The 43978-nt window shown below is 56.5% G+C and carries 42 protein-coding genes; 9 read left to right on the top strand and 33 right to left on the bottom strand.

Translation table 11 applies throughout. The features are described 5' to 3' along the window. Nucleotides 1-60 precede the first annotated feature (60 nt). Nucleotides 61-948, bottom strand: coding sequence for a LysR family transcriptional regulator (locus tag M8370_RS17660; RefSeq protein WP_013095076.1), 888 nt, complete (start codon nucleotides 946-948; stop codon nucleotides 61-63). 102 nt (nucleotides 949-1050) lie between these two features. On the opposite strand from M8370_RS17660, the gene M8370_RS17655 reads away from it, so the two are divergent. Both M8370_RS17655 and M8370_RS17650 read left to right on the top strand, forming a co-directional pair. Then, entirely contained in the window at nucleotides 1051-1461 is a 411-nt protein-coding gene (locus tag M8370_RS17655) for a CidA/LrgA family protein (protein WP_020686648.1), read from the top strand. Then, entirely contained in the window at nucleotides 1454-2143 is a 690-nt protein-coding gene (locus M8370_RS17650; protein ID WP_013095078.1) for an LrgB family protein, read from the top strand. The genes M8370_RS17655 and M8370_RS17650 overlap by 8 nt, the downstream gene beginning before the upstream one ends. A gap of 31 nt (nucleotides 2144-2174) precedes the next feature. Here M8370_RS17650 and actP read toward each other — a convergent pair whose 3' ends face one another. The 3 genes from actP to acs form a co-directional block, all read right to left on the bottom strand. Next, the gene (actP, locus tag M8370_RS17645) at nucleotides 2175-3824 is read right to left on the bottom strand and encodes a cation/acetate symporter ActP (protein ID WP_013095079.1); all 1650 of its coding nucleotides are present in this window, start codon (nucleotides 3822-3824) and stop codon (nucleotides 2175-2177) included. Beyond that, on the bottom strand, nucleotides 3821-4135 hold the full coding sequence (locus tag M8370_RS17640) for a DUF485 domain-containing protein (protein WP_013095080.1): 315 nt from the start codon (nucleotides 4133-4135) through the stop codon (nucleotides 3821-3823). Before M8370_RS17640 ends, actP begins: the two co-directional genes overlap by 4 nt. Before the next feature lie 134 nt (nucleotides 4136-4269). Next, a complete protein-coding gene (gene acs, locus M8370_RS17635) occupies nucleotides 4270-6228 on the bottom strand; it encodes an acetate--CoA ligase (protein WP_013095081.1) in 1959 nt (652 codons plus the stop codon). A 423-nt stretch (nucleotides 6229-6651) separates the two neighbouring features. Between acs and gltP the strand changes: the two genes are divergently transcribed. Then, on the top strand, nucleotides 6652-7965 hold the full coding sequence (gene gltP, locus M8370_RS17630; protein ID WP_013095082.1) for a glutamate/aspartate:proton symporter GltP: 1314 nt from the start codon (nucleotides 6652-6654) through the stop codon (nucleotides 7963-7965). A gap of 53 nt (nucleotides 7966-8018) precedes the next feature. On the opposite strand, the gene M8370_RS17625 is transcribed toward gltP, so the two are convergent. From M8370_RS17625 to fdhF, 4 genes are all read right to left on the bottom strand, one after another. After that, nucleotides 8019-8693, bottom strand: coding sequence for a tetratricopeptide repeat protein (locus tag M8370_RS17625; protein ID WP_038980834.1), 675 nt, complete (start codon nucleotides 8691-8693; stop codon nucleotides 8019-8021). 121 nt (nucleotides 8694-8814) lie between these two features. Beyond that, on the bottom strand, nucleotides 8815-8967 hold the full coding sequence (locus M8370_RS17620; protein WP_013095084.1) for a Hok/Gef family protein: 153 nt from the start codon (nucleotides 8965-8967) through the stop codon (nucleotides 8815-8817). Nucleotides 8968-9067: 100 nt separating this feature from the next. Further along, nucleotides 9068-10437, bottom strand: a protein-coding gene (locus M8370_RS17615; RefSeq protein ID WP_176608365.1) for an IS3-like element ISKpn8 family transposase whose coding sequence is annotated in 2 segments (ribosomal slippage) — nucleotides 9068-9957 and nucleotides 9957-10437 — 1371 coding nt in all. Because the reading frame shifts where the segments join, the coding sequence is not laid out codon by codon here. A 297-nt stretch (nucleotides 10438-10734) separates the two neighbouring features. Then, complete coding sequence (gene fdhF / locus M8370_RS17610; RefSeq protein WP_077681898.1) at nucleotides 10735-12882, bottom strand: formate dehydrogenase subunit alpha; 2148 nt, start codon at nucleotides 12880-12882, stop codon at nucleotides 10735-10737. Nucleotides 12883-13134: 252 nt separating this feature from the next. On the opposite strand from fdhF, the gene M8370_RS17605 reads away from it, so the two are divergent. Continuing rightward, nucleotides 13135-13866 (top strand): response regulator, encoded by a 732-nt coding sequence (locus M8370_RS17605; RefSeq protein WP_250021508.1) that lies wholly within the window; start codon nucleotides 13135-13137, stop codon nucleotides 13864-13866. 4 nt (nucleotides 13867-13870) lie between these two features. Here the strand turns inward: M8370_RS17605 and lpxO are convergent, their stop codons facing one another. The 7 genes from lpxO to M8370_RS17570 all read right to left on the bottom strand — a co-directional run bounded on the left by lpxO (nucleotide 13871) and on the right by M8370_RS17570 (nucleotide 21052). Next, on the bottom strand, nucleotides 13871-14779 hold the full coding sequence (lpxO, locus tag M8370_RS17600) for a lipid A hydroxylase LpxO (RefSeq protein WP_040023656.1): 909 nt from the start codon (nucleotides 14777-14779) through the stop codon (nucleotides 13871-13873). Between the two features lie 142 nt (nucleotides 14780-14921). Further along, nucleotides 14922-15929: a carbohydrate kinase family protein gene (locus M8370_RS17595; protein ID WP_047351897.1), complete on the bottom strand. Its 1008-nt coding sequence runs from the start codon at nucleotides 15927-15929 to the stop codon at nucleotides 14922-14924. Next, on the bottom strand, nucleotides 15929-16789 hold the full coding sequence (locus tag M8370_RS17590; RefSeq protein WP_058660664.1) for a ketose 1,6-bisphosphate aldolase: 861 nt from the start codon (nucleotides 16787-16789) through the stop codon (nucleotides 15929-15931). The genes M8370_RS17595 and M8370_RS17590 overlap by 1 nt, the downstream gene beginning before the upstream one ends. Nucleotides 16790-16799: 10 nt before the next feature. Further along, nucleotides 16800-17486 carry a D-lyxose/D-mannose isomerase gene (locus tag M8370_RS17585; protein WP_250021507.1) on the bottom strand — a complete coding sequence of 229 codons (687 nt, stop codon included), beginning with the start codon at nucleotides 17484-17486 and terminating at the stop codon, nucleotides 16800-16802. Nucleotides 17487-17569: 83 nt separating this feature from the next. Further along, the gene (locus M8370_RS17580) at nucleotides 17570-18511 is read right to left on the bottom strand and encodes an ABC transporter substrate-binding protein (protein ID WP_013095094.1); all 942 of its coding nucleotides are present in this window, start codon (nucleotides 18509-18511) and stop codon (nucleotides 17570-17572) included. Between the two features lie 28 nt (nucleotides 18512-18539). Next, a complete protein-coding gene (locus tag M8370_RS17575) occupies nucleotides 18540-19535 on the bottom strand; it encodes an ABC transporter permease subunit (protein ID WP_250021506.1) in 996 nt (331 codons plus the stop codon). After that, on the bottom strand, nucleotides 19532-21052 hold the full coding sequence (locus M8370_RS17570) for a sugar ABC transporter ATP-binding protein (RefSeq protein WP_038418478.1): 1521 nt from the start codon (nucleotides 21050-21052) through the stop codon (nucleotides 19532-19534). The genes M8370_RS17575 and M8370_RS17570 overlap by 4 nt, the downstream gene beginning before the upstream one ends. 181 nt (nucleotides 21053-21233) lie before the next feature. Here M8370_RS17570 and M8370_RS17565 point away from each other — a divergent pair, with 181 nt between their 5' ends. Continuing rightward, the gene (locus M8370_RS17565) at nucleotides 21234-23513 is read left to right on the top strand and encodes a hybrid sensor histidine kinase/response regulator (RefSeq protein WP_250021505.1); all 2280 of its coding nucleotides are present in this window, start codon (nucleotides 21234-21236) and stop codon (nucleotides 23511-23513) included. 69 nt (nucleotides 23514-23582) lie between these two features. After that, nucleotides 23583-23906, top strand: a complete 324-nt coding sequence (gene yjdP, locus M8370_RS17560; RefSeq protein ID WP_029882896.1) for a DDRRRQL repeat protein YjdP — start codon at nucleotides 23583-23585, stop codon at nucleotides 23904-23906. A gap of 52 nt (nucleotides 23907-23958) precedes the next feature. On the opposite strand, the gene phnP is transcribed toward yjdP, so the two are convergent. From phnP to M8370_RS17480, 16 genes are all read right to left on the bottom strand, one after another. Continuing rightward, the gene (gene phnP / locus M8370_RS17555; RefSeq protein ID WP_057072552.1) at nucleotides 23959-24717 is read right to left on the bottom strand and encodes a phosphonate metabolism protein PhnP; all 759 of its coding nucleotides are present in this window, start codon (nucleotides 24715-24717) and stop codon (nucleotides 23959-23961) included. A 9-nt stretch (nucleotides 24718-24726) separates the two neighbouring features. Continuing rightward, nucleotides 24727-25161 carry an aminoalkylphosphonate N-acetyltransferase gene (gene phnO / locus M8370_RS17550; protein WP_023621470.1) on the bottom strand — a complete coding sequence of 145 codons (435 nt, stop codon included), beginning with the start codon at nucleotides 25159-25161 and terminating at the stop codon, nucleotides 24727-24729. Beyond that, complete coding sequence (phnN, locus tag M8370_RS17545) at nucleotides 25154-25705, bottom strand: ribose 1,5-bisphosphokinase (RefSeq protein ID WP_095455743.1); 552 nt, start codon at nucleotides 25703-25705, stop codon at nucleotides 25154-25156. The genes phnO and phnN overlap by 8 nt, the downstream gene beginning before the upstream one ends. Then, entirely contained in the window at nucleotides 25702-26838 is a 1137-nt protein-coding gene (phnM, locus tag M8370_RS17540) for an alpha-D-ribose 1-methylphosphonate 5-triphosphate diphosphatase (RefSeq protein WP_045294838.1), read from the bottom strand. Before phnM ends, phnN begins: the two co-directional genes overlap by 4 nt. Continuing rightward, nucleotides 26835-27515 carry a phosphonate C-P lyase system protein PhnL gene (gene phnL, locus M8370_RS17535; RefSeq protein ID WP_129327646.1) on the bottom strand — a complete coding sequence of 227 codons (681 nt, stop codon included), beginning with the start codon at nucleotides 27513-27515 and terminating at the stop codon, nucleotides 26835-26837. The genes phnM and phnL overlap by 4 nt, the downstream gene beginning before the upstream one ends. A gap of 85 nt (nucleotides 27516-27600) precedes the next feature. Further along, a complete protein-coding gene (gene phnK, locus M8370_RS17530; RefSeq protein WP_013095105.1) occupies nucleotides 27601-28356 on the bottom strand; it encodes a phosphonate C-P lyase system protein PhnK in 756 nt (251 codons plus the stop codon). Continuing rightward, complete coding sequence (gene phnJ, locus M8370_RS17525) at nucleotides 28353-29198, bottom strand: alpha-D-ribose 1-methylphosphonate 5-phosphate C-P-lyase PhnJ (RefSeq protein WP_250021504.1); 846 nt, start codon at nucleotides 29196-29198, stop codon at nucleotides 28353-28355. The genes phnK and phnJ overlap by 4 nt, the downstream gene beginning before the upstream one ends. Beyond that, nucleotides 29191-30255, bottom strand: coding sequence for a carbon-phosphorus lyase complex subunit (locus tag M8370_RS17520; protein WP_013095107.1), 1065 nt, complete (start codon nucleotides 30253-30255; stop codon nucleotides 29191-29193). Before M8370_RS17520 ends, phnJ begins: the two co-directional genes overlap by 8 nt. Then, complete coding sequence (gene phnH, locus M8370_RS17515; protein ID WP_250021503.1) at nucleotides 30255-30839, bottom strand: phosphonate C-P lyase system protein PhnH; 585 nt, start codon at nucleotides 30837-30839, stop codon at nucleotides 30255-30257. Before phnH ends, M8370_RS17520 begins: the two co-directional genes overlap by 1 nt. After that, a complete protein-coding gene (gene phnG / locus M8370_RS17510; protein WP_250021502.1) occupies nucleotides 30836-31288 on the bottom strand; it encodes a phosphonate C-P lyase system protein PhnG in 453 nt (150 codons plus the stop codon). The genes phnH and phnG overlap by 4 nt, the downstream gene beginning before the upstream one ends. After that, entirely contained in the window at nucleotides 31289-32014 is a 726-nt protein-coding gene (gene phnF, locus M8370_RS17505; RefSeq protein WP_013095110.1) for a phosphonate metabolism transcriptional regulator PhnF, read from the bottom strand. A 20-nt stretch (nucleotides 32015-32034) separates the two neighbouring features. After that, nucleotides 32035-32814, bottom strand: coding sequence for a phosphonate ABC transporter, permease protein PhnE (gene phnE / locus M8370_RS17500; RefSeq protein ID WP_250021501.1), 780 nt, complete (start codon nucleotides 32812-32814; stop codon nucleotides 32035-32037). A gap of 52 nt (nucleotides 32815-32866) precedes the next feature. Continuing rightward, nucleotides 32867-33883 carry a phosphonate ABC transporter substrate-binding protein gene (phnD, locus tag M8370_RS17495; protein ID WP_250021500.1) on the bottom strand — a complete coding sequence of 339 codons (1017 nt, stop codon included), beginning with the start codon at nucleotides 33881-33883 and terminating at the stop codon, nucleotides 32867-32869. A gap of 23 nt (nucleotides 33884-33906) precedes the next feature. Further along, nucleotides 33907-34695, bottom strand: a complete 789-nt coding sequence (gene phnC / locus M8370_RS17490) for a phosphonate ABC transporter ATP-binding protein (protein WP_250021499.1) — start codon at nucleotides 34693-34695, stop codon at nucleotides 33907-33909. Nucleotides 34696-34868: 173 nt separating this feature from the next. Next, nucleotides 34869-35312, bottom strand: coding sequence for a VOC family metalloprotein YjdN (gene yjdN / locus M8370_RS17485; RefSeq protein WP_058660655.1), 444 nt, complete (start codon nucleotides 35310-35312; stop codon nucleotides 34869-34871). 80 nt (nucleotides 35313-35392) lie between these two features. Continuing rightward, nucleotides 35393-35728 (bottom strand): zinc ribbon domain-containing protein YjdM, encoded by a 336-nt coding sequence (locus M8370_RS17480; RefSeq protein WP_013095115.1) that lies wholly within the window; start codon nucleotides 35726-35728, stop codon nucleotides 35393-35395. Between the two features lie 599 nt (nucleotides 35729-36327). Between M8370_RS17480 and crfC the strand changes: the two genes are divergently transcribed. Further along, nucleotides 36328-38682: a clamp-binding protein CrfC gene (crfC, locus tag M8370_RS17475; RefSeq protein ID WP_013095116.1), complete on the top strand. Its 2355-nt coding sequence runs from the start codon at nucleotides 36328-36330 to the stop codon at nucleotides 38680-38682. Further along, entirely contained in the window at nucleotides 38679-39554 is an 876-nt protein-coding gene (locus M8370_RS17470) for a diguanylate cyclase regulator RdcB family protein (RefSeq protein ID WP_250021498.1), read from the top strand. Before crfC ends, M8370_RS17470 begins: the two co-directional genes overlap by 4 nt. Nucleotides 39555-39597: 43 nt before the next feature. On the opposite strand, the gene kdgT is transcribed toward M8370_RS17470, so the two are convergent. Continuing rightward, nucleotides 39598-40590 carry a 2-keto-3-deoxygluconate transporter gene (kdgT, locus tag M8370_RS17465; RefSeq protein WP_013095118.1) on the bottom strand — a complete coding sequence of 331 codons (993 nt, stop codon included), beginning with the start codon at nucleotides 40588-40590 and terminating at the stop codon, nucleotides 39598-39600. A gap of 649 nt (nucleotides 40591-41239) precedes the next feature. Here kdgT and proP point away from each other — a divergent pair. After that, complete coding sequence (gene proP, locus M8370_RS17460) at nucleotides 41240-42742, top strand: glycine betaine/L-proline transporter ProP (RefSeq protein ID WP_013095119.1); 1503 nt, start codon at nucleotides 41240-41242, stop codon at nucleotides 42740-42742. 33 nt (nucleotides 42743-42775) lie between these two features. On the opposite strand, the gene M8370_RS17455 is transcribed toward proP, so the two are convergent. Then, nucleotides 42776-43729, bottom strand: coding sequence for a nickel/cobalt transporter (locus M8370_RS17455; protein WP_038418498.1), 954 nt, complete (start codon nucleotides 43727-43729; stop codon nucleotides 42776-42778). Between the last annotated feature and the right edge of the window lie 249 nt (nucleotides 43730-43978).

Raw genomic sequence — 43978 nt, 5'->3', positions numbered from 1 at the left:
GCAACATTCATCGCTTTCGGTAAAAAATTACTGGGGATCCCTCAACCCTGTGGGAGAGGGTTAGGGTGAGGGCACCCAAAATCCCTCACAACATTGCAGCCACGCCTGGGCGCTGTGCGACAAATATATCCCTTCTCGCCAGATCATCCCCAGCTGCCAGTGCAAATCGCTTTCGAGTGGGATCCAGCGCAGCGTGTTTTTATCCAGACGCTCGCAAATCGGCTGCGGCAGAATGGCAATCCCCACGCCTGCCTGCACCATCGCTGCCAGGAAATCCCACTGGCCGCTGCGCACCGCAATGCGCGGCTTCACGCTATGTTGATTAAACAGCGTCATCAGCTGGCGGCTGAGGGCGAAATCTTCGTTGTAGATCAGCAGAGGGTATTCACCGAGCAGTTCAGGTTTCACTGAATCTCGCTTCAGCCAGTCGCCGGAGCGGGGAACCAGCACGCACAGCGGATGGCTAAAGAGCGGAAGCGTCGCCAGACCGCTCTCTTCCTCAACGGGGAGGGCTGTCATGGCGACGTCCAGCTCGCCGTTGGTTACGGCCTGCTGGACGGTTAATCCACCAAACTCCGAAATTTTGAGTTCAACGCCGGGGTAACGCTGGCGAAACAGGCTAATCGGCCCGGCCATCATCATCCCGACCATCGGCGGAATACCAAGGCGCAGCACCCCTTTGGTCAGGTGGTTAATATCGTCTAGCTCTGCTTCCAGCTGACGAAACTCGGCCAGGATCGCCAGACCACGTTCAAACACCACACGCCCGGTATCGGTAAGCAACAGCTTGCGTCCGTCGCGGATCAGCAGGGTACAGTTGAGTTCATCTTCGAGGTTTTTCAGCATTTTGCTGATGGTGGGCTGGGTAACAAATAACTTCTCCGCTGCGCGGGTAAAACTCTGCTGGCGAACCACTTCGACAAAATAGCGCAGCGTTCTTATGTCCATGATTATTCCTCGAAACTATACCTTCGATGATTTTAATTCATTTCAGTCCATACCGTGCGCTCACTATACTGGCGCCTCGTCTCATTTTTGAGGAAAACCCCCATGGCCGTGGCGTTAAGCCGTGTTACGCCTGCCGTTGTGCAACGACTCCAGGTACCGGTTCAGGTACTGCTCTACGCGGGACTGTTTGTTTTTGCGGAATATCTTGTCGGCTGGCTGCATCTGCCGCTGCCTGCCAACCTGGTGGGGATGGTGTTGATGCTGACGCTCATTCTCTGCCGCGTTATCCCCCTTAGTTGGGTGCGTGCCGGCGCGCGCTGGCTGCTGGCAGAGATGTTGCTGTTCTTTGTTCCTGCCGTGGTGGCAGTGGTGAACTATGCGCAACTGCTGATGGTGGACGGCTGGCGGATCTTCGCGGTCATCGCCCTGAGCACGCTGATGGTGCTGGGCGCCACCGCCTGGGTGGTGGACAAGGTTTATCGCTTCGAGATCCGCAGGCAAAAACATGACTAACTTCCAGATAAGCGTGCTGTGCCTGATTGCCACGCTGGTTATCTACTTTGCCAACAAGCGCCTGTATCGTCGCTTTCACGCGCTGCCGCTGATGCCGCTGGTCTTCACGCCGATCCTGCTGGTGCTGATGCTGGTTTTTGGCCATATCTCCTGGCAAAACTACATTGGTGAATCCCACTGGTTGCTGTGGCTACTGGGGCCGGCCACCATCGCCTTTGCGGTGCCGGTGTACGACAACCTGAATATCATTAAACGTCACTGGATGTCGCTCAGCGCGGGGGTGATTACCGCCACGGTGGTGGCGGTCTGTAGCTCCGTCTGGCTGGCGCGGCTGTTTACGCTGCCCGATGAAATTCAGCGTAGCCTGGCCGTGCGCTCGGTAACGACGCCATTTGCGCTGGCAGCCGCTAAACCGCTCGGCGGACAGCCGGATCTGGTGGCGCTGTTCGTGGTTGTCACCGGTGTCTTCGGTATGGCGGTAGGCGATATGCTGTTTCTGCGGCTTTCTATCCGTGAAGGGTTGGCAAAAGGGGCGGGATTTGGCGCGGCGTCACACGGCGCGGGAACGGCACGCTCTTATGAGTTGGGTCAGCAGGAGGGGGTTGTAGCAAGCCTGGTGATGATGCTCTCCGGCGTGTTGATGGTGCTGATTGCGCCGCTGGTGGCATGGGTGATGTTCTGAACTCCCCGGCCCGAAGGCCGGGGATCAAGACTCAGTGTGCGCGGCCTTGTTCCACGCCCAGGCCGGTTTGCGAGCGGATAAACTGGGCGCGGAATTTCTCACGCTCCAGGTTCCCCTCCGGCGAGTTGTCGGTTGCAGAGAAGATCCAGATACCGATAAACGCCACGGCGATTGAGAACAGCGCCGGGTACTCATACGGGAAGAGCGCCTTTTCGTGACCGAGGATCTGCACCCAAATCGTCGGGCCGAGGATCATCAGGATCACCGCGGTCAGCAGCCCCAGCCAGCCGCCTACCATTGCGCCACGGGTCGTCAGTTTAGACCAGTACATGGAGAGCAGGATGATAGGGAAGTTACAGCTCGCCGCAATTGAGAAGGCCAGCCCCACCATGAAGGCAATGTTCTGCTTCTCGAAGAGGATCCCCAGCAGGATCGCCACCACACCCAGAATCAGTACGGTGATTTTGGAGACTTTGAGCTCTTCACGCTCGGTTGCGCCTTTGCGGAACACGTTCGCGTACAGGTCATGCGACACCGCAGATGCTCCGGCAAGCGTAAGCCCGGCCACCACGGCAAGGATGGTGGCAAAGGCCACGGCTGAGATAAAGCCGAGGAACAGATTGCCGCCTACCGCATCCGCCAGATGCACTGCCGCCATGTTATTCCCGCCAATCAGCGCTCCCGCCGCGTCTTTAAATGCCGGGTTCGCTCCCACCAGCATGATGGCGCCAAAACCGATGATAAAGGTCAGTATGTAGAAGTAACCCATAAACCCGGTGGCGTAGAAGACGCTCTTGCGCGCTTCGCGGGCATCGCTCACGGTGAAGAAACGCATCAGGATATGTGGCAAGCCTGCGGTACCAAACATCAGACCCAGACCGAGTGAAAGCGCGGATATCGGGTCTTTCACCAGCCCGCCCGGGCTCATGATCGCTTCCCCTTTCGGGTGGACAGCCATTGCTTCGGTAAACAGGTTGTTGAAGCTAAAGCCGACGTGTTTCATCACCATAAAGGCCATGAAGCTCGCACCGAACAGCAACAGAACCGCTTTGATAATTTGCACCCAGGTGGTTGCCAGCATGCCGCCAAACAGGACGTACATCACCATCAGCACACCCACCAGCACCACCGCGACGTGGTAGTTCAGGCCGAACAGAAGTTCGATCAGTTTGCCTGCGCCAACCATCTGGGCGATCAGATACAGCGCCACCACCACCAGCGAACCGCAGGCGGAGAGAATACGAATCGGACCCTGCTTCAGGCGATACGAAGCCACGTCAGCAAAGGTGAAACGCCCCAGGTTGCGCAAGCGTTCGGCGATCAGGAACAGAATGATCGGCCAGCCCACCAGGAAGCCGAGAGAGTAGATCAGACCATCGTAGCCGGAGGTGTACACCAGCGCGGAGATCCCAAGGAAAGACGCGGCAGACATAAAGTCGCCCGCAATCGCCAGCCCGTTCTGGAAACCGGTAATATTACCGCCCGCAGTGTAGTAATCATTACGGGAACGGACGCGTTTCGACGCCCACCAGGTGATATACAGCGTCAGCACCACGAAAATCAGGAACATGATAATCGCCTGCCAGTTGGTTGGCTGGCGCTGAACCTCGCCGGTAATGGCATCTGCGGCGTGTGCCGCAAAGGGAAGTGTGGCGGCAAGCGCCGTCAGGACTCTCTTCATGATGCTTTTACCTCACGCAGTACCGCTTTATTAAGACGATCGAATTCGCCGTTCGCGCGCCAGACGTAGACGCCGGTCAGCACAAACGAAATCACAATCACGCCAATGCCAATCGGAATGCCCCGTGTGACGCTGGTGCCCTCATGCAGCGGCGTACCCAGCCAGTGTGGGGCAAACGCGATAAGCAGAATAAAGCCGACGTAGATAATCAGCATGATGATGGAAAGTAAGAAGGCAAACCGTTGCCGTTTATCAACGAGCTCCCTGTAGTGCGCACTATTCTCTATCTGCTGACAAATATCGTTATTCATCACAGAAATCTCCAGAAGTAAGGTTGGTTTGTTTTATCCCCTCTCCCCTATGGGGAGAGGGTTAGGGTGAGGGGAGGAAGGTGCGGTCTGATGCCCTCACCCCGGCCCTCTCCCACAGGGAGAGGGAGAAAAGATTACGAAGGCATTGCGATGGACTGCTTCTCTTCGAGCAGTTTTTCCACCACGCCCGGATCGGCGAGCGTTGAGGTATCACCAAGGTTGCTGGTGTCCCCTGCCGCGATTTTGCGCAAGATTCGGCGCATAATTTTGCCGGAACGAGTTTTCGGCAGTGAGTCAGTCCAGTGCAGTACATCCGGCGTGGCAAGCGGGCCAATCTCTTTGCGGACCCAGTTGCGCACGTCGGCATACAGTTCTGGCGATGGCTCTTCACCGTGGTTCAGCGTCACGTAGGCGTAAATCGCCTGGCCTTTAATGTTGTGCGGGATCCCCACAACGGCGGCTTCGGCAATCTTCGGATGCGATACCAGCGCGGATTCAATCTCCGCGGTGCCCAGACGGTGGCCGGAGACGTTCAGCACATCGTCCACGCGCCCGGTGATCCAGTAATAGCCATCCTCGTCGCGACGCGCGCCGTCACCGCTGAAGTACATGTTTTTAAAGGTTGAGAAGTAGGTCTGCTCGAAGCGTTCGTGGTCGCCAAAGAGCGTACGTGCCTGGCCCGGCCAGGAATCGACGATCACCAGGTTGCCTTCGGTGGCACCATCCAGCGGATTGCCTTCGTTATCCACCAGCGCAGGCTGGACGCCGAAGAACGGTTGGGTCGCTGAACCGGCTTTTAAGCGGGTCGCACCTGGCATTGGGGTGATCATGAACCCACCGGTTTCGGTCTGCCACCAGGTGTCCATTACCGGGCATTTTTCGTTGCCGATCTTCTTCCAGTACCACTCCCAGGCTTCCGGGTTGATAGGCTCGCCGACGGAGCCGAGGATGCGCAGGGAAGAGCGGTCAGTGCCTTCTATCGCTTTATCCCCTTCCGCCATCAGCGCACGGATCGCCGTTGGCGCGGTGTACAGAATGTTGACCTGGTGCTTATCGACCACCTGGCACATCCGCGCCGGGGTTGGCCAGTTTGGTACACCTTCAAACATCAGCGTTGTTGCACCGCAGGCCAGCGGGCCGTACAGCAGATAGCTGTGACCGGTGACCCAGCCCACGTCGGCAGTGCACCAGTAGATATCGCCCGGATGGTAGTCGAAAACGTATTTAAAGGTGGTGGCCGCATAGACCAGATAGCCACCGGTGGTATGCAGTACGCCTTTCGGTTTGCCGGTGGAGCCGGAGGTATAGAGGATAAACAGCGGATCTTCCGCGTTCATCTCTTGCGGTTGATGCTGGTCGCTTGCTTTTTCAATCAGGTCGCTCCACCACAGGTCACGCCCTTCATTCCAGTCGATCTTGCCACCGGTACGCTTAAGGACGATGACGTTGCTGACGGTTTTGACGTTCGGGTTTTTCAGCGCTTCGTCGACATTTTTCTTCAGAGGAATACCGCGCCCGGCGCGCACACCTTCATCGGCGGTGATCACCAGTTTCGAACTCGAGTCGACAATACGCCCGGCAACCGCTTCCGGCGAGAACCCGCCAAAGATAACGGAATGGATCGCGCCGATGCGTGCGCAGGCCAGCATCGCCACCGCCGCTTCCGGCACCATCGGCATATAGATGGCGACCACATCGCCTTTTTTAATGCCCTGGTCCAGCAGCACGTTAGCGAAGCGGCACACGTCGCGGTGCAGCTCTTTATAAGAGATATGTTTGCTCTGAGAGGCGTCGTCGCCTTCCCAGATAATGGCCGTTTCGTTACCGCGTTCGGCAAGGTGGCGATCGAGGCAGTTCGCCGCAAGGTTTAGCGTGCCGTCTTCATACCATTTAATAGAAACGTTACCCGGCGCAAAGGAGGTGTTCTTCACCTTCTGGTAAGGTTTGATCCAGTCAAGAATATGGCCCTGCTCGCCCCAGAAAGCGTCAGGATCAGAGACAGATTGCTGATACTTCTCGTGGTACTGCTCGGGGTTGATCAGGCAACGGTCCGCAATGTTAGCGGGAATGTCGTGTTTGTGTATTTGGCTCATGGCTTTTTTTCTCCTTGTAAGATGTTAATAATATGTCGCAAAAACGTTAATAGTAGGGGCTTTACAAGCTTTGTTTATTATTTGGGCGGCAGATCACGCATTGTTGGAAGCGTATGAAAAATGAGCGAATGAAACTTTGAAGAAATATAATTTACCGGGCGGATTATTCACATTTGCGCATAAAAAATCGTTTTTATAACAAATGGTTATTTATAAGAATTATCGTAAACTCGCGTCATAACGGCTTTTCGTAGTGAAATGCGTTGTTCTTTAAGGCTTGCGCAACACACCGCGCAGATGATACTCATACGCCGCGTTAAAAAATCCCATAAACCAACGCAACACAATTCATACCCTTTCAGTATGTCTCCATATTCATGCAGTCTGCATGAATAGGGCGCTTCATTGAGGAAGTCAGTTTCTATGAAAAACGTTAAAGTCAGCCTGGCCTGGCAAATCCTGCTGGCCCTTGTGCTGGGTATCCTGCTGGGTAGCTATCTCCATTATCACAGCGACAGCCGCGAGTGGCTGATTGCGAACTTGCTCTCCCCGGCGGGCGATATCTTTATTCATTTGATCAAAATGATCGTGGTGCCTATCGTCATCTCGACGCTGGTGGTCGGTATTGCCGGAGTCGGTGATGCAAAACAGCTGGGCCGCATCGGTGCAAAAACCATTCTCTATTTCGAAGTGATCACGACGATTGCCATCATCCTTGGCATTACCCTGGCGAATGTCTTCCAGCCAGGTTCCGGGATCGATATGTCGCAACTCGCGACGGTGGATATTTCGAAATACCAAAGTACGACCGCTGAAGTGCAGAGCCATGCACACGGCCTGATGGGTACCATCCTGTCGCTGGTGCCGACTAACATTGTGGCATCGATGGCGAAGGGCGAGATGCTGCCAATCATCTTCTTCTCGGTGCTTTTTGGTCTGGGTCTTTCCTCTCTGCCTGCCACGCACCGTGAACCGCTGGTCACCGTGTTCCGCTCCATCTCTGAAACCATGTTTAAAGTGACCCACATGGTGATGCGTTACGCGCCGGTTGGGGTGTTTGCGCTTATCGCGGTAACCGTGGCGAACTTCGGTTTTGCCTCCCTGTGGCCGCTGGCGAAGCTGGTAATTCTGGTGCATTTCGCCATCCTCTTCTTCGCGCTGGTGGTACTGGGCATTGTGGCGCGCCTGTGTGGGCTGAGCATCTGGATCCTGATCCGCATTCTGAAAGATGAGCTGATTCTGGCGTACTCCACGGCCAGTTCTGAAAGCGTGCTGCCGCGTATTATTGAGAAGATGGAGGCCTATGGTGCCCCGGCTTCTATCACCAGCTTCGTGGTGCCAACCGGCTACTCCTTTAACCTGGACGGCTCGACGCTGTACCAGAGCATCGCAGCCATCTTTATTGCCCAGCTGTACGGCATTGATCTGTCGCTGTGGCAGGAAATTGTGCTGGTGCTGACGCTGATGGTGACCTCAAAAGGGATCGCGGGCGTGCCGGGAGTCTCCTTCGTGGTGCTGCTGGCGACGCTTGGCAGTGTCGGTATTCCGCTGGAAGGCCTGGCGTTTATCGCCGGTGTTGACCGTATCCTCGATATGGCGCGTACGGCGCTGAATGTGGTTGGAAACGCGCTGGCGGTGCTGGTTATCGCCAAGTGGGAACACAAGTTCGACCGTAAAAAAGCGCTGGCGTATGAACGCGAGGTGCTGGGTCGTTTTGATAAGACGGCTGACCAGTAACATAACGTATTCTTCCCTCTCCCCTGTGGGGAGAGGGTTAGGGTGAGGGGATTCTACTCCCCGCTCAACGCATCAAACTCTTCACATCCCGTATCAAACCCTTCCGTACAGCTCAGGTTCAACCAGTAGAGCGCCTTCTGTTTATTGGGCGTGATAAAGCCTTTCTCGCCCTGCTGGAACAGCATCCCTGCCCAGTATTCGGCATAGCCAGTGCGTGACAAAGATGAGCTGCGCTTAAACCACGATGCCGCCAGAGCATCGTCCTGGGCCACTTCTACACCGTTGGCATAAATCAGACCCAGCAGCATTTGCGCATCTACCGCAGAGTCGTTGTCGATATCTTCGGTGGCCGTCTGCAGCAGTTTGATGGCCTGCGGGTAGTCTGTTTTGCCACCCTGGGTATTCACCAGAACGCGTGCCAGCATAATGGCGCCACGCTTGCTGCCCGCAATCGTGGCCTGCTCTGCCAGCGCTTTAGCCTGAGCGTAATCGCCCTGAGTAAAGTGGATCTGAGACAACAGGGCCATGGCATCGATGTCGCCCCCTTTTGCCGCTTTCTCTGCCCACATCGCCGCCTGCTTGCTGTCGCCGGAGCTGAACCAGGTGTCGGCGAGATAATACTGAGCGCGTGCATCGCCCGCCTCCGCCTGCGCTTTGTACTGGCTGCCAATCTCATCGGCATGGACGAACGACGTAAAAATTAATAACAACAGTAAAAATGGTTTCATGGATTCTTATCATCTGGGTACACGCCGCGCAGTATAATCGCGGCCATAGAATAAAAAAACGGGTGCGTTAAGACCTCAGCATCCTGCAAGCCGGGCGGAACTGTCATTCCGCCCGCAGAGGTTAGCCTGCAACGCAGGCTAATTTCGCCGCCACCTCCTGATGTTCACTCTTTATTGTCAGTTCGCATAACTTTCCGCGAGTAATAAAGGTAAAGATCACTATCGTCAGGCAGATAATAAAGACAATGCCTAACGCAGTTTTTAATGGCGTCATGCCTTTTACTCCTTGTCAAAAAAAGAATAAGAGGCTACTCTCAACCTGTAGGTTGTTGAGGGGTAGCCTCAGGTTGTACTGACCCCAAAAAGTTGGACAGTTAAACACGAGGCACATAGGTCTGGGTTCGATATTCAATTGGACTCAGACCTTTTAATTTCAGGCTAATTCTTCTGCTGTTGTAGTATTCAATATATTCCGTAACAGCATCCTTCAGTTCGCTTATATTACTGAACTCGTCAAGATAAAAACACTCCGACTTTAAGGTTCCAAAGAAACATTCCACGACTGCATTATCCAGACAATTGCCTTTCCTAGACATGCTCTGTGTAATGCCTTGTTCTTTAAGGATGTTTTGATACCTTCTCATACGATACTGCCATCCCTGGTCAGAGTGCAGAATAGGATGCTCGTGAGGCTTAAGCTTTTTGAATGCCTGCTCGAGCATATTCTCGACCATGTTCATCACCGGTCTTTCCGATAGGCTGTAAGAAATAACTTCGTTGTTGAAGAGATCTATTACTGGAGACAAATACAGCTTGCGCCCATTGACTGCAAATTCAGTAACATCGGTAACCCACTTCTCGTTTGGCCGTGTAGCCTTGAAATCCCTTTGGAGAACATTAGGGGCGGTTTGCCCTACCTCTCCTCTGTAGGAGCTGTATCGCTTGACCTTAATCGCTGCCTTAAGCGAGAGGGTTCCCATCAGGCGTTGAACAGCTTTATGATTAATCCGTTCCCCGTCTCGATGGAGAGACAACGTTACCCTACGGTATCCGTATCGACCTTTATTCTCGTGATAAATCTCACCAATACGCTTTTTAACATCCGCATACTTATCAGGCTTGCTGAGAGCCTTTAGATGGTAATAAAACGTACTGCGCGGTATCTCCGCTGCCCTGAGAAGCTCATCAAGAGGGTAAAACTGCCTTAGCTCATTGAGTACTTTCACTTTTTCGCGGGATGAGCTAAGGCTTTCAGCTTTTTTAGATACGTAAGCCGCATTTCAAGGAATCGAACTTGTCTTTCAAGATCCTCAATACGTCGGTCTTTCGACAGCTCCAATGCTAACGCCGCTTTTTCTGGATCAACTGACATTGTAATGTTTCTTTTGGTGCCGATCTTGAGTGCGCGTAAACCAGCTTCTCCGTGCTCCTCATAGACTTTCAGCCACTTGGCTACAGAACCACTACCAGCAAGCATAAAGTGAGCAGCAGCCTGATTGAGGGACATCTGCTGCTCGGTCACGGCTTTCACGACCTTAATGCGCAACTCTGGATCAGCACTAACGCCTTTAGGTTTGGGAATTAAACCTTTTTCTCCATGTTTTTCATAGAGGGCAACCCATGTCCTGACCTGGGTTCGGGGTACACCAAAACGGGCAGAGATGATCCTGTAACCATCATCAGTTGTGAAGTAGTGATTCACGACTTCAAGGCGCTTTTCGAAGGGGTATTTTGGCTTTGACATATCAGGGACTATTCCATTTCATCGTCCAACAAAATGGGTGCAGTACAGGTAAATGAATATTTCCCGGGGCTTTCCACTTTCTGTCCCTCAACAATGCTCAAGACAGAAAGTCTTAAGCACCCGCCGCACATCTTATCCATCTGAATCAAAATGCAAAGATGTAATTCTTTTTCGTGCAATTTACATTATTTCTGCGAGCAGTTTTCCAGATTAATAATTGATATTTTTAATGAGTTAAGCGGAAATAAAAAGGGAGTGAATGTTTCACTCCCTTTATTCATCGATTAAATAACATCATTATCCCATCGCACTTTCGCGCAACCGGGCTTTCAGCTTGTTATATTCGTCGATCACATACTGTTCCGCAGCGTGCTGATCCGCAATCGGCTCCACGCGTACGGCGCAGTACTTATACTCCGGCGTTTTGGTTATCGGGCTTAAGTTCTCCGTCACCAGTTCGTTACAGGCGCCAATCCACCACTGATAGGTCATGTACACCGCCCCTTTGTTGGGACGATCGCTGACCTGCGCACGGGTAATGATCCTGCCTTTACGCGAGTTCACCCATACCAGCGCTTCGTCTTCAATGCCAAGACGTTCAGCGTCGGCGGTGTTGATCTGTGCATAACCTGGCTCATCCGCCAGCGCTGCCAGCGCCGCGCAGTTGCCGGTCATCGAACGGCAGGAGTAGTGGCCCACTTCACGCACGGTGGAAAGCACCATTGGATACTCATCAGTGAGTTTATCAATGGGGGCAACCCAGTCGCAGGTGAAGAACTGTGCCAGCCCATTTGGGGTGTCGAATTTCTCTTTAAAGAGATACGACGTGCCCTGGTCGGCCTCAGACTCATCCCGGCACGGCCACTGGATATACCCCAGTTCACCCATTTTTTCATAGGTTGCACCGTAGAAGTCCGGACACAGATGCCGCAACTCGTCCCAGATCTCCTGAGTGTTGTTGTAGTGCATCGGATAACCCATGCGGGTGGCAATTTCGCTGATGATTTGCCAGTCGGTTTTCAGATCCCACTTCGGCTCCACCGCTTTAAAGAAGCGCTGGAAGCCACGGTCTGCCGCCGTGTAAACCCCTTCATGCTCGCCCCAGGACGTTGACGGTAAAATCACATCCGCCGCTGCTGCGGTTTTGGTCATAAAGATGTCCTGAACAATCACCAGCTCCAGATCCTCAAACCCTTTACGCACCGCAGAGAGCTCGGCGTCGGTCTGGAGAGGATCTTCGCCCATGATGTAAGCCGCCCGCACTTCACCATGTGCCGCCCGGTGCGGCAGCTCGCTGATGCGATACCCGGTGTGCTCCGGCAAACTTTCCACGCCCCACGCTTTGGCAAACTTCGCGCGGTTTTCCGGGAACTTCACGTACTGATAGCCCGGATAGGTGTCCGGCAGCGCACCCATATCGCAGGCACCCTGCACGTTGTTCTGACCGCGTACCGGGTTCACCCCGACGTGTGCCTTGCCAAGGTTGCCGGTCAGCATGGCGAGGCTGGTCAGGGAACGCACGGTTTCCACGCCCTGATAGAATTGGGTCACGCCCATGCCCCACAGAATGGCGGCGGTTTTCGCTCCGGCGTACATCCTTGCTGCCTGACGGATCTCCTGCGCGCTGACGCCGGTGATCGCTTCGACAGATTCTGGCGTATAGCCTTCGACAATTTTCCGATACTCTTCAAAACCTTCCGTACGAGTGGCGACAAACGCCTGGTCGTAGAGGTTCTCCTCAATAATGACGTGCCCCATGGCGTTCAACAGCGCGATGTTCGAGCCGTTTTTCAACGCGATGTGCATATCTGCAATACGAGCCGTTTCGATTTTGCGCGGATCGCAGACGATGATTTTCGCCCCGTTCTGTTTGGCGCGAATAACGTGGTTCGCGACAATCGGGTGAGAATCCGCCGGGTTATAGCCGAAGATAAAGACGAGATCGGTGTTGTCTATCTCGTTAATTGCATTACTCATTGCGCCGTTTCCGACCGACTGGTGCAGACCTGCAACCGATGGGCCGTGTCAGACGCGAGCGCAGCAGTCTACGTTATTGGTTCCAATAACGGCGCGCGCGAATTTTTGCATTACATAGTTGGTTTCGTTACCCGTCCCGCGCGATGACCCGGTGGTCTGGATCGCATCCGGGCCATATTTAGCTTTAATGGCGCTCAGGCGGGTGGCGACGTAGTCCAGCGCCTCGTTCCACGAGACGGCTTCCAGCTTGCCACCGCGTTCACGGCGGATCATGGGGGTTTTCAGGCGCGGGGTGAGAATTTGGGTATCGTTAATAAAATCCCAGCCGTAGTACCCTTTCAGGCACAGCGTGCCCTGGTTGGTTTTCCCCTGTGCGGCCTCCGCCCGGACGATTTTGCCGTTATCGACCACCAGGTGGATCTTGCAACCTGAGGCACAATAAGGGCAAACCGTGACGACTTTTTTCATCAGTCTGCTCCAGTTAATCATTTCGCAGCCATAATGCAGCTTTTATGCCATGTTTTTAGTGTGGGTATCACTCGACTTTACGGGTGTTTTCCTGGCAAAACCCTGACGAAAAGCAGGCAATCGTCAAAATTGACGTGTCGAAAAGGCAGCGGATGTGACATGGGTTGTAATTCCGTCACGTAAAAATCCATTTGGCTGGAGCCGACGGCAGAATAGTTCAGACTTAACATAATCCCCTGACGGAAGCATGCGATGAAACCGGCGATTCTGGTGGTTGATGACGATACGGCAGTGTGCGAGCTGCTGCAGGATGTGCTCAGCGAGCACGTCTTTACGGTGCTCGTCTGCCATAACGGACAGGACGCACTGAACCGGGTTAATCAGGAACCGGGAATTGCCCTGGTCCTGCTGGACATGATGCTGCCGGATATCAACGGCCTGCAGGTCCTGCTGCAGTTGCAAAAGCAACGCCCGGATCTGCCGGTAGTGATGCTTACCGGGCTGGGCAGTGAGTCTGACGTGGTGGTAGGGCTGGAGATGGGGGCCGACGATTACATTGGCAAACCGTTTAATCCGCGTGTGGTGGTCGCCCGGGTTAAAGCCGTGCTCAGGCGTACCGGAGCGCTGGCGGCTGACACGCCCGCGCCACGAGTGGCGGGCATTGCTTTTAATGGCTGGACGCTGGATACCACCCGCTGCGAACTGATCGATCCGCAGCGTAACCCCGTACCGTTGACCCAGGGTGAATACGGCCTGCTGCTGGCGCTTACCCAGAATGCCCGCCGGGTACTGAGCCGCGAGCAGTTGCTTGAGCTGACCCACAGCGAAAGTGCCGATGTGTTTGACCGTACCATCGACGTGTTGATCATGCGCCTGCGCCGAAAAATCGAAGCCAATCCGCACCAGCCCGCATTAATCAAAACGATCCGCGGGCTGGGCTACGTCTTTGCCGCCGATGTCTGTCATCCCGATAGGGCGGCGTAAGTGCTTATGTTATGGCAGCGACAATAAGCGCGGCGAAAATCGCCGTGATGACCAGGTACTTCAGTGCGTAATAGAGCTTCCGATTACGCTTCTTCAGACGCTGACCGCGTTCTCGCCCGGCGTGCACATATTTGAAGATACGGTTGATTCCCCCGGTGCGGTCGTTATCGTCATTGGGGGAGCTGGCCGCTGACATCAGCGTTGTCCCGACCCAGTGGTTAACCGCCTGCGCCCAGCGCCATTTCATCGGACGTTCGATATCGCAGAAGAGAATAATCCGCGTGTGATCCGATTTATTCTCCGCCCAGTGCACGTAAGTTTCATCAAAGATGACAGCCTCACCGTCACGCCAGCTGTGGCGCTGCTGGTCAACCTCTATAAAGCAGCGATCGTCATTTGGCGTGACCAGGCCTAAATGGTAACGAACCGAGCCGGCGTAAGGATCGCGATGCTTGCCGAGCTTCGCGCCCGCCGGGAGTTCGGCAAACATTGCCGCTTTCACGGATGGGATCTCACTCACCAGTTGTGTCGTAACGGGGCACAGGGTCTGAGCCGAGGGATGCGCATCGGCATACCATTTGAGGTAAAACCGTTTCCAGCCGCGTTTAAAGAAGGTGTTAAAACCGGCATCGTTATGATTTTGTGCCGCCTTAATATGATCCTGCAAACGCAGCGCCTCTTCGCGAATGACCTCCCAGTTTTCCGTCAGTTTATTTAATTCCGGAAAGCGCTCGGTTTCAAAAAAGGCCTGTCTGGCGGGCAGCGAAGAGAACGCCGTCATAAACATATTGATAGGCGCCATAAAGGTGGAGTGGTCGAAAAGTTGACGGGAAAGCGTCTGTTTTTCTTTGCCGCGCGAATGCGCATAAATAACACTGATAATAAATATAGCGATGATAATTGCTGCGAACATTTTTCCTTGTCCTCTGTATCTCTCATTTCGGAAAAGCGTGTGGGCAATATGTTGCCCACGCCGAATGTGCCAGACGCAGAGAGTGTAGTTCGGCTATGCAAAATTCATAGAACTGTAATCAAAAATCGCAATTTTTGTTAATTTAGGCGCTGCTCTCCTGTATAAAGCGCGTCAATTCCTCCAGCGTTTTTGCTCCATCAATGGCATTCGCGGCCAGCAGGCTTGCCCGGGCGCAGGCATGCGCCAGGTAAATACTCTCTGCCAGCGGCAGCGATTCATGACAGCCATATAAGAAACCGGCACAAAAGGCGTCGCCCGCGCCGACGCTGCCAATAATCTCCTCCTGAGTCAGCCTCCATGAGGGGATCCAGCGTCCTTCTTCGTTTGCGGCTTCTCCCCAGGCACCTTCCGGGCAGTGGATCACCACCCGCTGCCGGACGCCTGCCGCCAGCAGCTGCGCGGCGGCTTCAGCGATGTGGGCAACGTGCGGTGCGTCGTTGCCGTCGCGCATCTCAAGGCCGCTAAATTCTCCGGCTTCCAGTTCGTTAATGACCAGATAATCGAGATGACGCAGGGCAGGGAGGACCAGCGGCTGATAGCGCGGATCGCCCTTACGGGAGACCAGATCGAGCGAGGTTTCATACCCCTGTTCGCGCATCTGCGCCAGCAGCCGTGCGCTGCGGGTGCCGTATTCGTCATCTGGCATATCCAGACTGTCGAGCAGCAGCAGGTAGCCGAGGTGGAAGATTTTCATTGTGCCGTCGAGACGGTCAAACGCGGGGAGATCCAGCAGGCGGTTGGCCCCGGGAGAGTGGAAAAAGGTGCGCTGTCCGCTGGGGTCGGTCATCACCTGCGACATGGAGGTTGGCGCAAAGGTGGTGCGCTGTACGCGTTGCCGATTGACGTGATACTGGTCGAGCATTGCCAGAATGTAGTCCCCGTCGCTGTCTTCGCCAATCAGCCCCACCGCCTGCAGCGGCAGGCCGACGTGCATTTTCGCCAGCGTCAGCAGGACGTTAAGCGGCGCGCCGCCGGTGGAACGCTCGCTGTGGGTAATTTCTGCCAGCCAGCCGCGTTCCGGCCATTGCACGATCTGGTGAACGTGATCCACCAGCATATTGCCCGCGGCGATGATCCCTTTGCGTTCCATTATGCCTGCCCCGCGCTGCCAAAGATGCGCATCTGTTCGGCGACCGTATCGGTAATCGCCTCTTCTATGCCCAGCAGCAGCTCGGCAAACTCATCGTACAGCGGCTGGCGGTTGGCCATACGCTGCTCAACGGCGGAAAGCGCGGCCTGGGACATGCCGGTATAGAAGTTGATTTTATGAATACCAAGTTCAATGGCGCGACGAAAATCAGCATCGCTGATCCCGGAGCCGCCGTGCAGCACCAGTGGCAGACCGGTCTGCTGGCGAATGGCGTCCAGACGGGGGAAATCGAGCTTTGGCTCGCCTTTATACTTGCCGTGCGCGTTGCCAATGGCGACGGCCAGCGCGTCAATGCCGGTTGAATCGACAAATTCCCGTGCCAGCTGCGGGTCGGTAAAGTACGCTTCATCCGCATGGCCGTAGAGCGCTCCGCCTTCATCGCCACCGACGGCACCTAACTCTGCCTCCACCGACACGCCCACCGCGTGACACATCTTCACCACTTCACGCGTCTGACGAATATTCTCCTCGTAGCTCAGTGTCGAGCCATCGAACATCACGGAGCTGAACCCTAAGCGCAGGGCGCGCACCACGGCGTCAAAGTGCAGGCCGTGGTCGAGGTTGAGTACCACGGGGATCGCGTGGCGGGCGGCTTCGTACTTAACCGCTTCGACAAGCGACTCCAGCGACACGTATTTAAAATGCACTTCGGCGATGTTGATGATGAAAGGCGAGCGCTCCTGCTTCGCCGCGGCAAACAGGGCGCGCAGGAAGTGGGTGTCGAGAACGTTGAACGCGCCCAGCGCGTAGCGATATTGCCTGGCGTGCGCAAGACCGTCGGCAAGAGAAATCAATGGCATCATTTACCCCTTATATCCGAAACAGGTTGTACTCGTTGCACAGTACCAGCACCGCCGGTTCGTCTTCTTCGATGTTGTTATAGCGGGCAACGGGCTGCAAAAAATGGTTGTCGTGTTCATCGTCATTGACCGATGACACTTCGCCCACCAGCACGTCGCCAAAACCGCGTTCACCCCAGAAACTGTGGTACAGGCCGGGCGTCAGGCAGATGCTCTCCCCTGGTGTAAGGCGCAGCTGGCTGCCGGGTGCGTGGGTCTGCCGGCAACCGTCTATCGTGACGGTGACGTCCGTGTTTTCGGTCTCTGCCTGTGCACCGGCATTCCATAACTCAATAATGAGATTTCCACCGCCGCGGTTGATGATGTCCTCCCGTTTGCGCCAGTGAAAATGCATGGGCGTGAGCTGACCGTCGCGTACGTGCATGATTTTTTCGGCGTAGCATTTTTCATACGGCGTGCCGTTTGGTGAGCCGTTGCGCAGGGTAAACAGCGTGAGCCCCTGCGCGGCAAAGCTGCTGCCGCCAAAGGCCGTTACGTCCCAACCGAGCTTAAGGTCAAACACTTCCTGCCAGGCGGCCTGATCGAGCTGTTGCCATTTTGTGGGTGGGAAGCTGGCAAAAGGGGGGAGATGCACGTCGTGCCTGGAGAAAAACTGCCGCGTGTGGCCGAGGATTTCGTTGATTTCGGAGCGTTTCATGGGGACTCCTTGTGTTTTTTGTCGGCCCAGTCCCCTATCCCTGTGGGAGAGGGTTAGGGTGAGGGCATCGGGCCGCGCAATTGTTACTTAACCGTCCACCCCTTATACGTGCCGACGTTCTTTTTATCGATCATCGTCACCGGGATCAGCACAGGCTCTTTCGGTGCCGGTTTGCCCTGTAGAATGTCATAGCCGATCTCAACCGCTTTTGCCGCCATGACCTGCGGATCTTGTGCCGGCGTCGCCACAAACAGGGAGTTTTCCCGCTTCAGGGCTTCTTCGCCGTCCGGGCTACCGTCCACACCAACGATAAAGAACTCGTTGCGTTGCGCTTGTTTCGCCGCCAGATCGGCACCGATCGCGGTCGGATCGTTAATCGCGAAGACGCCATCGATCTTCGGATTGGCCGCCAGCAGCGAGGTCATGACTTCCAGACCCCCTTCACGGCTGCCCTTGGCGTTCTGGTTATCGGAGAGCACTTTGATATCCGGGTGTTTTTTGAACTCGGTCTGGCAACCTTCCACACGGTTCTGGACGGCAGAGACCGGCGGTCCGTTGATGATCACTACATTGCCTTTGCCGTTCAGGCGGTCGGTGATGTACTTACAGGCCATTTCGCCCGCCTGGGTGTTATCGGAGGTGATCGTCGCGTCTGCACCTTCTGCCGCCACGTCAACCGCGACCACCACGATCCCGGCCTCTTTCGCGCGTTTCACCGCCGGGCCGATCCCTTTAGAATCTGCGGCGTTGAGGATGATCATGTCCACTTTGGCGGCAATAAAGTTGTCGATCTGCGCCACCTGCTGGCCCAGATCGTACCCGCTGGAGACCAGCGTCACTTTGACGTTATCCCCCGCCAGCTTGCGCGCCTCCAGCTCGGCACCTTTGGTGATCTGCACGAAGAACGGGTTGGCCAGGTCACCCACCGTTACGCCGATGGACTTCAGATCTTTCGCCTGCGCAAACGGCGTTGCGGCAAGCAGCGCGCCAGCACAGAGCGCGGTCACTAAGGGCTTCAATCTCATGCTCTCTTCCTCACGTAGGGTATTGTTGTTATGCACTTTGATGGTGTCGGGTACGGTATTTGTCGATCAGCACCGCAATGATGATCACCGCCCCTTTGATCACCAGTTGCCAGAAGTAGGAGACGCCCATCAGCGTCATGCCGTTGTTGAGGGTGGCGATAATCAGCGCTCCCACCAGCGTGCCGGTGATCGTGCCGATCCCGCCAACAAAGCTGGTGCCGCCGAGGATCACCGCCGCAATCGCATCCAGCTCGTAACCCATGCCCAGGTTTCCGTTGGCGCTGTAGAGGCGCGACGCGCTCATCACACCGCCTAACCCGGAGAGCAGGCCGCTCATGCCATACACAAACAGCAACACCAGCCAGACTTTGATGCCCGTTAAGCGTGCCGCCTGCATGTTGCCGCCTACCGCATAGATGTGAACGCCAAGCGTAGTGCGACGCAGGATAAACCAGCACACCACAATCACCGCCAGGGCAATCACCACCAGCCACGGCACGGGGCCAAGATAGTTATTGCCTATCCACTCAAAATTGATGTTCGAGTTAATCACCGTCGTGCCATCGGCCAGCAGGTACGCTGCACCCCGCAGTGCCGTGTAGGTGCCGAGGGTGACAATAAACGGTGGCAGTCCGGCAAAGGCCACCAGCGCGCCGTTGAACAGCCCCAGCACCAGGCCGAGCATCAGCGCGGCGGGAATAGAGAGCCCGGCGAATTCCGGTATTAACGACACCACCATCGCGGCGACCGCCGTGGTACCCAGAATCGACCCGACGGAGAGGTCAATCCCCCCGGTCAGGATGATGAAGGTCATCCCTGCCGCCAGCACGATGTTGATCGACGCCTGGCGGGTAATGTTGAGCAGGTTGCTTTCGGTAAAGAAGTTAGGGGTGATAAAGCCAAAAACCGCCACGATTAGGATGAGAATGGGCAAAATGCCGACCGTTTGCATCAGATCGCTCATCAGCATTTTTTTGGCGGAGGCAGATTTTGCCACCTGCTGCGGATGGGTTGGAGTTGTCATAGTTGCACCGCCTGATGATGTGAGTCGTTCACGCCGGTTGCCAGCGTCATGATGTTTTCCTGAGAGATGTCGTGTCCGTGGAGCTCCCCGGCGATGCTGCCTTCACGCATGACATAGACGCGGTCGCTCATGCCTACCACTTCCGGCAGTTCGCTGGAGATCATCAAAATCGCCACGCCCTTGCGCGCCATCTGGTTCATGATGCGGTAGATTTCGCTTTTTGCGCCGACATCGACACCGCGCGTCGGTTCGTCGAGGATCAGAATACGCGGACCAATCGCCACCCAGCGGGAGATCAGCAATTTCTGCTGATTACCGCCTGACAGACCGCCCGCGCGGACCTGTGCGTGAGGCACGCGGATATTCAGCAGGGCGATGGCATCGTCAGAAATGGACTGCGCTTTTTTGCGGTTAAGCATGCCGAAGGTGGCGTCGCGCTCCAGCGTCGCCATGGTGATGTTCTCCTGCGCCGCCAGCTCCAGGAACAGCCCCTGCTCCTTGCGGTTCTCGGTAAGAAAACCGATCCCGTTTTCAATGGCCGCGCGCGGGGAGTGGATCACCACCGGCTCGCCGTCCACTTCAATCATTCCGCCCGTGGCTTTACGTACGCCAAAGATGAGCTGTGCCAGCTCGGAGCGACCGGCACCGACCAGCCCCGCCAGGCCGACGATTTCCCCTGAGCGCACCTGCAGGCTGCAGGGTTGGACTTTTTTACCGTCGGTGAGGTGATGCACGTTAAGACGCGGGTTGCCGAGCGGGATATCGCGCTCTTTGTTGAACAGATCGCTTAAGGGGCGACCCACCATCATTTTCACCAGCTCAGACGCGTTCAGTTTGTCGCGCGTCAGGCTACCGACGTATTGCCCGTCACGCAGGACGCTGACCCGGTCAGAGAGTTCGTACACTTCCGCCATGCGGTGGCTGATATAGATGATCGCCATCCCTTCATCCCGCAGGCGCAGGATCAGCTCAAACAGACGATGGGTTTCACGCGAGGAGAGGGCGGCAGTGGGTTCATCCATCACCAGAATGCGGCTGTTACGGTGCAGCGCGCGGGCGATTTCCACCTGCTGTTGTTCAGCGATAGTCAGCTTCATCACCAGGTCGGTGGCGTTGAAGTTTGCACCCAGACGGTCGATGACCGCCTGAGCCTGGGCGGCCATCTCTTTACGCTGCACCAGTCCGCCGCGCGAGAGTTCGCTGCCAAGAAAGATGTTTTCCGCAACCGTCAGGTTGGGGGCGAGCTGCATCTCCTGATAGATCAGGGTAATGCCTGCGGCCAGCGCATCCTTCGGGCCTTTAATGTGATACGGCTGACCGTCAATCAGGATCTCGCCGCTGGTCGCGGTGTAGGCGCCCGCGAGGATCTTCATCAGCGTGCTTTTTCCCGCGCCGTTTTCACCCATCAGCGCGTGGATCTCACCGGGAAAGACCGTCAAATCCACACCCTTGAGCGCGTGGAAGTTGCCAAACGTTTTGGCAATGCTGCGCATCTCCAGTACCGGGGTTCTGCTCATGGCGGATCTCCTGTGAAGGTTGATATCTGCACTTCATCACAGGTGCGTAAATGCAAAATGTCAGAAGCCGTTCATATTTGTCATAGTTATGAATAGCTAATCGCCGTCACATTTCTCTTTTCCCTCTGCCTGTGGGAGAGGGCCAGGGTGAGGGCACCCATTTGCAGAGGAGCCCAATCCCATGCCATCACGCTCGCCGTTCTTCGCCAGTGCCCGCGGTCGTCTGCTGATCTTTAATCTGTTGGTGGTGGCGGTGACGCTGATGGTCAGTGGTGTGGCGGTGCTGGGTTTTCGGCATGCCAGCCAGATCCAGGAACAGGTACAACAGCAGACGCTGGATGACATGACCGGCAGCATGAACCTCGCCCGCGATACCGCCAGCGTGGCAACCGCGGCGGTTCGGCTTTCGCAGGTGGTGGGGGCGCTGGAATACAAAGGAGAGGCCGAGAGGCTGAAGCAGACCCAAATGGCGCTGCGGCACTCGCTGGAACAGCTCGCAGATGCGCCCTTAGCGCAGCAGGAGCCGGGGCTGGTGGCGCGCATTATTCGTCGCAGTAATGAGTTACAGCAAAGCGTGACGGGCATGCTGGAGCGCGGACAGCGGCGCCATCTGCAGCGTAACGCGCTGCTTAGCTCGCTGTATCAAAGCCAGAGCTATTTACGCCATCTGCAGGATATTAACCGTCGGTTTGGCAGCAACATCCCGGATGCGCAGCAGCTTGCGGAAATGGACAGGTTGATTCTCGCCGCCATCGATACCCCCTCACCGCGCGCCACCCTACAGCAGCTGGACGCCGTTACCGCAACGTTGCCCCAGCGCGCCACGCAGCCCGTGGTGAATCTTGTTCTGCCCGATTTCAACGACGAGCTGCGCAGGCTTGCCCCGCTGTCAAAGCAGCTTGAGGAGAGCGACCTGGCGATAAGCTGGTATATGTTCCACATCAAGGCGCTGGTGGCGATATTAAATAGCGATATCAATCAGTACGTTGAGCAGGTAGCGGAGGCTTCCCGGCTGCGTACGGCCCAGAGTCATCAGGAGCTGCGGTCCATCAGCGTATTTATCAGCATATTCGCCGTACTGGCGCTGATCATCACCGGTTGCGCCTGCTGGTATATCTACCGCAATCTGGGCTCCAACCTGACGGCGATCTCCCGGGCGATGTCGCGTCTTGCCCAAGGCGAGCAGGACGTTTCGGTGCCCGCGCTGCAGCGGCGTGATGAGCTGGGAGAGCTGGCTCGCGCGTTTAACGTCTTTGCCCGCAATACCGCCTCGCTGGAGCACACTACCCGTCTACTGAAAGAGAAAACCTCCCAGATGGAGATCGACCGCATCGAGCGTCAGGGACTGGAGGAGGCGCTGCTGCACAGCCAGAAGATGAAGGCCGTTGGTCAACTGACGGGCGGGCTGGCACATGATTTCAACAACCTGCTGGCGGTGATAATCGGTAGCCTGGAGCTGACCGATCCCGACTCCAGTGATGCCCCACGTATCGCCCGCGCGCTCAATGCCGCCGAGCGCGGTGCGTTGCTGACCCAGCGTCTGCTGGCTTTTTCCCGCAAGCAATCCCTGACTCCGCATGCGGTAGAGATGAAACCGCTGCTGGAGAATCTCAGAGAGCTGATGCGCCACTCCTTGCCCGCCACCCTGAGCCTGGAGATAGAGGCTCAATCCCCGGCCTGGCCGGCGTGGATAGACGTTGGCCAGCTCGAAAACGCCATTATCAACCTGGTGATGAACGCCCGCGACGCGATGGAGGGGCAGACGGGCGTGATTAAGATCCGCACGTGGAATCAGCGCGTCACCCGCAGTGACGGGCGCAGGCAGGATATGGTGGCGCTGGAGGTGATCGACCGCGGCAGCGGTATGACGCAGGAGGTCAAATCCCGGGTGTTCGAGCCGTTCTTCACCACCAAGCAGACCGGCAGTGGCAGTGGGTTAGGGCTGTCGATGGTGTACGGTTTTGTGCGTCAGTCCGGCGGCCGCGTCGAAATTGAAAGCGCGCCGGGACAAGGCACCACCGTGCGGCTCCATCTGCCGCGCTCAACGCTGCCCGTCGTCCCTGAAGATGAAACGCACTCTGCCACCGCATCCGCTGAAAACGAACGGCTGGTGCTGGTACTGGAAGATGAGGCCGACGTTCGTCAGACCCTGTGCGAGCAACTGCATCAGCTTGGCTACCTGACCCTTGAAGCGGAAAGCGGTGAGCAGGCACTGAACATGCTGGCGGCCTCGCCGGATATCGGCATGTTTATCAGTGATCTGATGCTGCCGGGCAGCCTGAGCGGGGCGGAGGTGATTAACCACGTGCGCAGCCACTACCCGCAACTGCCGGTGTTGTTGATCAGCGGTCAGGATTTACGTCCGACGCACAACCCGCAGCTGCCGGATGTAGCGCTACTGCGCAAACCGTTTACCCGCGTACAGCTGGCGCAGGCGCTGCGGAAGGTGATCATAATTTGAGATTCCTCCGCTACCTCTCCCGTTTGCGGTTAATTACCGTAAGGCCAGTTCACCTGCGAGTCTGGCCTTATGAAACGTTACTCTACCGCTCTGTTATTTGGTCTGCTGTCACTCTCCAGCCAACTGGCGCATGCCGATGTGATTGATGATGCCATTGGCAACATTCAGCAGGCGATCAACGATGCCTATAACCCCGGCAGCAGCCGCAGCAACGATGATGACGATCGTTATGACGATGACCGTCGCATTGATAGCCGTCAGTATGACGACCGCCGTCGGCAGCTTGAAGACAGACGCCGCCGTTTAGACGAGCGCCAGCGCCAGCTTGATGACGACAGACGACGCCTGGAAGAGGATGAGCGGCGGTTAGAAGACGATTACGATCGCGGTTAAGTGCGGCCTGTTGCCCTCACCTCAACCCTCTCCCACGGGAGAGGGAGAAAACCTAATCCAGCACCAACACCATGCCGTCATATCCCGCTTCGATGCCGTCCGGCAGCGGGTTATCCATCATCCACTCGTCAAACTGATGGCTGATATGGGTCAGGATCACCTGCGGGCAGCCAATCACCTCGTTCAGTGCCACCACGGTGTTTAAATCGCAATGGTTGCGCGGCGTCTGCGGGCGCGGTTCATGGCTACAGTCGATGATCATCGCCTGCGGCTGGTTGTTAAGCAGAAATTTCACCGTTTTCTCCGGCAATCCGGCAGTATCAGAGAGCCACGCCACGCGGCTGTGGGCGGACTCCAGCAGATAACCAAAGGTGAGTTTCGAGTGGTTGAGCGGCAGCGGCGTCACCCGCAGGCCCTGCAGCTCAAACATCACAAACGGCTCCAGCGTATGGCTGAAATCCAGAATGCCCGGGTGTTTGAAGAGATCGTCACATCCGGCTTCATCCGGCGGGCCGTAAACGGGGATCGTCGCGCCAACGCCCCAGCGCAGGGGAAACAGCCCCTGAACGTGATCCATATGGTAGTGGGTCAGCAAAAACTGCTGAAAGCTGCCGGCTGGCCAGTCGTCCATCAGGTGCGGAATACCCGCGTCCAGTAGCGTCACCGCATCATTGAATTTGACGGCCGCGCTACAGGGCCGACGACGATAATTCTCCTGCAGACGTGCCCGGCGGCATGCCGCGCAATCGCAGCCAAACACCGGGACCAGCTGGGCACTGCCGGTGCCCGTTAACGTGATGGTCAGACTCATCGTGCACCTCTACAACGGTTTGGTGAAACGAAAATGGCTCTGCGTATACCCTTCACGAACATAAAAACGGTGGGCGTCCAGCCGCCGGACGCTGGTGGAGAGCTCCGTCAGCTCCGCGCCCGCCTGCCGCGCGGTGTCCTCTGCCCATGCCAGCAGTTGGCTCCCCACTTTAAGACCACGCGCCTCGGGCATCACCACCAGCTCCTGGATTTCGCCGATCCATCTGGCGTGGTGCAGGTGAAACTGCATATGCAGGCCAATCATACCCACTACCTGTCCATTCAGCTCTGCCAGCTGATAACGCATATTGTGGTCCTGCAGATTGGCCAGATACCCGGTGTGGAACGCCTGATGATCAAATTCGGCCTGTTTTAACTCGCAGATCAGCGCGTAAACGATTTGCGCATCATCGGCGGTGGCGGGGCGAAGCGTGCAGTCAGGCATGCTGTTTCTCCTTCTGACGGATAAGTGATAAAACGTTATCGACTGACTGTAGCAAACTTCCGTCGTTGTTGAGGATGTGGCAATCCGCCGGGGTATAGCGCTCTGCGCGTTCGAGTCGCTGCGCGATCTCTTTTTCGCTTTCGCGTCCGCGGCTTTGCAGGCGGCTGCGCAGGACATCCGGCGAAACCTGCAGACAGACCGGCAGCAGCGCCGAGGCATACCTGGCGCGTGCCTGGGGCAGATGCGCACGGGAGCCGTTGACCAGCACGTCAAAACCCGCGTGTAGCCACAGGTCGATCTCAATGCCGATCCCGTAGTAGTAGCCGTTGGCGTGCCAGCTGAGCGCCAGCAGATTCTGCCCGGCGCGAGTGAAAAATTCCTGTTCGCTCAGGGCGATATGGTTTTCACTACCGGCATTCGCCGCCCGGGTAATATAGCGATGTGCGACCAGCAGCTGCGGGTGTTCCCGTTGCCGTAAGGCGGACAGCAGGCTGTCCTTCCCGGAGCCGGAGGGCCCCATTAACCAGATGACTCTTCCCATCAGAACACCCGTTTTCCCTGACGCCAGACGTGGTCGATATGGATGTGCTCGCCCTTACGGTGGGCCAGCACCAGATCCGCCCGTTTTCCTTCGGCTATCTCGCCCCGGTCGTGAAGATTAAGCGCCGATGCCGGGTTCTTCGTTACCAGGCGAATCGCCTCCGGCAGCGTGAAGCGGTTGCTGTCGTCATCCGCGACGCGGAAGGCGGCGTCCAGCAGGCTGGCGGGGTAGTAGTCGGAAGAGAGGATATCCAGCAGACCGAGCGAGGCGAGCTTGCTTGCCGCCACGTTGCCGGAATGCGAGCCGCCGCGCACGATGTTCGGTGCCCCCATCAGCACGTTCATGCCGTGTGCGCGGGAGGCTTCTGCCGCCTCAAACGTGGTAGGAAATTCAGCGATCACGCTGCCAAGCTGGTGGGATTCGCGGACATGATCGTGCGTGGCATCATCATGGCTGGCCAGCGCGATGCTACGGTCCCGGCACATCGCGGCAATCGAAACACGGTTCGGCTGTGACCACTGTGCCGCCAGCGCCAGCTGCTCTTCCTCGTAGCGCGCCATCTCCACATCGTTAAGAGAATATTTGCCCTGGTAATACTCGCGGTATTTTTCGAGGCTGGCGAACTGGCGCTGCCCCGGCGAGTGGTCCATCAACGAGACCAGCGACACTGGCTCGCGGTCTACCAGTTTTTCAAACAGCGGCAGGGTGGTGTGATGCGGCAACTCGCAGCGCAGGTGCAGGCGATGTTCGGCGCGGTTAAGACCGCGCTTTTGCGTCTCTTCCACGGCGTTGATCATCTTTTCCAGATTCTCCAGCCGATCGCCGCCGTCGCGTACGTCACCAATCGCCACCGCATCCAGCACGGTGGTGATGCCGCTGGCAACCATCAGCGCGTCGTGGCTGCTCATCGCCGAATGGGCGGGCCAGTCCACCTTCGGCCGTGGGGTGAAGAATTTATCCAGATTATCGGTGTGCAGCTCAATCAGCCCTGGCAGCAGCCAGCCGCCTTCGCCGTCCATCGCTTCGGGCAAATGGCTTCGGGTTTCGGCATACGCGCGGATCGCGCCGTCGCGGATCTCAATCGAGCCGTCGATGACCTCATCTTCCAGCACCAGCCTGACGTTATTGATAATCATACGTTTGTCCCCATCGGGTGCAGCCTGTCCGCCACGCGGTTGCGAACGCTCTCGTCGTGGAAGATCCCGACGATCGCCGCGCCGCGCGCTTTGGCCTGTTCGATCAGTTCCACCACTGCCGCGCTGTTTTTGCTGTCGAGCGAAGCGGTGGGTTCATCAAGAAGTAAAATCGGGTAGTCGACGATAAACCCGCGAGCGATATTCACGCGCTGCTGCTCGCCGCCGGAAAAGGTCGACGGGGCAAGATGCCAGAGGCGCTCGGGCACATTGAGGCGCGTCAGCAGGCTGGCGGCTTTGGCGGCGCAGGTTTCGCGCGGCTCGCCGAGATCCAGCAGCGGCTGCATGACCACATCCAGAGCGGAGATCCGCGGGATCACCCGCAGAAACTGGCTCACCCAGCCGATCGTCGAGCGGCGGACTTCCAGCACCTTACGCGCGGGGGCCTGAACCAGGTCGACCCATTCATCGGCATGGCGAATATGAATGTGCCCCTCGTCCGGCAGATAGTTGGCGTACAGGGAGCGCAGCAGGGTGGATTTTCCGCTGCCGGAGTGGCCGTGCAGCACCACGCATTCGCCGCTGTTCACCTTCAGAGAGGCATTTTGCAGCACCGGCAGACGCACGCCGTTTTGCTGGTGGAGCACAAAGGTTTTACTTACGTTTTCTACGTGGATCATTTTGGCCTCGTGGCGTTTTCTTGCCGGGTGGCGCTTCGCTTACCCGGCCTACAAGGTACGGCGTTCGTTTTGCCGGGTGGCGCCCTCAATTCTGCAACACGGATGACACCAGCAGCTGGGTGTAAGGATGGAGCGGATCGTCGAGCACGCGGTCGGTTAACCCACTTTCCACCACCTGACCCTGCTTCATTACCAGCAGACGGTCTGCCAGCAGGCGAGCGACGCCCAGATCATGGGTGACAATCACCACCGCCAGGTTCAGCTCCACCACCAGGCCGCGCAGCAGGTCGAGCAGGCGCGCCTGCACGGAGACGTCCAGCCCACCGGTGGGTTCATCCATAAACACCAGCTTCGGGTGGGTGACCAGGTTACGGGCGATCTGCAGGCGCTGCTGCATGCCGCCGGAGAAGGTGGTGGGCAAATCGTCGATGCGCGAGGCGGGGATCTCCACATCGGTCAGCCAGCGCTGTGCGGTTTCCCGGATGTTGCCGTAGTGCCGCGCGCCGGTCGCCATCAGCCGTTCGCCGATATTGCCTCCCGCCGAGACCTGACGACGCAGCCCGTCCAGCGGATGCTGATGTACCACGCCCCATTCGGTGCGCAGCAGGCGGCGGCGTTCAGCCTCGCTCATGCCATAGAGGGAGGCGCCCTCATACAAAATCTCGCCGTTCTGCGGGGCCAGGCGCGCGGAGATGGACTTCAGCAGGGTGGTTTTACCCGAGCCGGATTCACCGACAATCCCCAGCACCTCGCCCGGCCACAGCTCGAACGAGACGTCGCTGAAGCCTTTGCCCGGCGCGTAAAGGTGGGTCAGGTTGTTCACTGAAAGCAGCGGTTTCATTGGCTGTTCGCCTCGCTCTGTTGGCGGCAGTAATCGGTGTCGGAGCAGACAAACATCCGTTTGCCCGTATCATCCAGCACCACTTCATCCAGATAGCTGTGTTTCGAGCCGCAGATGGCGCACGGCTCGTCCCACTCCTGCACCGTGAACGGGTGGTCATCGAAATCGAGACTCTCCACGCGGGTGTAGGGCGGGACGGCGTAGATGCGCTTTTCGCGCCCGGCACCGAACAGCTGCAGGGCAGGCATCATGTCCATTTTCGGGTTGTCGAATTTCGGGATCGGCGACGGATCCATCACGTAGCGCCCGTTGACCTTCACCGGGTAGGCGTAGGTGGTGGCGATATGGCCGAAGCGGGCGATATCTTCATACAGCTTCACCTGCATCACCCCGTACTCTTCCAGGGCGTGCATGGTGCGGGTTTCTGTTTCGCGCGGCTCGATAAAGCGCAGCGGCTCCGGGATCGGCACCTGGAAAATCAAAATCTGATCTTCAGTGAGCGGCGTTTCGGGAATACGGTGGCGGGTCTGGATAAGCGTCGCATCTTCGGTTTTTTCGGTGGTGTTGACGCCCGTCACGCGCTTAAAGAAGTTGCGAATCGACACGGAGTTGGTGGTGTCGTCGGCTCCCTGGTCGATGACCTTCAGCACGTCTGACTCACCGATGACGCTGGCGGTAAGCTGAATGCCCCCGGTGCCCCAGCCGTAAGGCATCGGCATTTCTCGACCACCAAACGGCACCTGATAGCCGGGGATAGCGACCGCTTTCAGGATGGCGCGGCGGATCATGCGTTTGGTTTGCTCGTCCAGATAAGCAAAGTTGTAGCCGCTTAGGTTAGCCATTTTCACGCTCCCGTTGCAGACGTTTCAGCAGTTCCAGTTCGGCCTGGAAGTCAACGTAATGCGGCAGCTTGAGGTGCGAAACAAAGCCCGCCGCCTCGACGTTATCCGCATGGGCCAGCACGAACTCTTCGTCCTGTGCCGGGCCGGAAATCTGTTCGCCGTAGTCCGGCGCCTGCAGGGCGCGGTCAACCAGCGCCATCGCCATGGCTTTACGCTCGCTCATGCCAAAGACCAGCCCGTAACCGCGGGTAAAGTGTGGGGTGTCGTCGTCAGGTGCGACAAAACCATTCACCATTTCACACTCGGTCATTAGCAGTTCACCGACGTTCACAGCAAAACCCAGCTCTTCGGGGATGATTTCGACGTCGAGATAGCCGCTGCGAATCTCCGCCGCAAACGGGTGGTTACGCCCGTAGCCGCGCTGCGTTGAATAGGCCAGCGCCAGCAGATAGCCTTCGTCCCCGCGCATCAGCTGCTGCAGGCGAGACGAGCGTGAACAGGGGTAAACGGGAGGCGTGCGGGTGATGTCGTCGGGTTGCGCTCCGGTCTCTTCTTCAGCCTTTGCCAGACCCTGCTTCGCCAGCAGGCTAAAGACGTGCGGAGATGCTTCCTGCCCGGTCTCCGTGGTGCTGAGCGTCGGCGTTTCGCCGTTCGCCAGCAGGGTGAAATCCAGCAGGCGGTGGGTGTAGTCGTACGTAGGGCCAAGGAGCTGGCCGCCGGGAATATCTTTATAAACGGCGGAAATTCGCCGCTCCAGGCGCATTTCTGCCGTATTGACCGGCTCGCTCACCGCCAGGCGGGGAACGGTGGTGCGCCAGGCGCGCAGCAAAAAGATGGCCTCGACGTTGTCGCCGCTGGCCTGCTTCAGCGCCAGCGCTGCCAGCTCGCGGTCGGCGACGCCGCCTTCGGTCATCACTCGATCCACCGCCAGGTTCAACTGCTGCTCAATCTGGGCGACGCTCAGCTCGGGAAGCTGTTCATCACCCCGTCGTCTGTGCGCCTGTAGCGCATGGGCGGCGGCGATGGCCTTCTCGCCCCCTTTGACGGCAACGTACATCAGCACACCTCCACGTGGGTGGTTCGCGGGATCGCCAGCAGGCGCTCGCCGCAGGTCAGGATCAGGTCAATGCCCAGCGGGAACGGGTGCGGGCGTTCGGTCAGCTCATGAATAATGCACTCCGGCAGCTGTGGCGCGACCATGCGTTCGTCGGCAATCCCCGCCCCGGTCAGGCGCAGCATGCGACCACCGCTCAGGCTGGCGACCTGCAGGAGCAGCGTGGCGCTGGTCTCCGGTGCTACCGCGCTGCCTTCACTCAGGGCATTGAGCTGCTCATGGCTGATTTGCTCATCGGTAACGGCAAACACCGCCTGACGGGGCTGCTCAACCAGCGGGGCGTTAGTGTGAAAACGCAGATTCTGGCTGGCGATGTCATTGGATAACGTCCCCGAAAGCCACACCGGGGTATCGTTGTCGGCGAGGGTCAGCAGTACGCTGGTGGTCGCCAGGTTCAGCGGCAGCCAGCCCTGGGAGAGCTGATGCAGGGAGACAATCACGCCTGGCTCGCTCATGGCTTTCAGCAGGCGACGAAAACTGTGTTGGGCATCCTGGACGGCCAGGGTAAAAACGGGTTGAAGCGTCATGCGTTATCTCCGCGAACAAGCGTAAAGAAGTCGACCCGGCTGGTATTGACTTGCGCCTGACGTGCGGCAGTGCGCGCGGCGAGGTTGGCTTCCAGCGGGGCAATCAGGGTTTCCATCAGGGTCTGGAAATGGGGTTGTTCCTGCAGCAGGGCGTCGATCACCGCGCAGCGCTCGGCGTGCGGTTTATCGCGACCGAGTACGTAGCTGTAACCCAGCGTGCCGCTGCTCAGACGAATGACCGCGCGGGTGAGGGCGCCATCACCGGCGAAAAAGCGCTCTCCGGTGCCGCCCATTCTTGCCTGGATCTGTACCAGGCCAATTTCCGGCGCGCGGAGCGTTTCATAGTCTGGCGTCAGGTTAAGCGCGTTCATGCGGCTCGCCAGTGCAGCAGGCTGGCTATGGGCCAGGGCGCGCATCCAGCGCTGACGGGTGGAGGTGTCGAAATGCATTCAGTGCTCCATGGTGAATTCAATCATGTCGGCGCGGGTCAGGCTGACGGAGTACTCCGTCGCGTTGATCTCGCCGTCACGGTGGTTGAGGGTGCGCACGCAGAGCAGCGGAGCCATGTTGGGGATCTCCAGCACCTTGCTCTCTTTCGCCTGCGCGCGGCGGGCGCTGATACGCGTCTGGGTACGTTTGAGCACAAGACCCGTGGCGTCCTGCAAAAAGTCATGCAGTGAACCGCTGGAGAAGTGTTGCAGCACCGGCCAGAGGCTCAGGTCGCTGAAGTAGTGATCTATCTGGCAGACCGCCACGCCATTAACCCGGCGCAGGGTGCGCAGATGCACAACGTTGTCGCCCTCCTGAATACCCAGCGCATCGGCTACATGGCTGGAGGCCGGACGCAGCACGGAGAGCAGTTTTTCGCTGGTGGGATGGCTCCCCTGGTCGAGCAGGTTCTGACTAAAGCGCGCCTGGGCATTGAGCGGGTAGTCGAACGGGCGCATCAGCACCAGCACGCCGACGCCCTGACGGCGCTGTACCCATCCGCGCTCAACCAACTGATCGATGGCGCGGCGCAGGGTGTGGCGGTTCACTTCATAGCGGTCTGCAAGCTGCTGTTCGGCTGGCAGGTAGTCTCCGCAGCGATAATGGGTGCGCAGCTCCACTTCGAGCTTTGCTGCAATCTCTTGCCAGCGGGTAGGGTAACTGGTCGGATGTCTGGATAAGTGCATACCAATCAAAGCCTCGCTTCTCAGATGAAGTGCTTACGCAAACGTTGAGAGAGGAAATCCAGCAGGCTGACGGTGATGATGATGAGTACCATCAGGGCACAGGTTTGCTGGAACTGGAAACTGCGGATCGCCTCCCACAGGGTGACGCCAATGCCGCCTGCGCCGACCATGCCGACGACGGTGGCGGAACGGACGTTAGATTCGAAGCGGTAGAGCGAATAGGAGATCAGCAGCGGCATGACCTGGGGCAGCACGCCGTAAAGGATCTCTTCAATTTTGTTGGCGCCGGTGGCGCGAATACCTTCGACCGGGCCGGGTTCAATGGCTTCCACGGCTTCGGAAAGCAGCTTGGAGAGCACGCCGGTGGTGTGGATGAACAGCGCCACCACCCCCGCGAACGGCCCCAGACCCACGGCAACCACGAACAGCATCGCGAACACCATTTCGTTAATGGCGCGGCAGGCGTCCATCAGGCGGCGCATCGGCTGATAAACCCACCACGGAACGATGTTTTCCGCGCTCATCAGGCCAAACGGAATGGAGAGGATGACGGCCAGGGCGGTCCCCCAGACGGCGATTTGCAGGGTGACAGCCATTTCGCCGAGATAGTCCTGCCACTGGCTAAAATCGGGCGGGAAGAAGTCGGCAGCGAAGGTGGCCATGTTACCGGCGTCTTTAAACAGCAGCAGCGGATCCATCTCCGCGCCCTTCCAGGAGATAACCAGCACCGCCAGCAGGATGGCCCAGCTAAATAGCGAGAACCAGCTGCGTTTCGGCGGTGGGAGGGTGATGGTTTGCATGTTGACTCCTTTGTGTTTAGTTCCCTCTCCCACAGGGAGAGGGAGAAAAGCGTTACTGCACCGCTTTATTCACACTGGTCATTGCACCAAGCGCGGCGGTCAGGCGGTCCAGGTCTTCCAGCTGGGCCTGAATAGCTGCCACTTTGCTGGTCTTCTCCTCGTCCTTAAGCCCCTTGTTGTCCTTCACGCCCTGCATCTCTTTAAACAGCGCCAGCTGGCGAATCGGGACCAGTTGCAGGTCGCTCGACGGGCGGAACGGTGCCCAGCCCAGGCGCGTCAGCACGGCTTTCTCTTCCGGCGTTTTGCCGTAGGTCATAAAGAAGTCGTACACCTTGTCCTTGGTGCCTTCAGAGAGGTTTTTGCGCCAGACAATCGGGTCTCCCGGGATGAGAGGGGATTTCCAGATCACCTTCAGCTCTTTCAGCTTGTCCGGTGCGGAGGTCTTCAGCTTGTCGAGGTTTTCGGTGTTGTTGGTGGCGACGTCCACCTGCTTGTTGGCCACGGCCAGGGCGTTGGTTTCATGGCTGGCATTGACGGTGCGTTTGAAATCGGTGGCAGAGGCATTATTTTTGGCGAAGACGTAATAGCCCGGCACCAGGAAGCCAGAAGTGGAGTTCGGATCGCCGTTGCCGAAGGTCAGTTCTTTGCGTTTGGCGAGCATATCGTTGAGGTTATTGATCGGGCTGTCTTTGTTGACGATCAGCACGCTCCAGTAACCCGGAGAGCCATCGGCAGCAACGGTCTGGGCAAAGACCTGGCCGTTTGCACGATCCACCGCTTCCATGGCGGAGAGGTTGCCATACCAGGCGATGTCCACTTTGTTAAAGCGCATCCCCTGGATGATGCCCGCGTAATCCGGGGCGAAGAAGGCGTTTACTTTGATCCCCAGTTTGTTTTCCATATCTTTCAGGAAGGGTTCCCACTGAGGCTTCAGGTTCTGCTGTGATTCCGTTGAAATAATGCCAAAGTTCAGCGCTTTTTCCTGCTCCTCGGCGTACGCAGGGCTTAACAGGGTGCTGATGCTGAACATGCTGGTAAAAGCCAGCGCGGCAACCGTTTTATAGCTCATTTCCATTCCTCGTAGTGGGGACGTTATGCAGCCTTCGCGTTCTCTTCGACACGGTTAATGCTGCGGTAGAGATGGTCAAAACGTTCGTTATCAAACTGGTGGCTTGCGCCATCAAAGAACACATGTCCCTGACGCAGGGCGACAATGCGCTCGCAGTAGCGCAGGGCGTAATCCACCTGATGCAGCGTCACCACCACGGTGATGCCGTCGTTCTGGTTAATGTCATGCAGGGTTTCCATCACGATGCGGGCGGATTCCGGATCCAGCGAGGCGATGGGCTCGTCGGCAAGGATGATTTTCGCTTTCTGCATCAGGGCACGGGCGATGGCCACGCGCTGCTGTTGTCCACCAGAGAGGGTGGAGACGCGCTGATGGGCGAAGTGCGCCATGCCTACGCGGGTGAGTGCCCGCAACGCCTCTTGCTTCTGTAATGGGGAGAACCAGCGCAGACAGGTGCGCCAGAATGGGGTGCTGCCGAGCGCGTCAATCAGCACGTTCTCCAGCACCGTCAGTCGATTTACCAGATTAAATTGCTGGAAGATGCAGCCTGTCTGCGCGCGGCTTTTGCGGATATCCCGCGCCAGTCGCCCTGCTCGCTGTACGGTGTTGCCCAGCAGTTCGACGTGGCTTTCCGGGATGCTATCGCCGGTAATCAGGCCGCTTAAGTGACGCAGAAGGGTGGATTTACCTGAACCGGATGGCCCCAGCAGCGCTACCATGTCGCCCTGCTGGACGGTCAGATCAACGGCGTGCAGAGCCTTGTTGTGATGAAAGGTCTTGCTCAGTTTCTCGACGCGGATGACGGTTTGCATATGCTGGGCCTCACAATAAATGTGGCCTCATGCTGGCGCATCAATATGACATTTGGGTTAAGTGCAGGTTGCGGGAGTTTGAAGAGTTGAAGTGAAAACGATGACAATCTTTCCAGGCCCGGTCAGCGCAGCGCCACCCGGGGTTGTTGCCGGATGCGCTGCGCTTATCCGGCCTACGAACTTTGTTGCTGCTTAACGACGTTAATCATCCACGGCACGCCGTATTTGTCGGTGACCTTACCGAAACCGTGCGCCCAGAAGGTCTCCTGCCAGGCCATTTCAATATTTCCGCCATCCGCGAGATTGTCGAACCAGCGTTTGCCTTCATTGACATCCTGTGTGTCGAGAACCAGCGTGAATCCGGCATACTGCGCCTTACTGCCCGGCGGCAGGCCATCGCTCATCATGATATCGCTGCCCGCAATGCGAACGTTGGAGTGGGCTATAGCGGAGTCCGGGAACTGCATGCCAGACGGGCAGCCTTCTTCGCTGCTCTCGCTTTTTGGCATTTCGCCGAAGGTGATTTTATAGAGGAGTTCTGCGCCGACGGCCTGCTGATAAAAGGCGGTTGCCTCTGTACAGTTGCCGGCGAAAGAGATGTAGGGACTTAACGGCATAATCTTTACCTCACGTAAGAAAAGCCCATTAAGTGTAGTGGGTGTGTGCCCGGTAAGCGAAGCGCCACCGGGCGGGTAAATCAGTTCTTTTTCACAAACTCAGATTTCAGTTTCATTGGACCAAAACCGTCAATTTTGCAGTCGATATTATGATCGCCTTCAACCAGACGGATATTCTTCACTTTGGTCCCGATCTTCAGCATGGAAGAGCTGCCTTTAACCTTCAGGTCTTTGACGACGGTGACGCTGTCGCCATCTGCCAGCAGGTTACCGTTAGCATCTTTTACAATCAGCACGTCAGCATCCTGTGACGGCTCTGCGTCGTTCCATTCGTGGGCGCATTCCGGGCAAATGAACATGCCATTATCTTCATAGGTGTATTCAGAATTGCATTTCGGGCAGTGTGGAAGTTGCATCGGGATATCCTCAAAAAAGTGCTTAACACGCTGGAAAGTGCCAGCAAAATGACGGCAGAGCGCCGAAAAAGAGGGCAAGTATAACGCAAATCCACACGATTGTCGGTGATATTATTTAATAAAAAAAAACCGAAAAGCGTGTTGCGGGTGACACTTTCTGTCAGTCGGTTAAGCGATGCTAACGCCATTAACGTGTTGGGAAGAATTGACACTGAATATATCGAATATTTTATTGCGGCAAATTGCTACGTTCCGCCATTTCGGATAAGGTGAAGCGACACATTGTTATTTATCGCCGGTTTTCGTCGTCGTACATCTGTTATGACGCTGAACCATTCCCTCTCTTTTTAGGTGGGTAAATAATGATGATATATCCTGAAGTTTCTTAAAAATGGGCTACGCTTTTTATCTTTTGACTATCAGGTCAGGAGAAAAGCTTTTCACGCCATGCAAGGATAGCGATTTATTTCTGATTGTCTTCAATCAGTTATATTTCGGTGAACATGTTTTCCACACGTGATCATATAAGCCGAAAAACATAATTAAAACCCGGTGGCTTAATAAAAGTAATAAATTTGCGTTAAGGAAAGGCTTTTATCATGCACACACAGACAATTTTTGAATTAAGCCAGGAAGCAGAACGGTTGCTACAACTCGCCCTGCAAAACCTTGATACCTTGAAATCAATGCCGATAGCGATGCTGGAGAGTACCGCGACGGCCATTACGGGTGAAAAGAACAACGTTTTACCTTTGCATTTTAGCGCGCGTGGTGTCGAAGCACAGCAGGCGATGCTGAATAGTGAATTGCGCAAAATAACCCGTCTGGAAATGGTGCTGGCTATTGTTGGAACCATGAAGGCGGGGAAATCGACCACCATTAATGCGATTGTAGGCACCGAAGTGTTGCCCAACCGCAACCGTCCGATGACGGCGCTTCCGACCCTTATTCGTCATACGCCGGGCCAGAAAGAGCCGGTACTGCATTTTACGCATGTCTCTCCCATTGATGATTTGATCCAACTGCTACAGAAAAAGCTCTGCGATGACGATCGCGGTAAGCTGGCGCAGCGTCTGGAAATCGATAAAGACATGAATACGCTGCTGGAGAGAATTGAAAGAGGCGAGGCTTTCGAGAAGCACCACCTTGGGGCGCAGCCGATATTTCATTGTCTGAAAAGCCTGAACGACCTCGTGAGGCTCTCTCAGGCGCTGGACGTGGCCTTCCCATTCTCTGAGTACGCGGCGATAGAGCATATACCGGTGATTGAGGTGGAGTTTGTGCATCTTGCGGGTCTGGATGCGCACCTGGGGCAGCTGACGCTGCTGGACACGCCTGGGCCAAATGAAGCCGGGCAGCCCCATCTGCAAAAAATGCTCACCGAACAGTTGTCCCGCGCCTCCGCGGTGCTGGCGGTGATGGACTATACCCAGCTCAAATCGATTTCTGATGAAGAGGTTCGTCAGGCCATTTCGGTAGCGGGAAAATCGGTGCCTTTGTATGCGCTGGTGAATAAATTCGACCAGAAGGATCGCAACAGCGACGATGAAGAGCAGGTCAGGGCGATGATCTCCGGGACCTTAATGAAAGGGAACATCTCTCCGGGACAAATTTACCCTGTTTCGTCGATGTGGGCCTATCTGGCAAACCGCGCCCGCTATGAGATGGCGAACCATGGGCAGCTACCGGATCACCAGGAACAGCGCTGGGTACAGGACTTTGCCGAGGCCGCGCTGGGGCGTCGCTGGCGTACGGCGGACCTGGACGATATCGAACATATTCGCCATGCGGCTGATTTGCTGTGGGAGGATTCGTTATTTGAACAACCTATCCGCAAACTGATTTACGCCGCCTATGCCAATGCGTCGTTATTTGCGCTGCGTTCGGCGTCGCATAAGTTGCTCAACTATGCCCAAAATGCCAGAGAGTATCTCGATTTTCGCTATCAGGCCCTGACGGTGGCCTTTGAATCGCTGGAGCTGAATATTACGCGTCTTGAAGAGGATATGGCTCTGCTGCAAACGCGGCAGCGCGTGGCCAGCGAAGAAGTCAAACACGAAGTGGAGCAGGCCCTCCACGCCACTGACGATTTTATGGCGTTGCAGAAAGGAGCCCTTCAGCAGGCGATTGGCCATATCTTCAACAGCCACACGCTACTTGATTTGGCAGGTATTGATCCGCTGAATCATCGGCAGGATGCACCGGAGGCGCTGACGCAGCTGGTGCTGGATGATGAGAGGCAGGCGCAAACGGTACTGAACAGCATCCGCTCCGCCTGCGAGCAGGTCATGCTGGACGCACAGACGAAAATCAGCCGGGAGCTGGCGCTTCGCTTCGATCAACTGGAGTCTACGCTGGCGCGTTCGCTGAATGAGGCGATGCGGCCCATTGAGCTGCGTATTAAAGAGCAGCTCAGCCATGCCGGTTTCCGGGCGCGGATCAGTTTCCCGGCATTTCAGGCAAATCAGCTGAACTTCAATACGCGGGCGCTGTTTACTGATGCCATCGCGGAGGATACCCGTCCGGCAGGCCAGCCATCGGCTGCGGGAAGTGTACGGGAAACGGTGTCGCGCTGGCTGAACAATCCTGGCTGGGGCTGGGAAGATTATGTGGCGACGCGCACGCGATACGTTATTGATATTGCGCAGCTGCATGACAAGTTTATGCAGCATATTGATCAGTTTTGTGAACAAATCCGTAAAGCTTTAACCGCGCAGGTCGATGTCTCTGTTACGGCGGGTATGGCAACGTTCTTTGCAGAATTTTCGTTATGCCTTGCCGGGTTACAGGAAAGCTTGCGTGATAGCCTCGCAGTCCGTCAGCAAAATGAGCATTCGACCCGATCGCTCAGCCAGCTGTTGAAACAAAGTATCACGACTGCGACGTGGATTCAGGAAGATACCCGACTGTTACGCGATGATATTCAAACTCTTTTCGCGGCAGAGCAACCATGACAACACAGCTACTGGACGGTCCCGGGCGGACGCTGGAGTGTATCCATCCTAAATTTATGGTCGATCTGGTCCAGGGGGTAGACGCGCCGCGTCATACCCATCTGGGGCCGCAACAGCTGCAGTTTCGTGAGCGTTTGACGCAGGAGATCATGACGCACACCCGGCTGCGACCGTGGGCAATGGCGGGAATGCTCAACGAAAATGCGGCTCTGCGCCTGGGGCTGGCGGAAAAGCTGGCCGGCATGCTGGATCCGGGGCATCTCGCGCTGACGCGTATGGCCGATAAACTGGTTGCCCTGCGCCAGCAAACCTCTCTGCGTACGCAGCCCTCGCCGGGCCTGGTTCAGCAGTACGCTGAACTCTCTTCCCATTTTCTTCAACGCGCAGCCTATAAAGAAAAGGCGTTGTCCCAGCGTGGGTTAACGGTCCAGGCGGGCGAGCATAGCGAGCAGATTTTTACCCGCTGGCGGTCCGGTCACTATGATGGCTGGTCGCTGGCCGGGCGTTGCTACATTGTGCTGGAAGAGCTGCGCTGGGGAGCATTTGGCGATGCCTGTCGTCTGGCGAATGCGGACGTGGCGGCAATGCTCAAGGATAACCTGCGCAGCATGGCGGCAAATTATCTGGCGCAGGGGATCAATGCTTCTCCCACTACCCGCCATTTTTATCACCAGTGGCTCACAACCCCCTCTACGCCGGGGAGCATCGATCATAAAGATATGCTGGGCTGGCTGGGGGACTGGTGTCAGGCGGACAGCCACCCGGTGAGCTGGTCAGTAACCCAAAACTGGCAAACGGTCGCGCTGGGTATGCCGAGACTCTGTTCGGCAAAGCGGCTGGTGGATGGGATGGTGGAAGAAATTTTTGGTTGAACCCCTCACCCGGTGGGGAGAGGGGCCGGTCTTATGCGGTGCGTTAATGATGAAGCTCTACCGCTTTCGGTTCTGTATCCGGCTCGGGGAGATTGCCGAAGCGCTTCGCATACAGGGCCGTGATAATGGGCACCAGAATGGCGGTGACGATCACGCTGGCGGCAACCAGCGCCGTTGCCGAGGCCGCAACCGGTTCGAAAGCCGGGTTAATCTGGGCAATGATCACCGGATTCGCCACGGCGGCCCCGGCGGCTGAAGAGGCGGCTACACCTGCCGTTCCGTTTCCTCCGCCAATTACGCGATCGGCAATGATCAGCGGAATGCCGGTGATAATGATAACAGCCACGCCCAGGACAATACCCAGCAGACCGGTATCGAGTATCACCTTCAGGTTAATGGTATTCCCCAGCGCGAAGCCGAAGAACGGGATCAGCACCGGCGTGGCTTTGCTGAAGAAATCGCGCAGATCGTGGTCCAGATTCCCCAGCGCAAAACCGATCAGGAAAGGCAGGATCGCGCCGACAAAGTGGTGTGGTTCAAACGAGGCCAGCCCCGCCGAGCCCAGAATCAACATCGTCATCAGCGGACCGGACTCCAGAGACATCAGCACAAAGGCGCCAGACTCCTCTTTTGTGCCGTACTGGTTCATCAGGCTGGCATAGAGCCCACCGTTAGTCATATCCATCGCGGAGACAATGGCCAGAACGGATAATCCGGCGAAGAATCCGGTCTGAATGCCATTCTCCGGAATGAACAGTGCACAGACCATTGCCACAACCCAGGCAACCGCAATTTTCGTTATAACCAGCGTTCCGGATTTACGTAATACGGTACCCGTTGCCCGCAAGTTAATAGATGCTCCAATACAAAAGAACCAGACGGCCAGAATGGGCACGGTTCCCGTAATCATTCCTTTTGTGAAACCACCAAAATAAGCACCGGTATCAGGTGCCAGGGTATTCAGAATGGCGCCAAGCACCAGAGGAACCAGCATCATCCCGCCGGGGATGCGTTCTATTGTGGCTTTAATCTTCATGTACAACCCTCACATCGTGTCCCGCGTGGCGGACGGAATGCTATCGAAAATAAAATCAACAAATTCAGTTAATTGAAAGGATGCTTAGCCTGGCGCTTCGTTATCCTTTCAGGGAAATTAATCGCGCGCTCTTGATTCATGCCGCTCAAAAGCCCGCTGGACGTTGCGTTCGGATTTATCATGCGATCATTGGAATGATGATTCAATGAAAATAAAACAGTGTTTTAGTTATCTCTATCACATATTCGGCGTAAATATTCGAACCGCGTTTTAATATTTAAAATTTATGTAAATCTGATGTGACGCAGTATGGTTTTGAGAATTGTTGTTCAGGCGATAATAACGTGCGTGAGCATGTTCTTTTTTGGTGGATAAGAAAGAGCTGATGGGCGGCAATTGACAAATATTGAACTCAATTGACGATACGGAAAAATATATGTGAAGTTGATCACAAATATAAACGCTGGTAGGGTAAAAAGGTCATTAACTGCCCAGACAGGCGTCAACAGGTTCGGTTGTATCGACGTAAAACGTCAATGTAAGTAAACCTGCTACGCTTGAATAAGGCGATTCGCATGGAGCGGATCCCCGTTTCACGGTTCACCAGATGGCCGGTGAAATGGACAGGGCTGAGTCTACGAGGAAAGCTATGCTTAGAAGGAAAAAGATTAAACCCATCACGCTTCGCGACGTCACCATCATCGATGATGCAAAACTGCGTAAAGCGATCACAGCCGCCTCGCTTGGTAATGCGATGGAATGGTTCGATTTTGGTGTCTACGGCTTCGTGGCCTATGCGTTAGGTAAAGTGTTCTTCCCCGGCGCCGACCCCAGCCTGCAGATGATTGCCGCGCTGGGTACGTTCTCGGTTCCCTTCCTCATTCGCCCGCTGGGTGGTCTGTTCTTCGGTATGCTTGGTGATAAATATGGTCGTCAGAAGATCCTGGCCATCACCATTGTCATTATGTCGATCAGTACATTCTGTATCGGCCTGATCCCGTCTTATGCTTCGATTGGCATCTGGGCGCCAATATTGCTGCTGCTCTGTAAGATGGCTCAGGGATTCTCCGTAGGGGGAGAATATACCGGTGCCTCGATCTTCGTTGCAGAGTACTCCCCGGACCGTAAACGTGGCTTCATGGGAAGCTGGCTGGACTTTGGTTCCATTGCCGGGTTCGTCATGGGTGCGGGCGTGGTGGTGCTGATTTCAACCGTGGTTGGTGAGGCGAACTTCCTTGAATGGGGCTGGCGTATTCCGTTCTTCCTCGCGCTGCCGCTGGGGATCATTGGCTTGTACCTGCGTCATGCGCTTGAAGAGACGCCTGCGTTCCAGCAGCACGTTGATAAGCTCGAGCAGGGTGACCGCGAAGGTCTGCAGGATGGCCCGAAAGTCTCCTTTAAAGAGATCGCGACCAAACACTGGCGCAGCCTGCTGGTCTGTATCGGCCTGGTGATCTCCACGAACGTGACTTACTACATGCTGCTGACCTACATGCCGAGCTATCTGTCGCATAACCTGCACTACTCGGAAGACCACGGTGTGCTGATCATTATCGCCATCATGGTGGGTATGCTGTTTGTGCAACCGATTATGGGGCTGTTGAGTGACCGCTTTGGCCGTCGACCGTTCATTATTCTGGGTAGCGTTGCGCTGTTTGCCCTTGCTATTCCGGCATTCATTCTGATTAACAGCAATGTGCTGGGCCTGATTTTTGCCGGCTTGCTGATGCTGGCGGTGATCCTCAACTGCTTCATCGGGGTGATGGCCTCTACACTACCGGCCATGTTCCCGACGCATATTCGCTACAGTGCGCTGGCGGCGGCCTTTAACATCTCGGTTCTGATTGCCGGTCTGACGCCGACGCTTGCCGCCTCTCTGGTGGAAAGCACGCAAAACCTGATGATGCCCGCTTATTACCTGATGGTTATCGCGGTGATTGGTTTGATTACGGGTATTACCATGAAGGAGACGGCGAACCGTCCTCTGAAAGGGGCGACGCCTGCGGCATCGGATATTCAGGAAGCGAAAGAGATCCTGCGCGAGCACTACGATAACGTCGAGCAGAAGATTGAAGATATTGATGCAGAGATTGAAGAACTGCAGAAGAAACGCTCCCGACTGGTGGACCAACATCCACGCATCAACGAGTAATCAAAAAACCCGCCGCTGGCGGGTTTTCTTTTATTAGCATCCTGCGGCGATGTAATCGCCATTGGCGCTGATGGGGATCACCGTCAGGAACAGGATGGTCGCAAACAGGATCAGAACAATCCCGCCAGCAATCTTGACCGCCGGAACCAGCCACTTCAGCGAGGCGCCGCCGCCAAACCAGGCGACCGTGCGCTCCCGGGCGTAACGCACGGCCAGCGATAGCCCCATAATCGATAGCGCGGTTCCCAGCGACATGGTCATTACCGCGGCCATTCCCCAGGTGACGATGCCCAGCGCATTCGAAAACATCAGGATCATAATGGCCCCACTGCACGGACGCGCGCCGATCGCCAGAATTACACCCAGACGGGTTTTCCAGTCACCCTGCGCAAGGTCTGCCCCTACGCCGTGATGGCCGCAGCCACAATGTTCATCATGCTGGTGAAGGGGCGTGATGGCGGAGATTGCCATCCTGCGCGGGCGCAGGCTTTTCAGCGCCTGGTAAATGATAAACGCGCCGAATGCGCCAATGAGGACCGCGCTAATCTTCTCGACATACCAGCGGCTGGTACTGATATCCCCGGACGCCAGGTTAAACCCCACCGCCAGAATAAAGACAAACAGAATGGCGCTGACGCCCTGCAGCATACTGCCAAAAAAAGGCACGACCCGGGCAGCCAGTTCGCTCTCTTTATTTGTACTGAGATAGGTAGTGACAATGAATTTGCCGTGCCCCGGCCCGATAGCGTGAAGTACGCCATAGAAGAACGCGCCGGTTAATAGCCATAAGCCACCGCTGTACTGATGGTTATTAAGCTGCAACAGGTACATCACCAGATAACGGTGCAGGGTGATTTGCGTAGCAAGACACCACTGGATGAAAGCCCCCCAGTGTGCGTGCAGAGTGAAGCCCGCAATAAGGAGTAGCAGCGTCATGAGGCCAGCGCCAGGAATGCGCCAGTCTCGGGTGAGGCGTTGTGTGATCATGGATATTGTCTGTCAGGGAAAATATTTGCCAATAGTATAGTTGATTATCCCCCTCAATCCGTGGGTTCTTATTATGCTTACGCGTTGTATTGTGGATAAGTCTGTGTGTAAAAGGGTATAAGGCGGGGTTTTGCTGGGGAATACAGCAGTCAGTCATCTTTTTGCAACTTTTCGGTTGCGGTCGCTCGGGAACTCCCTATAATGCGCCTCCATCGACACGGCGGATGTGAATCACTTCACAAACAGCCT

This window comes from Enterobacter cloacae complex sp. OE43NF (assembly GCF_023544405.1).
In the GTDB taxonomy this organism is placed as follows: domain Bacteria; phylum Pseudomonadota; class Gammaproteobacteria; order Enterobacterales; family Enterobacteriaceae; genus Enterobacter; species Enterobacter cloacae.
Note: the sequence above shows the minus strand (reverse complement) of the source record. Positions and strands in the feature narration are given on the sequence as shown.

Excerpts from the sequence above, each read along its gene's own strand:
- M8370_RS17660 (WP_013095076.1), bottom strand. The coding sequence starts at position 948 with ATGGACATAAGAACGCTGCGCTATTTTGTCGAAGTGGTTCGCCAGCAG.
- M8370_RS17655 (WP_020686648.1), top strand. The coding sequence starts at position 1,051 with ATGGCCGTGGCGTTAAGCCGTGTTACGCCTGCCGTTGTGCAACGACTC.
- M8370_RS17650 (WP_013095078.1), top strand. The coding sequence starts at position 1,454 with ATGACTAACTTCCAGATAAGCGTGCTGTGCCTGATTGCCACGCTGGTT.
- actP (WP_013095079.1), bottom strand. The coding sequence starts at position 3,824 with ATGAAGAGAGTCCTGACGGCGCTTGCCGCCACACTTCCCTTTGCGGCA.
- M8370_RS17640 (WP_013095080.1), bottom strand. The coding sequence starts at position 4,135 with ATGAATAACGATATTTGTCAGCAGATAGAGAATAGTGCGCACTACAGG.
- acs (WP_013095081.1), bottom strand. The coding sequence starts at position 6,228 with ATGAGCCAAATACACAAACACGACATTCCCGCTAACATTGCGGACCGT.
- gltP (WP_013095082.1), top strand. The coding sequence starts at position 6,652 with ATGAAAAACGTTAAAGTCAGCCTGGCCTGGCAAATCCTGCTGGCCCTT.
- M8370_RS17625 (WP_038980834.1), bottom strand. The coding sequence starts at position 8,693 with ATGAAACCATTTTTACTGTTGTTATTAATTTTTACGTCGTTCGTCCAT.
- M8370_RS17620 (WP_013095084.1), bottom strand. The coding sequence starts at position 8,967 with ATGACGCCATTAAAAACTGCGTTAGGCATTGTCTTTATTATCTGCCTG.
- M8370_RS17605 (WP_250021508.1), top strand. The coding sequence starts at position 13,135 with ATGAAACCGGCGATTCTGGTGGTTGATGACGATACGGCAGTGTGCGAG.
- lpxO (WP_040023656.1), bottom strand. The coding sequence starts at position 14,779 with ATGTTCGCAGCAATTATCATCGCTATATTTATTATCAGTGTTATTTAT.
- M8370_RS17595 (WP_047351897.1), bottom strand. The coding sequence starts at position 15,929 with ATGGAACGCAAAGGGATCATCGCCGCGGGCAATATGCTGGTGGATCAC.
- M8370_RS17590 (WP_058660664.1), bottom strand. The coding sequence starts at position 16,789 with ATGCCATTGATTTCTCTTGCCGACGGTCTTGCGCACGCCAGGCAATAT.
- M8370_RS17585 (WP_250021507.1), bottom strand. The coding sequence starts at position 17,486 with ATGAAACGCTCCGAAATCAACGAAATCCTCGGCCACACGCGGCAGTTT.
- M8370_RS17580 (WP_013095094.1), bottom strand. The coding sequence starts at position 18,511 with ATGAGATTGAAGCCCTTAGTGACCGCGCTCTGTGCTGGCGCGCTGCTT.
- M8370_RS17575 (WP_250021506.1), bottom strand. The coding sequence starts at position 19,535 with ATGACAACTCCAACCCATCCGCAGCAGGTGGCAAAATCTGCCTCCGCC.
- M8370_RS17570 (WP_038418478.1), bottom strand. The coding sequence starts at position 21,052 with ATGAGCAGAACCCCGGTACTGGAGATGCGCAGCATTGCCAAAACGTTT.
- M8370_RS17565 (WP_250021505.1), top strand. The coding sequence starts at position 21,234 with ATGCCATCACGCTCGCCGTTCTTCGCCAGTGCCCGCGGTCGTCTGCTG.
- yjdP (WP_029882896.1), top strand. The coding sequence starts at position 23,583 with ATGAAACGTTACTCTACCGCTCTGTTATTTGGTCTGCTGTCACTCTCC.
- phnP (WP_057072552.1), bottom strand. The coding sequence starts at position 24,717 with ATGAGTCTGACCATCACGTTAACGGGCACCGGCAGTGCCCAGCTGGTC.
- phnO (WP_023621470.1), bottom strand. The coding sequence starts at position 25,161 with ATGCCTGACTGCACGCTTCGCCCCGCCACCGCCGATGATGCGCAAATC.
- phnM (WP_045294838.1), bottom strand. The coding sequence starts at position 26,838 with ATGATTATCAATAACGTCAGGCTGGTGCTGGAAGATGAGGTCATCGAC.
- phnL (WP_129327646.1), bottom strand. The coding sequence starts at position 27,515 with ATGATCCACGTAGAAAACGTAAGTAAAACCTTTGTGCTCCACCAGCAA.
- phnK (WP_013095105.1), bottom strand. The coding sequence starts at position 28,356 with ATGAAACCGCTGCTTTCAGTGAACAACCTGACCCACCTTTACGCGCCG.
- phnJ (WP_250021504.1), bottom strand. The coding sequence starts at position 29,198 with ATGGCTAACCTAAGCGGCTACAACTTTGCTTATCTGGACGAGCAAACC.
- M8370_RS17520 (WP_013095107.1), bottom strand. The coding sequence starts at position 30,255 with ATGTACGTTGCCGTCAAAGGGGGCGAGAAGGCCATCGCCGCCGCCCAT.
- phnH (WP_250021503.1), bottom strand. The coding sequence starts at position 30,839 with ATGACGCTTCAACCCGTTTTTACCCTGGCCGTCCAGGATGCCCAACAC.
- phnG (WP_250021502.1), bottom strand. The coding sequence starts at position 31,288 with ATGCATTTCGACACCTCCACCCGTCAGCGCTGGATGCGCGCCCTGGCC.
- phnF (WP_013095110.1), bottom strand. The coding sequence starts at position 32,014 with ATGCACTTATCCAGACATCCGACCAGTTACCCTACCCGCTGGCAAGAG.
- phnE (WP_250021501.1), bottom strand. The coding sequence starts at position 32,814 with ATGCAAACCATCACCCTCCCACCGCCGAAACGCAGCTGGTTCTCGCTA.
- phnD (WP_250021500.1), bottom strand. The coding sequence starts at position 33,883 with ATGAGCTATAAAACGGTTGCCGCGCTGGCTTTTACCAGCATGTTCAGC.
- phnC (WP_250021499.1), bottom strand. The coding sequence starts at position 34,695 with ATGCAAACCGTCATCCGCGTCGAGAAACTGAGCAAGACCTTTCATCAC.
- yjdN (WP_058660655.1), bottom strand. The coding sequence starts at position 35,312 with ATGCCGTTAAGTCCCTACATCTCTTTCGCCGGCAACTGTACAGAGGCA.
- M8370_RS17480 (WP_013095115.1), bottom strand. The coding sequence starts at position 35,728 with ATGCAACTTCCACACTGCCCGAAATGCAATTCTGAATACACCTATGAA.
- crfC (WP_013095116.1), top strand. The coding sequence starts at position 36,328 with ATGCACACACAGACAATTTTTGAATTAAGCCAGGAAGCAGAACGGTTG.
- M8370_RS17470 (WP_250021498.1), top strand. The coding sequence starts at position 38,679 with ATGACAACACAGCTACTGGACGGTCCCGGGCGGACGCTGGAGTGTATC.
- kdgT (WP_013095118.1), bottom strand. The coding sequence starts at position 40,590 with ATGAAGATTAAAGCCACAATAGAACGCATCCCCGGCGGGATGATGCTG.
- proP (WP_013095119.1), top strand. The coding sequence starts at position 41,240 with ATGCTTAGAAGGAAAAAGATTAAACCCATCACGCTTCGCGACGTCACC.
- M8370_RS17455 (WP_038418498.1), bottom strand. The coding sequence starts at position 43,729 with ATGATCACACAACGCCTCACCCGAGACTGGCGCATTCCTGGCGCTGGC.